This is a genomic window from Streptococcus timonensis (assembly GCF_047463455.1).
Lineage (GTDB): Bacteria > Bacillota > Bacilli > Lactobacillales > Streptococcaceae > Streptococcus > Streptococcus timonensis_B.
The window spans coordinates 1-57,671 of sequence record NZ_JASHDV010000003.1; the positions used below are offsets into that span (position 1 = coordinate 1).

General features: G+C 40.7%; 56 protein-coding genes and 1 riboswitch. Of the genes, 42 read left to right on the forward strand and 14 right to left on the reverse strand.

Translation table 11 applies throughout. The annotated features are described in order from the left end of the window. The 10 genes from QM847_RS05360 to QM847_RS05405 all read left to right on the forward strand — a co-directional run. Window positions 1–497, forward strand: a 497-nt coding sequence (locus QM847_RS05360; protein WP_414354365.1) for an LPXTG cell wall anchor domain-containing protein, incomplete at its 5' end; no start/stop codon positions are given. A 211-nt stretch (window positions 498–708) separates the two neighbouring features. Then, entirely contained in the window at window positions 709–3,642 is a 2,934-nt protein-coding gene (gene pgfM1 / locus QM847_RS05365) for a glycosyltransferase PgfM1 (RefSeq protein WP_414354367.1), read from the forward strand. Window positions 3,643–3,834: 192 nt separating this feature from the next. After that, window positions 3,835–4,038, forward strand: a complete 204-nt coding sequence (locus QM847_RS05370; RefSeq protein ID WP_000916944.1) for a helix-turn-helix transcriptional regulator — start codon at window positions 3,835–3,837, stop codon at window positions 4,036–4,038. Beyond that, complete coding sequence (locus QM847_RS05375; RefSeq protein WP_269797519.1) at window positions 4,038–4,241, forward strand: hypothetical protein; 204 nt, start codon at window positions 4,038–4,040, stop codon at window positions 4,239–4,241. Before QM847_RS05370 ends, QM847_RS05375 begins: the two co-directional genes overlap by 1 nt. Continuing rightward, the gene (locus tag QM847_RS05380; RefSeq protein ID WP_414354369.1) at window positions 4,238–4,588 is read left to right on the forward strand and encodes a PspC domain-containing protein; all 351 of its coding nucleotides are present in this window, start codon (window positions 4,238–4,240) and stop codon (window positions 4,586–4,588) included. Before QM847_RS05375 ends, QM847_RS05380 begins: the two co-directional genes overlap by 4 nt. Before the next feature lie 14 nt (window positions 4,589–4,602). Beyond that, complete coding sequence (locus tag QM847_RS05385) at window positions 4,603–5,304, forward strand: DUF3169 family protein (RefSeq protein WP_414354371.1); 702 nt, start codon at window positions 4,603–4,605, stop codon at window positions 5,302–5,304. A 9-nt stretch (window positions 5,305–5,313) separates the two neighbouring features. After that, window positions 5,314–5,955: a CPBP family intramembrane glutamic endopeptidase gene (locus QM847_RS05390; RefSeq protein WP_269797522.1), complete on the forward strand. Its 642-nt coding sequence runs from the start codon at window positions 5,314–5,316 to the stop codon at window positions 5,953–5,955. A gap of 18 nt (window positions 5,956–5,973) precedes the next feature. Beyond that, a complete protein-coding gene (locus QM847_RS05395; protein WP_414354373.1) occupies window positions 5,974–6,204 on the forward strand; it encodes a hypothetical protein in 231 nt (76 codons plus the stop codon). 132 nt (window positions 6,205–6,336) lie between these two features. Then, on the forward strand, window positions 6,337–8,100 hold the full coding sequence (aspS, locus tag QM847_RS05400) for an aspartate--tRNA ligase (RefSeq protein WP_414354374.1): 1,764 nt from the start codon (window positions 6,337–6,339) through the stop codon (window positions 8,098–8,100). Further along, entirely contained in the window at window positions 8,078–9,019 is a 942-nt protein-coding gene (locus QM847_RS05405; RefSeq protein WP_414354376.1) for a YitT family protein, read from the forward strand. Before aspS ends, QM847_RS05405 begins: the two co-directional genes overlap by 23 nt. Window positions 9,020–9,079: 60 nt before the next feature. Here the strand turns inward: QM847_RS05405 and QM847_RS05410 are convergent, their stop codons facing one another. The 5 genes from QM847_RS05410 to QM847_RS05430 form a co-directional block, all read right to left on the reverse strand. Beyond that, window positions 9,080–10,066 (reverse strand): LacI family DNA-binding transcriptional regulator, encoded by a 987-nt coding sequence (locus QM847_RS05410; RefSeq protein ID WP_414354378.1) that lies wholly within the window; start codon window positions 10,064–10,066, stop codon window positions 9,080–9,082. 9 nt (window positions 10,067–10,075) lie between these two features. Next, window positions 10,076–10,876, reverse strand: a complete 801-nt coding sequence (locus tag QM847_RS05415) for a DUF1189 domain-containing protein (RefSeq protein WP_414354379.1) — start codon at window positions 10,874–10,876, stop codon at window positions 10,076–10,078. 205 nt (window positions 10,877–11,081) lie between these two features. After that, a complete protein-coding gene (locus tag QM847_RS05420) occupies window positions 11,082–11,924 on the reverse strand; it encodes a sugar ABC transporter permease (RefSeq protein WP_142558958.1) in 843 nt (280 codons plus the stop codon). A 1-nt stretch (window position 11,925) separates the two neighbouring features. Further along, a complete protein-coding gene (locus QM847_RS05425; protein ID WP_414354380.1) occupies window positions 11,926–13,218 on the reverse strand; it encodes an ABC transporter permease subunit in 1,293 nt (430 codons plus the stop codon). A 111-nt stretch (window positions 13,219–13,329) separates the two neighbouring features. Then, on the reverse strand, window positions 13,330–14,601 hold the full coding sequence (locus QM847_RS05430; RefSeq protein WP_269797530.1) for an extracellular solute-binding protein: 1,272 nt from the start codon (window positions 14,599–14,601) through the stop codon (window positions 13,330–13,332). Window positions 14,602–14,982: 381 nt separating this feature from the next. On the opposite strand from QM847_RS05430, the gene malQ reads away from it, so the two are divergent. After that, on the forward strand, window positions 14,983–16,536 hold the full coding sequence (malQ, locus tag QM847_RS05435; RefSeq protein WP_414354381.1) for a 4-alpha-glucanotransferase: 1,554 nt from the start codon (window positions 14,983–14,985) through the stop codon (window positions 16,534–16,536). A gap of 23 nt (window positions 16,537–16,559) precedes the next feature. Continuing rightward, window positions 16,560–18,818, forward strand: coding sequence for a glycogen/starch/alpha-glucan family phosphorylase (glgP, locus tag QM847_RS05440; RefSeq protein ID WP_414354382.1), 2,259 nt, complete (start codon window positions 16,560–16,562; stop codon window positions 18,816–18,818). A gap of 54 nt (window positions 18,819–18,872) precedes the next feature. Here the strand turns inward: glgP and QM847_RS05445 are convergent, their stop codons facing one another. Then, window positions 18,873–19,721, reverse strand: a complete 849-nt coding sequence (locus tag QM847_RS05445) for a putative RNA methyltransferase (protein WP_414354384.1) — start codon at window positions 19,719–19,721, stop codon at window positions 18,873–18,875. Window positions 19,722–19,774: 53 nt separating this feature from the next. Beyond that, window positions 19,775–21,031, reverse strand: coding sequence for a tyrosine--tRNA ligase (gene tyrS / locus QM847_RS05450; RefSeq protein ID WP_414354386.1), 1,257 nt, complete (start codon window positions 21,029–21,031; stop codon window positions 19,775–19,777). Window positions 21,032–21,320: 289 nt separating this feature from the next. Between tyrS and mutL the strand changes: the two genes are divergently transcribed. The 4 genes from mutL to QM847_RS05470 all read left to right on the forward strand — a co-directional run bounded on the left by mutL (window position 21,321) and on the right by QM847_RS05470 (window position 25,229). Then, complete coding sequence (gene mutL, locus QM847_RS05455) at window positions 21,321–23,270, forward strand: DNA mismatch repair endonuclease MutL (RefSeq protein WP_414354387.1); 1,950 nt, start codon at window positions 21,321–21,323, stop codon at window positions 23,268–23,270. 121 nt (window positions 23,271–23,391) lie between these two features. Next, window positions 23,392–23,985, forward strand: a complete 594-nt coding sequence (gene ruvA / locus QM847_RS05460; protein WP_414354389.1) for a Holliday junction branch migration protein RuvA — start codon at window positions 23,392–23,394, stop codon at window positions 23,983–23,985. 9 nt (window positions 23,986–23,994) lie between these two features. Next, window positions 23,995–24,558, forward strand: a complete 564-nt coding sequence (locus QM847_RS05465) for a DNA-3-methyladenine glycosylase I (RefSeq protein WP_414354390.1) — start codon at window positions 23,995–23,997, stop codon at window positions 24,556–24,558. Further along, the gene (locus QM847_RS05470) at window positions 24,555–25,229 is read left to right on the forward strand and encodes a lysostaphin resistance A-like protein (RefSeq protein ID WP_414354391.1); all 675 of its coding nucleotides are present in this window, start codon (window positions 24,555–24,557) and stop codon (window positions 25,227–25,229) included. The genes QM847_RS05465 and QM847_RS05470 overlap by 4 nt, the downstream gene beginning before the upstream one ends. Window positions 25,230–25,273: 44 nt before the next feature. Here the strand turns inward: QM847_RS05470 and QM847_RS05475 are convergent, their stop codons facing one another. From QM847_RS05475 to QM847_RS05490, 4 genes are all read right to left on the reverse strand, one after another. Then, on the reverse strand, window positions 25,274–26,311 hold the full coding sequence (locus QM847_RS05475; RefSeq protein WP_414354393.1) for a S66 family peptidase: 1,038 nt from the start codon (window positions 26,309–26,311) through the stop codon (window positions 25,274–25,276). Window positions 26,312–26,459: 148 nt separating this feature from the next. Then, window positions 26,460–26,723, reverse strand: a complete 264-nt coding sequence (locus QM847_RS05480; RefSeq protein WP_004250486.1) for a SemiSWEET family transporter — start codon at window positions 26,721–26,723, stop codon at window positions 26,460–26,462. A gap of 200 nt (window positions 26,724–26,923) precedes the next feature. Next, on the reverse strand, window positions 26,924–27,598 hold the full coding sequence (locus tag QM847_RS05485; RefSeq protein ID WP_414354394.1) for a DUF1129 domain-containing protein: 675 nt from the start codon (window positions 27,596–27,598) through the stop codon (window positions 26,924–26,926). Window positions 27,599–27,609: 11 nt separating this feature from the next. After that, complete coding sequence (locus QM847_RS05490) at window positions 27,610–28,554, reverse strand: magnesium transporter CorA family protein (protein WP_414354396.1); 945 nt, start codon at window positions 28,552–28,554, stop codon at window positions 27,610–27,612. A gap of 142 nt (window positions 28,555–28,696) precedes the next feature. On the opposite strand from QM847_RS05490, the gene uvrA reads away from it, so the two are divergent. From uvrA to QM847_RS05540, 10 genes are all read left to right on the forward strand, one after another. Beyond that, window positions 28,697–31,528, forward strand: coding sequence for an excinuclease ABC subunit UvrA (uvrA, locus tag QM847_RS05495; RefSeq protein WP_414354398.1), 2,832 nt, complete (start codon window positions 28,697–28,699; stop codon window positions 31,526–31,528). Beyond that, complete coding sequence (locus QM847_RS05500; protein WP_414354400.1) at window positions 31,521–32,582, forward strand: M24 family metallopeptidase; 1,062 nt, start codon at window positions 31,521–31,523, stop codon at window positions 32,580–32,582. The genes uvrA and QM847_RS05500 overlap by 8 nt, the downstream gene beginning before the upstream one ends. A gap of 53 nt (window positions 32,583–32,635) precedes the next feature. Beyond that, window positions 32,636–32,789, forward strand: a riboswitch (M-box (ykoK) riboswitch). Window positions 32,790–32,981: 192 nt separating this feature from the next. Beyond that, window positions 32,982–35,642 (forward strand): magnesium-translocating P-type ATPase, encoded by a 2,661-nt coding sequence (gene mgtA / locus QM847_RS05505; protein ID WP_414354402.1) that lies wholly within the window; start codon window positions 32,982–32,984, stop codon window positions 35,640–35,642. Window positions 35,643–35,777: 135 nt separating this feature from the next. Beyond that, a complete protein-coding gene (gene spx / locus QM847_RS05510) occupies window positions 35,778–36,176 on the forward strand; it encodes a transcriptional regulator Spx (RefSeq protein ID WP_006149601.1) in 399 nt (132 codons plus the stop codon). A gap of 66 nt (window positions 36,177–36,242) precedes the next feature. Continuing rightward, window positions 36,243–36,815: an SP0191 family lipoprotein gene (locus QM847_RS05515; RefSeq protein ID WP_269797543.1), complete on the forward strand. Its 573-nt coding sequence runs from the start codon at window positions 36,243–36,245 to the stop codon at window positions 36,813–36,815. 97 nt (window positions 36,816–36,912) lie between these two features. After that, a complete protein-coding gene (locus QM847_RS05520; protein WP_025168751.1) occupies window positions 36,913–37,179 on the forward strand; it encodes an IreB family regulatory phosphoprotein in 267 nt (88 codons plus the stop codon). A gap of 3 nt (window positions 37,180–37,182) precedes the next feature. Next, complete coding sequence (gene ruvX, locus QM847_RS05525) at window positions 37,183–37,602, forward strand: Holliday junction resolvase RuvX (protein ID WP_269797544.1); 420 nt, start codon at window positions 37,183–37,185, stop codon at window positions 37,600–37,602. 15 nt (window positions 37,603–37,617) lie between these two features. After that, on the forward strand, window positions 37,618–37,923 hold the full coding sequence (locus QM847_RS05530; protein ID WP_000017622.1) for a DUF1292 domain-containing protein: 306 nt from the start codon (window positions 37,618–37,620) through the stop codon (window positions 37,921–37,923). A gap of 209 nt (window positions 37,924–38,132) precedes the next feature. Further along, entirely contained in the window at window positions 38,133–39,383 is a 1,251-nt protein-coding gene (locus tag QM847_RS05535; protein ID WP_414354404.1) for a bifunctional folylpolyglutamate synthase/dihydrofolate synthase, read from the forward strand. An 86-nt stretch (window positions 39,384–39,469) separates the two neighbouring features. Further along, complete coding sequence (locus QM847_RS05540) at window positions 39,470–39,895, forward strand: SP_0198 family lipoprotein (RefSeq protein WP_414354406.1); 426 nt, start codon at window positions 39,470–39,472, stop codon at window positions 39,893–39,895. Window positions 39,896–40,028: 133 nt separating this feature from the next. Here QM847_RS05540 and QM847_RS05545 read toward each other — a convergent pair whose 3' ends face one another. Then, window positions 40,029–40,841, reverse strand: coding sequence for a Cof-type HAD-IIB family hydrolase (locus QM847_RS05545; RefSeq protein WP_414354408.1), 813 nt, complete (start codon window positions 40,839–40,841; stop codon window positions 40,029–40,031). A 197-nt stretch (window positions 40,842–41,038) separates the two neighbouring features. On the opposite strand from QM847_RS05545, the gene QM847_RS05550 reads away from it, so the two are divergent. The 7 genes from QM847_RS05550 (at window position 41,039) to QM847_RS05580 (ending at window position 47,506) form a co-directional block, all read left to right on the forward strand. After that, window positions 41,039–42,460 carry an NCS2 family permease gene (locus tag QM847_RS05550; RefSeq protein ID WP_414354410.1) on the forward strand — a complete coding sequence of 474 codons (1,422 nt, stop codon included), beginning with the start codon at window positions 41,039–41,041 and terminating at the stop codon, window positions 42,458–42,460. Between the two features lie 90 nt (window positions 42,461–42,550). Further along, complete coding sequence (gene tsaE / locus QM847_RS05555; RefSeq protein ID WP_414354412.1) at window positions 42,551–42,994, forward strand: tRNA (adenosine(37)-N6)-threonylcarbamoyltransferase complex ATPase subunit type 1 TsaE; 444 nt, start codon at window positions 42,551–42,553, stop codon at window positions 42,992–42,994. Further along, the gene (locus tag QM847_RS05560; RefSeq protein WP_414354413.1) at window positions 42,984–43,505 is read left to right on the forward strand and encodes an N-acetyltransferase family protein; all 522 of its coding nucleotides are present in this window, start codon (window positions 42,984–42,986) and stop codon (window positions 43,503–43,505) included. Before tsaE ends, QM847_RS05560 begins: the two co-directional genes overlap by 11 nt. A 4-nt stretch (window positions 43,506–43,509) precedes the next feature. Further along, the gene (gene brpA, locus QM847_RS05565; protein ID WP_414354415.1) at window positions 43,510–44,550 is read left to right on the forward strand and encodes a biofilm formation/cell division transcriptional regulator BrpA; all 1,041 of its coding nucleotides are present in this window, start codon (window positions 43,510–43,512) and stop codon (window positions 44,548–44,550) included. 130 nt (window positions 44,551–44,680) lie between these two features. Continuing rightward, on the forward strand, window positions 44,681–45,937 hold the full coding sequence (locus QM847_RS05570) for a competence/damage-inducible protein A (protein WP_414354416.1): 1,257 nt from the start codon (window positions 44,681–44,683) through the stop codon (window positions 45,935–45,937). Window positions 45,938–45,990: 53 nt separating this feature from the next. Beyond that, window positions 45,991–47,142 carry a recombinase RecA gene (gene recA / locus QM847_RS05575; RefSeq protein ID WP_414354418.1) on the forward strand — a complete coding sequence of 384 codons (1,152 nt, stop codon included), beginning with the start codon at window positions 45,991–45,993 and terminating at the stop codon, window positions 47,140–47,142. A 169-nt stretch (window positions 47,143–47,311) separates the two neighbouring features. After that, window positions 47,312–47,506 (forward strand): PspC domain-containing protein, encoded by a 195-nt coding sequence (locus QM847_RS05580; RefSeq protein WP_414354420.1) that lies wholly within the window; start codon window positions 47,312–47,314, stop codon window positions 47,504–47,506. A gap of 132 nt (window positions 47,507–47,638) precedes the next feature. Here the strand turns inward: QM847_RS05580 and QM847_RS05585 are convergent, their stop codons facing one another. Next, entirely contained in the window at window positions 47,639–48,193 is a 555-nt protein-coding gene (locus QM847_RS05585; RefSeq protein ID WP_414354422.1) for a GNAT family N-acetyltransferase, read from the reverse strand. Window positions 48,194–48,301: 108 nt separating this feature from the next. Between QM847_RS05585 and QM847_RS05590 the strand changes: the two genes are divergently transcribed. After that, window positions 48,302–49,672, forward strand: a complete 1,371-nt coding sequence (locus tag QM847_RS05590; RefSeq protein ID WP_414354424.1) for an MATE family efflux transporter — start codon at window positions 48,302–48,304, stop codon at window positions 49,670–49,672. 97 nt (window positions 49,673–49,769) lie between these two features. Further along, a complete protein-coding gene (locus tag QM847_RS05595) occupies window positions 49,770–50,486 on the forward strand; it encodes a YebC/PmpR family DNA-binding transcriptional regulator (protein ID WP_414354425.1) in 717 nt (238 codons plus the stop codon). A 50-nt stretch (window positions 50,487–50,536) separates the two neighbouring features. Here the strand turns inward: QM847_RS05595 and QM847_RS05600 are convergent, their stop codons facing one another. Next, a complete protein-coding gene (locus QM847_RS05600) occupies window positions 50,537–51,241 on the reverse strand; it encodes a CD20-like domain-containing protein (protein WP_414354426.1) in 705 nt (234 codons plus the stop codon). A gap of 188 nt (window positions 51,242–51,429) precedes the next feature. Here QM847_RS05600 and QM847_RS05605 point away from each other — a divergent pair, with 188 nt between their 5' ends. The 7 genes from QM847_RS05605 to rpmB all read left to right on the forward strand — a co-directional run bounded on the left by QM847_RS05605 (window position 51,430) and on the right by rpmB (window position 57,535). Further along, window positions 51,430–51,891, forward strand: a complete 462-nt coding sequence (locus QM847_RS05605) for a MarR family winged helix-turn-helix transcriptional regulator (RefSeq protein WP_269797558.1) — start codon at window positions 51,430–51,432, stop codon at window positions 51,889–51,891. Then, the gene (locus QM847_RS05610) at window positions 51,875–53,644 is read left to right on the forward strand and encodes an ABC transporter ATP-binding protein (protein ID WP_414354429.1); all 1,770 of its coding nucleotides are present in this window, start codon (window positions 51,875–51,877) and stop codon (window positions 53,642–53,644) included. Before QM847_RS05605 ends, QM847_RS05610 begins: the two co-directional genes overlap by 17 nt. Beyond that, window positions 53,634–55,394, forward strand: a complete 1,761-nt coding sequence (locus tag QM847_RS05615) for an ABC transporter ATP-binding protein (RefSeq protein ID WP_414354431.1) — start codon at window positions 53,634–53,636, stop codon at window positions 55,392–55,394. The genes QM847_RS05610 and QM847_RS05615 overlap by 11 nt, the downstream gene beginning before the upstream one ends. 99 nt (window positions 55,395–55,493) lie before the next feature. Further along, window positions 55,494–55,997: a phosphatase PAP2 family protein gene (locus tag QM847_RS05620; protein WP_269797561.1), complete on the forward strand. Its 504-nt coding sequence runs from the start codon at window positions 55,494–55,496 to the stop codon at window positions 55,995–55,997. Window positions 55,998–56,115: 118 nt separating this feature from the next. Beyond that, window positions 56,116–56,562 carry a LytTR family DNA-binding domain-containing protein gene (locus QM847_RS05625; RefSeq protein ID WP_006151361.1) on the forward strand — a complete coding sequence of 149 codons (447 nt, stop codon included), beginning with the start codon at window positions 56,116–56,118 and terminating at the stop codon, window positions 56,560–56,562. 4 nt (window positions 56,563–56,566) lie between these two features. Further along, window positions 56,567–57,241 carry a LiaF transmembrane domain-containing protein gene (locus QM847_RS05630; RefSeq protein ID WP_414354433.1) on the forward strand — a complete coding sequence of 225 codons (675 nt, stop codon included), beginning with the start codon at window positions 56,567–56,569 and terminating at the stop codon, window positions 57,239–57,241. Window positions 57,242–57,346: 105 nt separating this feature from the next. Continuing rightward, complete coding sequence (gene rpmB / locus QM847_RS05635) at window positions 57,347–57,535, forward strand: 50S ribosomal protein L28 (RefSeq protein ID WP_001140948.1); 189 nt, start codon at window positions 57,347–57,349, stop codon at window positions 57,533–57,535. Window positions 57,536–57,671 lie beyond the last annotated feature (136 nt).

A 57,671-nucleotide genomic window follows, 5' to 3' on the forward strand; every position in this document is an offset into this window, starting at 1 on the left:
CAACTGAAGCTCCAACAACTGAAGCTCCAACAACTGAAGCTCCAACAACTGAAGCTCCAACAACTGAAGCTCCAACAACTGAAGCTCCAACAACTGAAGCTCCAACAACTGAAGCTCCAACAACTGAAGCTCCAACAACTGAGGCTCCAACAACTGAAGCTCCAACGACTGAAGCTCCAACAACGACAGAAACTACTACAACGACAGAATATCATAACCCACATGGTAGAGGTGACGGTAGCACTACAACAACAACTACAACAACAACGACTACTGAAGAACCAGGTCGTCCTACTACAACACCAGAACCAGGTCGTTCAACAACGACTCCAGAACCAAGTCGTTCAACAACGACTCCAGAACCAGGTCGTTCAACTACAACAGAAGAAGGACCAAGTCTTCCATTTACTGGTGAGGCTACAAGCCTAGTACTTGTATTGGCAGGTGTGGTAATCTTGTCAGGTACTGTAGTTATGAAACGTAAATTTACTAAATAATATTAGATAGGTTACATTAGAGAGGAGAGAGCATTGCTCTCTCCTTTTTTAAATGTTAAAATGATGGAGTAGATAGATACCGTTTCTGTCCCTTTCAAGGAAGAAGACCATCTATTACGAAGTTACAAAGCCAACTTTACAATACTATCTAACATGGCTGGTAGCCATTAGCAAACAGAAGTTGGCTAAAAACATAGAGGAGAAATCAATAATGGAAAATTGGTTGACACATTGGCAGAAATTAAAGGAAACATATCCTAAGGGTGTCCTTTATGTCAGAAGTGCTTTGCTCCCGATGACAATCATGCTGGTGGTATGGTTTTTCATGGGCAGTTATCCTTTTGGAAATAAAAGTTTAATGGCCGTTGACTTTGATCAGCAGTACATTAGTTTTTATGGGTTACTAAAGAATGCCATTCTATCTGGTGATTTAAGTAGTCTTTCATATTCTTTTACTAAATCTATCGGTGGGGATATGATTGGAGTATTGGGCTACTATTTGATGAGCCCTTTCAATCTTATTTACGTTCTTCTGCCTTTAAAATACATAGGATTGTCTGTTTTTCTAACAATCTGGCTCAGATATGGAGCCTTTGGACTTTCCTTTGCTCATCTCCTTATTAAACGTTATAAGGGTGCAGAGTCAAAACGATGGATGGTTCCCTTGTTTGCGACAGCTTATTCCCTGTCTGGCATGTTGGTATCCTACCAGATGAATGTCATCTTTTATGATGCTATGATTATGCTTCCCCTCGTCATCCTATATTTAGAGCAGTTATTAGATGGCAAAGCAGCCTATCCTTATGCCTTTGTACTCGGTCTGACGATCTTCCTTCAATTTTACATGGGCTATATGATTTCGATATTTGTGGTCTTGTATGCCTGCTACTATCTATCACCGCGTCTTTCTATCGAGGGGACTTGGAAAGTAAAACTCAAACATTATATCCAACCCTTATGGGACGTCTTTCTCTACTCAGTTTTAGGAGCTGCAGCAGCTTCTGTCTTATTTGTTCCAGTATTCTTCAATTTGCTTGAAAGTAAGGGACAAGTCGGAGGGGCCATGACATTTTCCATGGCCTTTCAGATTAATCCCTTAGATATTTTGTCAAAACTAACTATCGGGGGCTATGATGCGCAATCAGGTTGGTCATCCGGTCCAAACCTACCAAATATCTATATTGGAGCTCTCGGATTTATAGGCTTTATCTTGTATTTTACATCAAGAAAGATAGTCAAAGAAAGAAGATGGGCTGCTGGAGTGGTTACTCTCATCTTCTTTACTTCCTTTGTAAACGAATTTGTGAGTAAGATTTGGCATATGGGACAAAATCCTGCTGGATTCTTCTTCCGTTTCTCATGGCTATTTTCTTTCTTTATGCTGCTGCTAGCCTATCAAGCATTAAAAGAGAAATTTAAAATCTCGCGCCGGGGGAAATTGCTGTCAGTTGTAGCTCTAGTCTTGTCGGCAATCTACCTCTATACTAAAGACTTTACCTATCTGCCAAAGAAACAACCTGAGGCTCTAACCCTGTTTATCAATAGCCATTTTATTGCCATTGTGACACTGATCGTATCAGCTACAGCTACAGGATTTTATCTATACTGGGGACGCTCTTCCAAGTCCCAGAAAGAAAAGGAAAGAGTATTGGTGATTGCGGCTGGATCTGTGGTGGTATTGCTGTTATTGTTGCAAACAGGTTATCTCTTTACTCGTGTAGTCTTAACTCTACTCATTTACTTAGCTGTACTGGTCTTGCTACGTCCACGAATGATCCGCTTAGCTGTTATCTTGTTATCAACTCTGACAGTATTTGAGCTAGGATACAATGCCTATCTATCACAAGTGACCTTTAGTTATGCAAATGTTGATAAATTTGTTGACGGAACTATCTCAGTTAAACGAGTGACGGATAAAATCCAAGAAAATGCAGATGAACCTTTCTATAGAATTGCAACGACCTTTGCCTATTCTCGAACAACTCCATCTCTTATCGGCTATCCAGGCTTAAGTACTTTTAGTTCGAGTCTGGAGAGGTCCACTATGAATCACTTTGCTTATATGGGTGATCAAGGGGTCAATGCAGCAACTGAATACGAAAATGGAACTCCTCTGACGGATGCCTTATATGGAATTCGTTATTACATGGACATTAAGGATATCACTCAGGAGGAGAAAGAGAATCATCCTGAGAGAATGTACTTCTACCGTTTTGCCAGTCGTTTTGACATGAATCGTTACTTTACAGAGAAAGTCTATGAAGATGAACGATATCGTGTTTATAAAAATCCTAATTCATTCCCGATTGCTTTTGGAGTAAATGAATTGGTTACAAATTTACAGCTTGACTTCAATAATGCTGTTAAAAACCAAAATAACATTCTCAACTCTATGGAGGGCATCCAAAAAGAGCAGGAAAATTTTGTTGAATACTTTAAACCTATAGCCTTTAACGCAATTGATACTGAAAATCTGGTAGCAGAAGATGTGAATAAAGACAAGGGGATAGCAGTCTATAAACGTGAGGATTCGAGTATGGAAGCAATCGTTCGCTACCACATAACTCCTCAAACAGATTTGACCTATTACTTCTTTGCGCCTGATTCTCTCAACTCTGAGATTGATTATTCAATCTTGTTAAATGGGCAATGGTTTACCCATTCCAAGAAGAATATGCAACGTCAACTGTGGCAGATTGCTGATAATTCGGCAGGAGAAGAAACTGTCTTAGAGTTTCGTTTTAGGTCAGATAAGGTAGACCTTTCACATGTAGGACTTTATCGTTTAGATGTTGATCAAATCCAGAAAGTCCTAGAAAAGAGAAAAGCTCAAGGCCTACAAGTTGAGAAGTTTTCAAATACTCATATCGTTGGTTCAGTTGATATCACCGATGATAGTCAGTTTATGCTGACTTCGATTCCCTATAGTGCTGGTTGGAAAGTAAAAGTGGATGGAAAAGATGTTCCGACAGCAAAAACTTGGAATAGTCTCTTGTCCTTCCCAATTACTTCTGGGCAACATAAAGTTGAATTTGTATTCTCACAAAAAGGAACCTTGCTTGGACTCATGCTAAGCTTGATAAGTATCACAATCTTATACATAGATAGAAAATATTATCAAAAGAAAGCTAAGCTTACCTCTTGATATGAAGAAAATAAAACTCGGAAACGAGGTTCTTCAGCTTTAATCTAAGCTATAAACATGGTCAGGATTCATTCCTGACCGTTTTCTTTTGCAAAATGACAAAAATCTTAAACTTTTTGACAAATATGCTTGTCAAAAATAAAAAGATGTGTTACAATGAAATCAAGATAAAGAACAAAGGAGAAAAAAGACATGCTAAAAAATCGTCTAAAAGAGCTTCGGGCTCGCGATGGCCTGAATCAAACAGAGCTGGCCAAACTAGCTGGCGTGTCCAGGCAGACCATCAGCTTGCTTGAGCGAGATGAGTACACGCCATCCATCGTCATTGCCCTGAAGATTGCTCAGATATTCCATGAGCCAGTCGAGTCAGTCTTTCGCTTAGAGGAGGATGAGTGATGAACAAGTATAAAGTGATTTATTATCTATCTATAGTTGTGTTTATCGTAAATCTTTTGGCTATGATTGGAAGCCTATTTGGTTGGTTTACAATTGTTGAAAGTAAATATCTCTTCTGGATTAACATAGTTTTACTATTAGTCTTTAGATGGGTAGAGAAAAAAATAAAGTTTAAAGAGCTCGTAAAAGGAGAAAAGTTATGAAAGAATTTTTAGCAGGTTTTCAAGTCGATACTGAGAACAAAGCACTTGCAGGTGTTTGTGCAGGTTTAGGAAATTATTTTAACATTCAAGCCAATATCATTCGTTTGGTGACAGTCTTGTTGTTTCTCTCTTCTACAGAGGTTGGTATTTTAACAGTTACAGCCTATGCTTATCTAGCAGGTTGGCTTGGCAATGACCCCTTGGGGGATGGAGCAAAAAAAGCTAGAAACCAAGCTATTCTCTTACTTGCTGTTTGTTTGCTTTTGGTGTCACTTGGAACAGAAGGCTTGACCGCTATTTTTGAATCAGGAAAAGCTTTTGGTCAATGGTTGTCTGGCTTGTTTTAGAAAGAGGTTGAAATATGGAAAAGAAACAAATCATTTTTGCCCTGAAGATTATTATTGCAGGATTTTTATTAGGAATATTTGCTGGTTTCCTTGGTGTTAACCCTTTAGGTATCAGTCAAGAGCAAGTAATCATTGCCTCGTACTCAATTTTTCTTGGTCTAGGGCTGATTACGGTGATTCTAACCTTTTATTTCACTAGAAAAAGTCATCAGGCTTATCAGAATTATCAAAGAGAGGAAGAGGATGAAGGAAATGAGCAAGACTACCTTGCTACGTATCGCTTCTTAGATTATGCTACAGTAGCTTGGAATGTTTGCCAAATTAGTATGCTTTCCTGCCTACTGATAGATTTGGGAGCTTTAGGCCCATCAGCAGCATCCTTACTTTTGATAGTTTTAGGTATCTGGGTGGGTGCTTACTGTCTAAAAATCACCAGCAAGATTCGTAACTACAAACTTTCTGTTATGGCGACGCCTAAGGAAGTTTTGGACTACCTTGATACTTATGATGAGGGAGAAAAACAGGCTGAGATGGAAGAAGCTTACTTGATCTTATTCAAGGTCAATCAACTCCTCATTCCCGGTATCTATGTTGTCTTAGTAATCCTATCCGTAGTATTAGGACAAGTACAGTTGGTTGCTCTGCTTGTGGCAGTCGTCATCCATTTGTATACTAATGTCGCACAGTTGCGTAAAACAAAACGTTATTTTAAATAGGAGAATCTTATGAAAACACTTAAAAATATTGGCTGGTTTGCTCTTGCCTTCTTATCGTTCCTTATTGTCTATAGTTTTATTCAGGGTGTAGGTTTAGCTGCCTTGATAATGGGAGCACCTGACTACGTTGCTGTCCCTGTTTATGTCATATTAGCAGGAATCTTCACCTTCTTTACCTACAAGTGGTATAAGACAGGAACTGTTACGATTGAAAAAACAGCCCTCAACAAATACATCTGGTTGCCTGCCTTGGTATGGGTCCTTGTCATTATTGTAGAAAACTTTTTACCAAATGATCCGTCATTTAATCAACAGGCTGTAGATAAATTGGCTCAAGATCAACCTCTCTTCACATTCTTCATGGCTGTCGTCTTTGCACCCCTAACAGAAGAGTTAACTTTTAGAGGTATGCTAGCCCGCTATGTCTTCCCTCAGCAGGATAACATCAAGCAGACAGCTCTCTTTCTTCTTGTAAGCACTGTACTTTTTGCACTTGTTCATTTCCCTACTACTCCACAACAATTCCTAGTCTATAGTGCCCTTGGTTTAAGTATGGGCTTGGCTTATATCAGCAAGGGTGGTCTGGCTTATAGTATGGGATTACATGCCTTAAATAATTTAATTTCATTTGTCATGATAATGATGCTATAATAGACTCAGGAGGAAGTCATGAAACGAGTACTATTATCAGCAGTGATACAGGCTGTGGTCATCTTCTTTATCATCGGGGGACTTACCTATTTTTTAAAAGGAGATTTCTTTTATAAAAATATAGCAGTTGCTCTTGCACCTATCGCGGGATTTATGCGATTTGCGACAGCCTATGCAACAGAACTTTTCCTGTCAAAACAGGAAGCAGAGCTAGCTAAAAAAGGTAAAAAAGACAGAAAAACCAACTAAGAATGAATCCAGTAAAATGATTTACTGGATTTTTTCATTTATACGAGGATTCTCTCAACTTTTCTGATGATTTTCATGAAGAGCCTGCGCTTTTATGGTAAAATAGTAACAGAATACAAGAGGAGAGAAGAAATGAAACGTAGTATGTATGCTGGTCGTGTTCGTGAGGAACACATCGGACAAGAAATTACCTTGAAAGGTTGGGTTGCCCGTCGTCGTGACTTGGGTGGATTAATCTTTATCGACCTTCGTGACCGTGAAGGGATTATGCAGTTGGTTATTAATCCTGAGAAAGTTTCTACGGAAGTGATGGCAACAGCTGAAAGCCTTCGTAGTGAATTTGTCATCGAGGTGACTGGTCAGGTTGCAGCACGTGAACAGGCCAATGATAAATTGGCGACTGGAGCGGTTGAACTGAATGTAACGGCTCTTACTGTGCTTAATACAGCCAAAACAACACCATTTGAAATCAAGGATGGCATTGAGGCTAACGATGATACGCGTCTACGTTACCGTTACCTTGACCTTCGTCGTCCAGAAATGTTGGAAAATCTTAAACTTCGTGCTAAGGTGACACATTCGATCCGCAACTACTTGGATGAGTTAGAATTTATCGATGTGGAAACACCATTCCTTTCTAAGTCAACACCAGAAGGGGCGCGTGACTATTTGGTGCCATCACGTGTCAATAAAGGTCATTTCTATGCCCTTCCTCAGAGTCCACAAATTACAAAACAGTTGTTGATGAATGCTGGATTTGACCGTTACTACCAAATCGTCAAATGTTTCCGTGATGAAGACTTGCGTGGTGACCGTCAGCCTGAATTTACCCAGGTCGACTTGGAAACTTCATTCCTGACTGAGCAAGAAATCCAAGATATCACAGAAGGCTTGATTGCGCGCGTGATGAAGGAAACAAAAGGGATCGAAGTAACTCTTCCATTCCCTCGTATGAAGTACGATGATGCTATGGCCCTTTATGGCTCTGACAAACCTGATACTCGTTTTGAAATGTTGCTTCAGGACTTAACAGATCTTGTCAAGGGTGTTGATTTCAAAGTCTTCTCAGAAGCTCCTGCCGTTAAAGCCATTGTTGTTAAAGGTGCAGCAGACAACTACTCTCGTAAAGACATCGACAAGATGACAGAAGTAGCCAAACAGTATGGCGCTAAGGGTCTTGCTTGGGTCAAGGTTGTTGACGGTGAATTAAACGGTCCAGTTGCTAAGTTCTTGACAGCTATTCAGGCAGATTTGACAGCAACGCTTGGTCTTGAGGACAAAGACTTGGTTCTCTTTGTAGCAGACACACTCGAAGTAGCCAATGCAACACTTGGTGCCCTTCGTGGACGTATTGCCAAAGAACTTGGCTTGATTGATACAGATAAATTTAACTTCCTCTGGGTTGTTGACTGGCCGATGTTTGAATGGTCTGAAGAAGAAGGACGCTATATGAGTGCTCACCATCCATTTACTCTTCCTCAAGCAGATACTGCCCATGAGCTTGAAGGTGATTTGGCTAAGGTTCGTGCCATTGCCTACGACATCGTCTTGAACGGTTATGAACTAGGTGGTGGTAGCCTTCGTATCAACCAAAAAGAACTCCAAGAACGTATGTTCAAGGCCCTTGGATTCTCAGCTGAAGAAGCTAATGACCAGTTTGGATTCCTTTTGGAAGCTATGGACTATGGATTCCCACCACACGGTGGCTTGGCTATCGGACTTGACCGCTTTGTCATGCTCCTAGCAGGCGAAGATAACATCCGTGAAGTCATTGCCTTTCCTAAGAACAACAAGGCGACAGATCCTATGACTCAAGCGCCATCAACAGTGGATATCAAGCAACTAGAAGAACTCAATCTACAAGTAGAACAAAATGAAACAAACGAAGCCAACTAGGAGATGGCATTACTATCTGCGTCGCTTCGCATATCAGGTGAAAATTTTGCGTGTATTAAAAGGTATCTCTCGAGAAAAATACGATGAAAAAATCTCAGCTTCTCTGGTATATGGATTTTTATCATCAATAGCCGTTAATTTCTTTTTCCAACCAGGCCATGTCTACTCCAGTGGAGCTACTGGTCTTGCTCAAATCATCTCAACACTGAGCAAGTACTGGTTTAATTTTCATATACCAATCTCTGTAGCATTCTATTGTATCAATGTTCCCTTAATGATTTTGGCCTGGCGTCAAATTGGGCGGAAGTTTACCATCTTTACCTTTATTACGGTATCGATGAGTTCACTCTTTATCCAGTTTGTGCCAGTGGTAACTCTAACGGAGGATCCCATTATCAATGCTCTATTTGGGGGCGTAGTGATGGGACTTGGGATTGGTTTTGCTCTACGTCACAATATTTCCAGTGGTGGAACGGATATTGTCAGTCTCACTATTCGTAAGAAAACAGGAAAAAACGTTGGTAGCATTTCCTTCCTAGTAAATGGGACTATCATGTTGATTGCAGGTTTGACTTTTGGTTGGAAATACGCCCTCTACTCTATGATTACCATTTTCGTATCAAGTCGTGTCACAGATGCAGTTTTTACTAAGCAGAAAAAGATGCAGGCGATGATTGTAACCAGCAATCCAGATACAGTGATTGAAAAGATTCACAATAAATTACATCGTGGTGCGACGATTATTCATGATGCTGAAGGAACCTATAACCACGAGCGCAAAGCTGTCTTGATTACAGTTATCACTCGTGCTGAGTTTAATGACTTTAAACTTATCATGAAACAAGTAGATCCAACGGCCTTTGTGTCCGTATCAGAGAACGTTCATATCCTTGGACGATTTGTAGAAACCGAAAACTAAGATTTTCTATGGCAAATAAAAAGGAACCAACTCTTGAATTAAATTCAGAGTTGGTTCTTTTTATTTTTCAACGATTTTGTGGGCAATCAATTGGCGGTAACAGATTTGTTTGTTGTTTTTAGCATCATTGATGATCTGGAGAATAGTTTCAAAGGAAACACGACCAAGCTCCAAACTATTGATATCGACATAGGCCGCCAAGTTGAGCTTGGGATTGACTGAGTCGAAGCTGAGGACAGGGACATCCAGTTGGTGTTTTGCGATGTAATCACAGACCCCTGCAGCAAGGAGACTATCAATGGTAATAATAGCGTCAATATTTGGATTGTTTTTGAAGAGAAGTCTACTAAAGCGATAACCATTATCTTCAAGAAATTCAGTAGCAAAGTAAGTCAGATTAGTATCGAGAGGAAGTTGGTGTTGTTTTAGAGCTAGCTCGTAACCTGTCAAGCGGTCCTTGGTAACGAATAGTTTCTTGGTCCCTCCGATAAAGGCAATTCGCTTGCATCCTTTTTTGATGAAATACTCTGTCGCATCAAAACCAGCTTGAACATTGTCATTATCGACAAGTGGAATGAAGGGAGATAGAGATTTACCTAAGATAAGGAAAGGAAATTGTTCTTCAACAACTAGATTGACCAAAGGGTCATTTTCTTGTGCATAGAGAAAGATAAGTCCATCCACACGTTTTCCATAGACCATTTGGGAAATGGCATTTAAACGCTCCTTTTCGTCCTTTCCAGTTGCGATTTGAATGGCATAATGGTTTTCTGAAGCCACTTGTGCAATTCCTCTAAGGACTGAAGGAAAGAAAGGATTTTGATAAAAGGCGTCTGAATCGTCTGGAAGTACCAATCCTATAACTTGTGAATAGCTGCTAACGAGACTTCGAGCGTTAAGATTAGGATGGTAGTTAAGATCCTTCATAGCTTTTCGTACTCGTTTTTTGGTTTGATCGCTAATGGTTGATTTATTTTGAATGACACGGGTTACGGTTGAGGGCGAAACGCCTGCAGCCTTGGCCACGTCTTTAATCGTAACTGGCATAAGAATCTCCTACTTATGAAAGTCTGGGTCACGGAAATGTGTTTTGTAAAAGATAGTGACTAGATATAAAACAAAGAAAATATTTTGAACAGTAATCAAGGTCGTCATGTTTTGACCTAAGAGACCTAAAATCATCGCTATCAAGGTTGGTACTCCCAAACAGTTCAATATAAAATGATAGCATTCTTTGTAGGTTTTAAATGAAAAGAGACGAGATTTTTTCGTAAAGTAAAGTAAGAGGCTAGATCCTAAAGCAACAATGAAAAAATTGAGTCCAAATAGGAAACCAGCACCTATTACTAGAAAGAGGCTAATATAAACACGATTCTGTTGATACCAGTCTTTAGAAATAGCTTGCATTAAGCTTTCCTTGCTGTGGAAACTTTCAGTCGTAATGGTTTGATAGTGGATGTTTGTCAACTCTTTTCCTTGTTTACTGATAAGGAGGCTGTCCTCTCCAAAGTGAAAGAGCAACTCCTCGGGGAAATTTGAGCTAATGTCACCACCGATTTGGACGGAAGCATGGCTAGGGTTAGTGCCAGAATAGTTTAGTTTGCCATCTACAATCTGTGCATTGGTAGCTAGATCCTGAACGACTTCGTCAGTCAAAGGAGTATAGACATCATCGATGAAAGTTTCTAAAGGATAGGTTTCCTGAGAGCTATTCTGAATGGCGATGGGCACCATGGATAAGCTAATCAAGAAGATACTAGTAAAAATCAGTTGAAACCAGTTAAGGCCGAACCGTTGAGACAAGGGCTTACGAAATCCCCAGATACTGTTAAAATAAGAAAATGGATAGGGTAACATAGATTTCTTTCTAAAGCATTTTTCTATGGATTATTATATAAAGAAATGCATTTCATTTCAAGTAGAGTTGTCAGAATACTTGTTAGAGGTGAATTTTTCATATAATTCATCTACTAAAAGCAAACATAGTCCCCCTACATTCTCTCCTCACAAAACTATCTAGTTAAGCAGTAGTCCCAAAACGAAAAAGAGTGGCGGGGGTATATTACCCCTTCTCGCCACCACTTGTAAGTCCTGAAACAAAGTTCTTTTGTAGGAAGAAGAAGAGAATACAAATTGGAAGGGCGATGAGGATAGCGCCTGCTGAGAAGTAGGCAATCTTCATGTTTTTCGCGTTGTTAACGAAGGTTTGTAGACCAACGGCAACAGTGAAGTATTCTTTTTCACGAAGCAAGAAACTAGAGAGGATATAGTCCCCGAAAGGTCCCATGAAGGCCCAGAGAGCTTGTACGGCGATCATTGGGCGAACAAGAGGAAGAACAATTTGCCAGAAACGGCGGAAATGTCCTGCGCCATCTAGTTTTGCAGATTCGTCTAGGGACATTGGTACTGTATCAAAGTAACCTTTCATGAGCCAAGCGTTCATCGGGATACCTCCACCAACGTAGAGGAAGATGAGGAACCAACTTTGGTTAAGGGCGTTCAACATAAGCGCCATAACGAAGAAGGCTGTCAAAGCGGCCATAGTAGGTACCATTTGAATAATCAAGAAGAATACCAAACTTTGTTTACGTGCCAAGAAATTGTAGCGGCTATAGGCATAACCTGCTAGAACGATGATACTTGTTTGAACAGCCATTGTAATCAAGGCGATAATCAAAGTATTTAGATACCAAGTACCATATAAAGTTTCAGAGAAGAGTCCCTGGAAGTTAGCAAAACTAAAGTCAACGTTACTATCTAGTTTAAAGGCTACTACGTTACCAGTCTTGAAGGCCGACATAATCGTAATCAAAAGAGGATAGATAATGACGATTGAAAGGCCAACCAAGTAGAGGTAAGTCAAAGTTTGAGTCAGTCTACGTTTGAGTTTAATTGAATTATTCATCTTAGACGTCCTCCATATCAAATGCGTGTAGTTTCTTGAATGCAACCATAGAGATAGAGATGACAATGATAGAGATAATCAAGGTAACAGCTGCCGCCATTGAGTATTGTGGAGAAGTACCTGTTGTCAAACGGTAAATCCATGAGATCAAGATATCTGTAGAACCAGCTCCACCTCCGACACTACCAGGTCCTCCAGCGTTGAAGAGGTACATGATAGAGAAGTTGTTAAAGTTGAAGGTGTATTGACTGATCAATGTAGGCGCCGCAACAGCCAAAATCATTGGGAAAGTGATGTTACGGAATTTTTGCCAAGCATTAGCACCATCAATATAAGCTGCTTCATACAAGTCGTTAGGAATAGACTGTAAGATACCCAAGGTCAAAACGTAGATGTATGGGAATCCAAGCCAACCTTGCATCATAATTAAAGCAATCTTAGTCCAAGTTGGGTCTGTTTTCCAAGGGATAAGTGCTCCATCGAGGAATGGAAGGAACTTAGCCAAAATCGGTAATACTTGAGTGTTAATAGCTCCGACACTATCGTTAAACATATTTGAGAAAGTTAAGATAGTGATGAAGGCTGGGACAGCCCAAGGAAGAAGGAAAATAACACCGAAAATACGTTTTCCTTTGATAAACGGTTGGTTAGCAATAATAGCTGTAAAGATACCAATAACAATCTGCAAAGTAGATGCAGATAGAGCCCAGATGATAGTCCAAGAAAGGACTGCACCAAAGGCTGAACGGAAGGTACTTAAGCTCCAGATATTGCTAAAGTTTGTCAATCCAACCCAATCCAAGAGTTTATTTGGTGGCAAGTGTTGGAAGTCGTAGTTTGTAAAGGCAATCATCAATGTTACGATAACAGGGAAGATGATGGCAAATGTCATAGCTACGTAAGATGGAATGATTAAAAGATAAGGGAATCCATTCTCATAGATACCTTTAATCATTTCGTTTAATGTCCGTGGGACTGGAATACCATTGTTAATTTGTTTTGCAATAGTGTGAGCGTCTTTAATATTGAGAATATAAAAGGCTAGATAAACAATTACAAAAATAGAGTGGAATGCACCACGAATCAACATGAAGAGAGAGTTGTCACGACCAGGTTTGTCACCAAGCGTGATCAAGTTGCTCAATTCAGGCGCTGCAAGCGATAGGAAATAAAGGACAAATACGATAGTTACACCAAGGAAAATGAATCCTTTGACTTTTTGTTTATTGTAGATTTGTCCTAACCCAGGAATGATAGACAGCAAGGCTGCTTTACTAGGTTGTTGTTTTTCCATAATTACTCCTTTCATATGATACTGGTTTCCTTATGGAAAGATAAATTATATAGGTTAAAATTGATAAAATCAAAGGGGGATTTTGACTACCCCCCCTTTGAACAAATTTAATTATTCACCAAATTTTTGTTTGATAGTTTCTTTGATCAATGTTACAGCATCATCTGCAGCTGTTTTAGCATCTTTCTTGCCACTTACAGCGTCAAAGAGCATGTTTGCAGCTGGTTCCCAAACTGCTGACATTTGTGAGATGTTTGGCATTGGTTGAGCGTTCTTGAACTGTTTGATAACAGCTGTTGTCAACTCATCGTTTTTGCCTTCAGCGTATGCACGTGCTTCAGTGTTAGCTGGGATTTCGTTAGTTGCTTCGTAGAATGCTTTTTGTTGTTCAGTTGATACAAGGTAGTCTACAAATTTTTGTGCGCCTTCAAGGTTCTTAGTGCTTGATGGGATGATCCAAGCTTTACCACCACCGAATGCTGAGTATTCTTTTCCGTTTGGAAGAGTTGGGATAGTAGCAACACCGTAGTTTACTTTAGCATCTTTGAATGCTTGAGCTTTCCAAGGACCATCGATGATAGCAGCTGTTTTACCTTCTTGGAATGAAGTTTGGATTAAGTTTCCAGCAGCTGTTCCATCTTGCATACCTTTAGGCCATTTTTCGTACCAAGATTTAGCGTAGTTGATACCTGCGATTGCACCTTCGTTAGCAAGACCGATATCTTTAGGATTTTTACCGTTGTCACCAAATACGTAAGCTCCATTACCAGAAAGAAGTCCGTATGCGTAGTAGAAGTTAGTCCAGTCAGCTAGGAAAGCAGAAGTTTTTCCTTCTTCTCCAGCGAAAGCGTATTTGCTATCTTTAGCAAGTTCTTCTAATTCAGCGAAAGTTTTTGGAGCTTCTTTGAGCAAGTCTTTGTTGTAGTACATAACAAGTGACTCGATAACGGCTGGAGCACCGTAAACTTTACCGTCAGATGCTGTTACAAGAGATTTAGTAGTATCGTCTGTTTTAGCACCGTCGCTTAGTTTAACTTCTGAAAGTTGTCCGTCAGTACCAAGGCTACCTACACGGTCGTATGGAGCCATCATAACGTCAGCAGCTTGACCTGATTGGTTGTCAAGTGAAAGTTTGTCAAGTCCGCCAAGTTGGTCACCAGATTTGATGTTAACTTTTGTTCCTGATTCTTTTTCATAAGCAGCAGCAACTTTCTCAGCGTAAGCTTTATATTGGTCTTCAACGTAGAAAGTGATTTCTTTTGCTTCAGATGAGCTAGTATCAGCAGCTTTATCAGCAGTTTTGCTTCCACAAGCTACCAAAAGTAAGCTAGCAAGAGTAGCAGTTCCAAGCACAGCAGCGCTCTTCATGAATTTAGATGACATAGTGTATTCCTCCTAAAGAATAACAAATTTTATAGTCTAGGAAACGCAAACGTTTTCCCTTATGACCTTAGTATAGCACAAACGGAAAACGGTTGCAAGCGTTTTTTTAAAAAAAGTAAAAAAAGTTACAATCTCAACATCTTTGATTGGAATTATATAATAAGAAGAAAGTTCACGATTTATAAACTTTATTCTAAAAAACAAAGAATAGGGAAACGATTGCATCAAAATAAGCCGAAGGAAAATCATTTTAAAAATTAAAATATAGGGAATTTCAAAATTTAACCAGAAAAAAGTTGGAAAAAGTTTTTTTACAAACGCTTGCATTTATTTTAAAAATGGGTTATACTTGAGTTAGCGCAAACGTTTGCGCATATAAATATGAAACTCTTAACTACAAACACGCGAGGTGCTATTATGAAAAAACGTCAAAGTGGTGTGTTGATGCACATCTCATCTCTTCCTGGAGCTTACGGGATTGGATCGTTTGGTAAAAGTGCGTACGACTTTGTTGATTTCTTAGTTCGTACAAAACAACGTTACTGGCAAATCCTTCCATTAGGAACAACTAGTTACGGTGATTCTCCTTACCAATCATTCTCAGCTTTTGCAGGGAATACTCACTTTATCGATCTTGATATCTTGGTTGAGCAAGGTTTACTAGATGCTAGTGATCTTGAAGGGATTGACTTTGGTAGCAACCCAGAAGAAGTAGACTACGCGAAGATTTATTATGCGCGTCGTCCTCTTCTTGAAAAAGCAGTTAAACGTTTCTTTGAAATCGGAGATGTTCATTCATTTGAAGAATTTGCTCAAGAAAATCAAGCTTGGCTTGAACTCTTTGCTGAGTATATGGCTATCAAGGAACACTTCGATAACCTAGCTTGGACAGAATGGCCTGATGCGGCAGTCCGTACTCGCCAAGCTGAAGCTCTTGCGCATTATCGCAATGAGTTGGCAGACAAGTTGGTTTACCACCGCGTAACCCAATACCTTTTCTTCCAACAATGGTTGAAATTGAAAGCATATGCTAATGAGAATCACATTGAAATCGTTGGTGATATGCCTATCTATGTAGCGGAAGATTCAAGCGACATGTGGGCGAATCCTCATCTTTTCAAGACAGATGAAAATGGCAAAGCGACTTGTATCGCAGGTTGTCCACCAGATGAGTTTTCTGAGACTGGTCAGCTTTGGGGGAACCCAATCTATGACTGGGAAGCTATGGACCGTGATGGATATAAATGGTGGATTGAACGCTTGCGCGAAAGCTTTAAAATTTATGACATCGTTCGTATTGACCACTTCCGTGGATTTGAATCATACTGGGAAATCCCAGCTGGTTCAGAAACTGCAGCGCCTGGCAAATGGGTAAAAGGTCCAGACTACAAACTCTTTGCAGCTGTTAAGGAAGAACTCGGTGACTTGAATATCATCGCAGAAGACCTTGGTTTCATGACTGACGAAGTTATTGAACTACGTGAGCGCACTGGATTCCCAGGAATGAAGGTTCTTCAATTTGCCTTCAACCCAGAGCACGAAAGTATCGACAGCCCACACTTGGCACCAGCTAACTCTGTTATGTACACAGGAACACACGATAACAACACAGTTCTTGGTTGGTACCGTAATGAGATTGACGATCCAACTCGTGAGTACATGGCACGTTATACAAACCGCAAGGAATATGAAACAGTAGTACATGCTATGCTTCGTACAGCCTTCTCATCAGTAAGCTTTATGACTATCGCTACTATGCAAGATTTGCTAGAGTTGGATGGTTCAGCTCGTATGAACTTCCCATCTACTCTTGGTGGAAACTGGTCATGGCGTATGACAGAGGATCAATTGACTCCTGCTGTCGAAGAAACTTTGCTTGACTTGACTACAATTTATCGCCGAATCAATGAAAATTTGGTAGAATTAAAGAAATAAGACATTATCAGGAGACACAAAAAATGTTACCATTAAAAGAATTTGTACAAAATCGTTACAATAAATCTATCGCAGAATGTAGCAATGAGGAGCTTTACCTTGCTCTTCTTAACTACAGCAAACTTGCAAGCAGCCAAAAACCAGTCAACACTGGTAAGAAAAAAGTTTACTATATCTCAGCTGAGTTCTTGATTGGTAAACTCTTGTCAAACAACTTGATTAACCTTGGTCTTTATGACGAAGTTAAAAAAGAACTTGCTGACGCAGGTAAAGAGTTGATCGAAATCGAAGAAGTAGAATTGGAACCATCACTTGGTAATGGTGGTTTGGGACGTTTAGCAGCCTGCTTTATCGACTCAATCGCTACACTTGGTTTGAACGGTGACGGTGTTGGTTTGAACTACCACTTTGGTCTTTTCCAACAAGTGCTTAAAAACAACCAACAAGAAACAATCCCTAACGCTTGGTTGACTGACCAAAACTGGTTGGTTCGTTCAAGTCGTAGCTACCAAGTACCATTTGCACACTTCACATTGACATCTACTCTTTACGATATCGATGTACCTGGTTACAAAACAGCTACTAAAAACCGCTTGCGTTTGTTTGACTTGGATTCAGTTGATTCATCTATCATTGAAGATGGTATCAACTTTGACAAGACAGACATCGCTCGCAACTTGACTCTTTTCCTTTACCCAGACGATAGCGACAAACAAGGTGAATTGCTCCGTATCTTCCAACAATACTTCATGGTTTCAAACGGTGCTCAATTGATCATCGATGAAGCAATCGAAAAAGGAAGCAACTTGCATGACCTTGCTGACTACGCAGTTGTACAAATCAACGATACTCACCCATCAATGGTGATTCCTGAATTGATCCGTCTTTTGACTGAACGTGGTATCGAACTTGATGAAGCAATTTCTATCGTTCGTAGCATGACTGCCTACACAAACCACACAATCCTTGCTGAAGCCCTTGAAAAATGGCCTCTTGAATTCTTGGAAGAAGTGGTTCCTCACTTGGTACCAATCATCAAAGAATTGGACCGTCGTGTTAAAGCAGAATATAAAGACCCATCTGTTCAAATCATCGATGAGAGCGGACGTGTTCACATGGCTCACATGGATATCCACTACGGATACAGTGTTAACGGGGTTGCGGCTCTTCACACTGAAATCTTGAAGAACTCAGAGTTGAAAGCTTTCTACGACATTTACCCAGAAAAATTCAACAACAAAACAAACGGTATTACTTTCCGTCGTTGGCTAATGCATGCTAACCCACGCTTGTCTCACTACTTGGATGAAATTATTGGACGTGGTTGGCACCATGAAGCGGATGAACTTGAAAAACTCTTGTCTTACGAAGATAAAGCGGCTCTTAAAGCAAAACTTGAAGAAATCAAGGCTCACAACAAACGTAAGTTGGCTCGTCACTTGAAAGAACACCAAGGTGTGGAAATCAATACTAACTCTATCTTTGATATCCAAATCAAACGTCTTCACGAGTACAAACGTCAACAAATGAACGCTTTGTATGTGATTCACAAATACTTGGACATCAAGGCTGGTAATATCCCTGCTCGTCCAATCACAGTATTCTTTGGTGGTAAAGCAGCTCCTGCCTACACAATCGCTCAAGATATCATCCACTTGATCCTTTGCTTATCAGAAGTGATTGCCAATGATCCAGCAGTAGCGCCACACTTACAAGTGGTGATGGTTGAAAACTACAACGTTACTGCAGCAAGCTTCTTGATTCCAGCATGTGATATCTCAGAACAAATCTCACTTGCTTCTAAAGAAGCTTCAGGTACTGGTAACATGAAATTCATGTTGAATGGAGCTTTGACTCTCGGTACTATGGACGGAGCTAACGTGGAAATTGCTGAATTGGTTGGCGACGAAAACATCTACATTTTCGGTGAAGATTCAGAAACTGTTATCGACCTTTACGCGAAATCAGCTTATAAATCAAGCGAATTCTACGCACGTGAAGCAATCAAACCATTGGTTGACTTCATCGTAAGCGACGCTGTTCTTGCAGTTGGTAACCAAGAACGCTTGTCACGCCTTCACAATGAATTGATCAACAAAGACTGGTTCATGACTCTTCTTGACTTGGAAGACTACATCAAAGTGAAAGAGCAAATGCTTGCTGACTACGAAAACCGTGACGCATGGTTGGATAAAGTCATCGTCAACATTGCTAAAGCAGGATTCTTCTCATCTGACCGTACAATCGCTCAGTACAACGAAGATATCTGGCACTTGAACTAAGATTAAACAAAAAACGCATCTTATATAGATGCGTTTTTTCGTATTTGGACTAGTTCACAGTACTTTCCCAACCAGAATCTCTGCTTCGATAGTAATCTCTGCCAGTTGATTCCAGTCAATCTTGCTTTGGTCAACGTGGAAGAGCAGGGGAGTCATGCTGAGTAAGGCTTGGCGTTGTTCTGCTGTAATGTGCTTGGTCAGGGAAGCGATTTGACTAGATTGGATGCTGAAATGTTCTTGGAAATGTTCCTTGATATCCTGATTAGAATAATCTTTCTTTGTCAGTTGGCCCTGTACCATTTGACGGATTTCTTTGAGGTGATTTTCGGTAGGGATGACCTTGATCAAGATGCCGTCTTTGGATAAGACACGGCGAAATTCTCCATAGTTGGCGGGCGAGAAGATATCAAGCAAGATATCCATACTAGCGTCTTTTATGGGAAGGCGAGCCAGGTCGCCAACAAACCAGTTGACTGCCCAGTTGGGTTCGCTTTTGGCAGCAATTTGGACTGAGTCTTTTGAAATGTCAAAGGCATAGAAGGTCTTGTCAGGATGGACTTCTTGGAGTTTGCGAGAGTAGAAGCCTTCGCCACAGCCAATGTCCAAGATGGTTTTTGCGGATGGTTTGGTTGCTAGTAAGTCCGAGATACCTTCTAAAATAGCCTGATAAAATCCAGCTTCTAGGATTTGTTGGCGATTTTGAAAGTTTTCCTTGTCGTAGTTGGCGGATTGCTTGATTTGGGGAGCCAGATTGACATAGCCGAATTTTGCCAGGTCAAAAGAATGGCGATGATCACACTTGAGACTGGTTTCTACTAAGGTTAGGTTTTCTTGGCAGATAGGGCAGGCAAAAGCACTAGCAGAAGCAAAACGCTGGAGTTTAGGTTTGAGGTTTGTATTCATAGTTTTAGTCTAGCAAAAAAAGAACTGGATGGCAAATGCATCCAGTTTGTTTTTTAGTATGTTAGAACGAAGTATTTTTTCTTACCACGGCGGATAACAGTGAGTTCATTCTCTAATTTATCTGCGTCACTCAAGACATAGTCAAGGTCTTGGATGCGATCACCATTGACGTAGATAGCTCCGTTTTGAACATCTTCACGGGCTTGGCGTTTTGAGTTAACCACACCAGATGACACAAGGAGTTCTACGATATTGTGGTTTTTGTCTGCTTGTACTTGGTAGTTTGGCACACCACGAAGTCCTTGTTTGAGTTCTTTGACAGAAAGGTTTTTGATATTTCCGGCAAAGAGTTGCTCAGTGATGTTAAGGGCTTCTTTGTAGGCTTCTTCACCGTGGACAAGTGTTACGACTTCACGAGCCAAGACTTTTTGAGCCAAGCGTTCGTGTGGCGCAGCCTCAAACTGTTTGCGGATGTCTTCAATCTCATCAAGTGACAAGAAAGTAAAGATTTTCAAGAAGCGAACAGCGTCAGCATCCATGACGTTCATCCAGAATTGGTACATTTCGTATGGAGAAGTCTTTTCAGGGTTGAGCCAAACAGCGTTTCCTTCAGATTTACCAAATTTCTTGCCAGTTGCGTCTGTGATGAGTGGAACAGTGATAACGTGACCAGTCTTATCAGCCTTACGACGAAGCAACTCTGTACCAGCAGTCATATTTCCCCATTGATCAGAACCACCAATTTGAAGAGTGACATTGTGCTCTTGGTTAAGGACAAAGAAGTCATACCCTTGCATGATTTGGTAGGCAAACTCAGTGTAAGAAATCCCTGTTTCAATACGTTTCTTCACAGACTCCTTGCTCATCATGTAGTTGACAGTGAAGTATTTTCCGATATCACGGAGGAAATCAATGAAGCTGATGCTGCCAAACCAGTCGTAGTTATTGACCATGACAGCTTTATTTTCACCATTTTCAAAGTCAAGAAAGCGAGAAAGTTGTCCTTGGATAGACTTGACCCAGCCATCTACTGTGTCTTTTGTTTGGAGACTACGCTCAGCATCTTTGAAGGACGGATCTCCGATGAGACCTGTAGCACCGCCAACGAGCGCATAAGGTTTGTGACCTGCTAACTGCAAACGACGACTTGTCAAGATTGCGACAAGGTGACCTAGGTGAAGGCTGTCAGCAGTTGGATCGTAGCCAGTATAATAAGAAACTTGACCTTCTTCTAGGGCTTTACGCAAAGCTTCTTCATCAGTCGTTTGAAAAATCAAACCACGCTCTTTTAGCTCATCAAAAATGTGCATGTGTCTTTTCTCCTTTTTAAAATATTGTTTCTACCTATTGTACCACAAACTTAGTAAATAACCTAGTAAAATCGGGAAGAAAGTTGCTACTCGGACTTTTTTGGAAACGAGTGAAATATGGTATAATAGCACTAGCTTATACTCAATGAAAATCAAAGAGCAATCGAGGAAGCTAGCCGAAGGCTGTACTCGAGTACGGCAAGGCGAGACTGACGTGGTTTGAATTTGATTTTTGAAGAGTATTGTTTTCAGAGAAATAGATAAAAATAGTTAAGAAAGGGGCTGAAAGATGTCTCATATTATTGAATTGCCAGAAGTCTTGGCCAACCAGATTGCGGCAGGAGAAGTGATCGAACGTCCTGCCAGCGTAGTTAAAGAGTTGGTCGAAAATGCTATCGATGCTGGCTCTAGCCAGATTATCGTTGAGATTGAAGAAGCTGGTCTTAAGAAAATCCAAATCACAGATAATGGTCACGGGATTGCCCACGATGAAGTCGAGTTAGCCCTCCGCCGTCATGCGACCAGTAAGATTAAGAATCAAGCGGATCTCTTTCGGATTCGGACTCTTGGTTTTCGTGGTGAAGCTCTGCCCTCTATCGCATCTGTCAGTGTTTTGACTTTGTTGACAGCGGTGGACGGTGCCAGTCACGGGACCAAGCTAGTGGCTCGAGGAGGAGAAGTAGAAGAAATTGTGCCTGCGACTAGTCCTGTGGGGACCAAGGTTTGTGTGGAAGACCTCTTTTTCAATACGCCAGCTCGTCTCAAGTATATGAAGAGTCAGCAGGCGGAGTTATCTCACATCATTGATATTGTCAACCGTCTAGGTTTAGCCCATCCTGAGATTTCCTTTAGTTTGATTAGTGATGGCAAGGAGATGACACGCACAGCTGGAACTGGTCAACTACGCCAAGCCATTGCGGGCATTTATGGTTTGGCTAGTGCCAAAAAGATGGTTGAGATTGAGAATTCGGACCTAGACTTTGAGATTTCAGGTTTTGTCTCATTGCCTGAATTGACGCGGGCTAATCGCAACTACATCAGTCTTTTTATCAATGGCCGTTATATCAAAAACTTCCTGCTTAATCGTGCTATTTTAGATGGCTACGGTAGTAAACTCATGGTGGGGCGTTTCCCGCTGGCTGTTATTCACATCCATATCGATCCTTATCTAGCAGATGTCAATGTGCATCCAACCAAGCAAGAGGTACGAATTTCCAAAGAAAGAGAACTGATGGCGTTGGTTTCAGAAGCTATCGCAAAGAGTCTCAAGGAACAGACCTTGATTCCAGATGCCTTGGAAAATCTTGCCAAATCTACCGTTCGTAATCGTGAAAAAGTAGAGCAAACAACTTTGTCACTGAGAGAAAATACGCTCTACTATGAAAAAAATGAACCAACAAGACCGACACAAGCTGAGGTGGCAGACCATCAGGTAAACCTGACTGAAGAGAAACAGGATTTGAACCTCTTTGCCAAGGAAACCTTGGACCAGATGACCAAGCCAGCAAAACTGCATTTTGCAGAGAGAAAAACTGTCAGCTATGATCAACTGGACCATCCAGAGTTAGATCTAGCTAGTTTGGATAAGGCTTATGATAAGCTGGAGCGAGAAGAGTCTTCGAGCTTCCCAGAGTTGGAATTTTTCGGGCAAATGCATGGAACCTATCTCTTTGCCCAAGGTCGAGATGGTCTTTACATCATAGACCAACACGCGGCTCAGGAACGGGTTAAATACGAGGAATATCGTGAGAGTATCGGCAATGTTGACCAGAGTCAGCAGCAACTCCTAGTACCTTACATCTTTGAATTCCCTGCAGATGATGCACTTCGTCTCAAGGAAAGAATGTCTCTCTTGGAGGAAGTTGGCGTCTTTCTAGCAGAGTACGGGGAAAATCAATTTATCCTAAGGGAACATCCAATTTGGATGGTAGAGGAGGAAATCGAGTCTGGAATCTATGAGATGTGCGATATGCTCCTCTTGACCAAGGAAGTTTCTATCAAGAAATACCGAGCAGAGCTGGCGATTATGATGTCCTGCAAGCGATCTATCAAGGCTAACCATCGTATCGATGACCACTCGGCCAGACAGCTCCTCTATCAGCTCTCTCAATGTGACAACCCATACAACTGTCCACACGGACGTCCTGTTTTGGTACACTTTACCAAGTCAGACATGGAAAAGATGTTCCGTCGCATTCAGGAAAATCACACCAGTCTACGAGAACTAGGGAAATACTAATACTCTTCGAAAATCAAATCTAAACTGCGTCAGCCTTACCTTGCCTAACTCAAGTTATGCCTACGGTTAGCTTCCTAGTTTACTCTTTGATTTTCATTGAGTATAAATTGAAGGGAAAATTATGTACGAATATCTAAAGGGTATTATTACCAAAATTACTGCTAAATATATCGTCCTAGAAGCTAACGGGATCGGCTACATCTTACACGTAGCCAATCCTTATGCCTACTCAGGGCGAGTCAACCAAGAAGCGCAGATCTATGTGCATCAAGTCGTTCGTGAAGATGCTCATCTACTTTACGGCTTTCGCTCGGAAGACGAGAAAAAACTCTTTCTCAGTTTGATTTCTGTATCAGGCATTGGTCCTGTATCAGCTCTTGCTATTATCGCAGCGGATGACAATGCAGGTCTCGTTCAAGCCATCGAGACTAAGAATATCACCTACTTGACTAAATTTCCTAAAATCGGGAAGAAAACAGCCCAACAGATGGTATTGGATTTAGAAGGTAAGGTGGTTGTTGCAGGAGATGATCTCTCTGCTAAGACTACAGTTCCATCTAGCATTGACAACCAAGAATTGGAAGAAGCTATGGAAGCTATGTTGGCCTTGGGCTACAAGGCGGCTGAGCTTAAGAAAATCAAGAAATTCTTTGAAGGAACTTCGGATACTGCTGAGAACTATATCAAGTCTGCCCTTAAGATGTTGGTGAAATAGGAGGTTCCTATGTCAAAACGCTGTGGCTGGGTTAAAATGAACAACCCTCTCTATGTAGCCTATCACGATGAGGAATGGGGACGTCCCCTGCATGACGATCAGGCCCTTTTTGAGTTGCTCTGTATGGAGACTTATCAGGCTGGTCTTTCTTGGGAAACGGTGCTCAATAAACGCCAAGCCTTTCGAGAAGCTTTTCATGGTTATCAAGTTCAGCGTGTTGCAGAGATGGCTGACTCTGAATTGGAGTCTTTAATGGATAATCCAGCCATCATACGCAACCGTGCCAAGATATTTGAGACACGGAGCAATGCTCAAGCATTTTTACAAGTTCAGAATGAGTATGGTTCTTTTGATGCCTATCTTTGGTCTTTTGTGGATGGACAAACCATGGTCAATGATGTCCCTGACTATGCTCAAGCCCCAGCCAAGACGACCTTATCTGAGACATTATCCAAGGATCTCAAAAAGCGTGGTTTTAAGTTTACGGGTCCTGTTGCAGTTTTGTCATTTTTACAAGCTGCAGGTTTGGTTGATGACCATGAGAATGATTGTGAATGGAAGGGATTTAAATGATGTCTAACAGATATAAGGGAATTCTGATTTTTGGGATTCTCTATATAGTCCTTTTTGTGTTTGATGGTATACGAGTATTTGATGCTCCATTGCCTTCTTCTGCAGGGACCTATTTAGTCTATACCATCATGTTTGTGTATGGTTGCTTCTTATTTAAGTCCCTATTGCTCCAAAAGTGGGAAGAGGTTAGAAGTTCTAAAAGGAAATTTATCTTTGGGGTTTTAAAAGGCTGGCTTCTTCTCTTTATAATGACCATCCTTTTTGCTCTCCTTTCGGAAATATTGAAACAAGTTTTGGGCTTGAGTGGTCAAGGGCAAAATGAGGCTAGTATACAAAGTGCTTTTAAAGAACAACCACTACTGATAGCAGTTTTTGCTTGTGTCATAGGTCCTGTGGTAGAAGAAGTCTTCTTCCGACAGATTTTATTGAAGTATCTGAGAAAGTGTCTATCAAGCTGGTTGAGTATCTTTATAGTCGGACTTGCATTTGCCCTAACCCATATGCACAGTTTGGATTTATCCGAGTGGATCAATGCAATTTATTACTTGGGTGGAGGCTTAGCCTTTTCTATCATCTATGTGAAAGAAAAAGAAAATATCTACTATCCCTTACTGGTTCATATGTTAAGCAATAGTCTCTCCTTCATCATTTTAGCTATCGGTAGTATATGATGAAAATGCTAGTAACGATACTGAAAAAAGCTGAGAAATTCATCTCAGCTTTCTTTGTTATAGTCAAAGCGAATGACTTGCTCCGTTGCATCTACATGGGCGTGGACTCCAAAGGGGACAATAGCTCTTGGAGTTGCGTGTCCGACGTTCAGATTATAGACAATTGGGATATTGCTATCAATGATATCCAATAGTGCCTCTTTATAGTCGTCATAGAAAGTTTCATCCATAGGTTTCCCGACCAAGAGTCCACTGATAACCTCGAATATAGCAGTGTCCTTTAAAGTCCGCAACATCTTTTTGAAGTCGTCAGGTTCAGGCTTTTCTTCACTTGTTTCTAGCAAGAGGATTTTTCCTTCCCAGTCGGATAAGTCAGGGAAAAGTTTGTATTTTTGGCAGAGGTCTGTGCTATCTGCGTGTAGAGAGTTATCAAAAATATCATAGAGAGACTCAAGACAACCACCGAGGATTTCTCCCTCAAACTGAGCATTGCCTTGTAACAAGTCAAAACCTGTATTTGCATGGCTGACACGAGGTATTCCCAAGGCTTTGGGACTAAAATCAGTCCGTTCCTCATACCAAACGTTACTAGGGCGAATTTCTGAGATTTTTCCAGTCTCAATCAATTCTTTAAAGTAGTGGCAGCTATATGGCAACATTTCTTTGTCTAACTCACAAATGTCTGCTAGAAATGATTGGCCGTAAAAAGTCTTGATTCCTAGTTTATGCAACATGAGATGGTTCATGGTCGTATCCGAGAAGCCAAGAAAAATTTTTTGTTTGATTACTTTTTCTAGTTGGTCATTTTCAAAAAGATAGGGTAATAAACGATAGGTATCGTCTCCACCGATGGCGCATAGAATCATGTCGATGCTATCATCAGAAAAGGCTTGAATCAAATCCTCCGCACGAGCTTCAGGATGGTCCTTGATAAAGTCTAAGCCTTTTAGCGAATGAGGTAAAAAGATAGGATTGAGTCCGAGGCCCTTGAGACGTTGAATACCCAAGTCCACTTCGTGTTTTACAAAGTCCTCTCCGATAATGCCACTAGACAAGCTCACAATACCAATAGTAGAAACCATATCTTATCCTCCGAGAAATAGATTGAGCTTATTTTATCACAAAAGATGAGGGGAAACAACAAGAATTAGAGCCAGAAGAAGGCTTTTGGATCAATAAAGTAGTAAAAAAGCAACCAATCATGTGGTTGCTTTTATAGTAGTTAATTTCTTATAGAGCAGTAAGGAAGGTCAGTCCGCCAAGGATAACCCCAGCCGAGTTTGGAATGATTAGAATCCAGTCTTTCTTAGGCTCTTTTGTCCATCCATAAATGACCCAGATTAAGCAAGAGACTGCTGCTGATAAAGGTTGAAATGGTTGAGCTTTATTTCCTTGTAAATTGGCAAAAATTTGGGGGATGTAGGCTATAAATACAATAATCCCGATAAAGGCACCAATTGAACCAACAATTTGATTAATTCTCTGTTTAGTCATATATATTTCTCCTTATTACTTTATTAGCATAACAGAAAAACAACTTGGATTCAAGGATAAAACCTTGGGATTCTAAGGGAAGCCTTTACATTAGAACGTTTTTAGAAAATGTAGCTACTCTTCTTTGGAGGATCGAAAAATGGTTTGGAGCCAGAATAAAAGTAGTCTGTCTACAAAACACACTACTTTTATTGTTTATCTTAATATCTAGCTGGTCCTGCACTTGCACTCTTGATGTTGAAACGTTTTTTGAGGTAGAAACGTAGAGCAAGAAGTGCTCCTCCAATCACCAACAAAACAAGTGGTGGGAGACTAATGTTGATGGCTTGTGGCAGGAAGTTACTAAAGAAGAGAATGATGACCCAAGCAAACATGGTTGCTAGCATGACTAAAAGTGATTTCCAGAATGGAGGGCGTTGGCTACGGTCAGTATCTGGTCCGTAGTAACGGTAGATAAAGTGGTAGAGAAGGTAAAAGGCAACTCCACCAAAGGCCCCTACACAGAGGAGTGTTACCAAGCCATAGGCTACTGGTTGATTTGAAAAGAGACTCATCAAGGCACTGACTACTGCAAATAAGCCTGTGATGAAAAGGGCTGAGTCCATGATCATGAGTTTTGGATCTTCATTTTCTTTTGGATGCTCTTTTTCGTATTGTTCCTTTTCAGTGTAGCTGTGAGCCCAGTGAGTTGGCGCTCCGTAGATAGAGCGGGCAGTCACTCCCTTTGGTTGTTCTTCAAGGATATGAGGAATGACTTCTTCAAGGATAGCCTTGATTTCAGCATCTGTTTTTCCGTCCTTGAGAAATTGCTGGGTTGCAATATGGATAAATTCCTGATTTTTCTTTGTTAATTCTTGTAGATTAATCTGTGACATAGTAACTCCTGTTAGAACCATTTTTTATGGATGAGATAGAGAGTGAGGGATACACTCAGAGCAAAGGCAATAAAGACAATTAGCCAGAAAGCATTTGGCTCTCCGTTTAGAGGGATTTCATTGTCTTTGAAGTTCATTCCGTAGGCCGAGAAGATCATGGTTGGGATAGACATAACGATGGTCACAAGTGCCAAGGTTTTCATGATGTTATTCTGGTTGTTAGAAATGATAGAGGCAAAGGTATCTGTCATTGAGTGCAAGATATTTCCATAGATATCTGCCATCTCAATGGCCTGTTGCGTTTCAATCAAGGTATCTTCCAGCAGGTCTTCATCCTCAAGGTATTTTTTAATATTACTAGTTGCACTCGTCAGCTTCTTAATCACGCGCTCATTAGTCTTTAGAGAGGCTTTAAAGTAGACGATGGTCTTTTCCAATTCCATAAGCTCAATCAATTCTTCGTTTCGAGTAGATTGATGAAGTTGGCTTTCAATCTGGTCGCTCTTACGGTCAATTGAGCGAAGGGCTGTCAGGTAAATTTCAGCGTTTCGGTAGAGGATTTGAAAGATAAAGCGAGAACGCATAAAGGTGTAGAAATTCCGAAGTCTCCGGTTGATGAAGATATCTAGAAGCGGTAGAGGTTCCAAACAAGTGGTAATAATGGCCTCTTCGGTAATGATAATCCCTAAGGGGATAGTTACATAGTAGGTGCGATTATTTCTTTCTTCAGTAATAGGAACGTCCACGATGATCAGAGTGTATTCATCTTCAATCGTAATACGAGACATTTCTTCCGCATCGAGTGGTGCACGAAGGTCGGCGATATCAATATCGAAAGCAGAGGCGATCTCAATAGATTCACTTTGAGTAGGATTGACGAGATTGATCCAAGTGCCCGGCTGGAGCGTATCGATCTCTTTAAATTCAGTTGTTGTTGAGAGAAATACTTGTTTCATATCTCCTATCCTTTCTTCATCTATTCAGCTTTTATGTGATTTTTAGCACCGTACTATTATACTATAAATTCGGCGTTTTTGGTAATAGAATTTCACTTTTTTTGGTATAATGGAAAGCAACAATGGACTAGAAAGAAGTAACATGCAAGATAAGATTGTCATCCATGGGGCACGCGCCCATAATTTAAAAAATATTGATGTGGAAATTCCACGTGACAAGCTAGTTGTGGTGACGGGGCTGTCAGGTTCGGGCAAGTCCAGTCTTGCTTTTGATACCCTTTATGCCGAAGGGCAACGCCGCTATGTAGAGAGTTTGTCAGCCTACGCTCGTCAGTTTTTGGGAAATATGGAAAAGCCAGATGTGGACTCTATCGATGGCCTCAGTCCTGCTATTTCCATTGACCAGAAAACGACCAGTAAAAATCCTCGTTCGACGGTTGGGACAACGACGGAAATCAATGACTACCTACGTCTCCTCTATGCACGTGTAGGGACACCCTACTGTATCAATGGGCATGGAGCTATCAAGGCTTCGTCTGTAGAGCAGATTGTGGATAAGGTTTTGGAATTGCCAGAACGCCAACGCTTGCAGATTCTAGCTCCCGTGATTCGTAAGAAAAAAGGGCAACATAAGACGCTGATTGAAAAGATTCAAAAGGACGGTTACGTCCGTGTCCGTGTCGATGGGATTGTCTATGATGTGACCGAAGTTCCTGAACTTGAAAAGAATAAACAACACAACATCGATGTGGTGGTAGACCGTATTATCATCAAAGAAGGTATCCGTAGTCGTCTCTTTGATTCGATTGAAGCAGCCCTTCGCATCGCAGAAGGCTATGTAGTCATCGATACCATGGATGATTCTGAGTTGCTCTTTTCAGAACACTATGCCTGCCCAGTATGTGGCTTTACAGTTCCGGAACTAGAACCACGTCTCTTCTCCTTTAATGCACCTTTCGGGTCATGTAGTGAGTGTGATGGTTTAGGGATCAAGCTAGAGGTTGATACGGACTTGGTGGTACCAGATGCTAGCAAAACTCTTCGCGAGGGAGCCTTGGCGCCTTGGAACCCTATCTCTTCAAACTATTATCCAAATATGCTGAAACAAGCCATGACAGCCTTTGGAGTGGATATGGATACTCCTTTTGAGGCCTTGTCCGAGGAGGATAAGAATCTCATTTTCTATGGTTCAGATGGGAAAGAGTTCCATTTCCACTATGAGAATGAATTCGGTGGAGTCCGTGATATCGACATTCCTTTTGAAGGTGTTATTGGCAATATCAAGCGTCGCTATCATGAAACCAATAGCGACTACACCCGCACACAGATGCGCCTTTATATGAATGAGCTAACCTGTGGTACTTGTCATGGTTATCGTCTCAATGATCAGGCCTTATCTGTTCGTGTAGGAGGAGAGAAAGGTCCTCATATCGGAGAAATTTCAGACCTCTCCATCGCAGACCATTTGGAAGTTATTGATCAGCTAACCCTATCTGAAAATGAGGCTATTATCGCTCGTCCGATTCTTAAGGAAATAAAGGATCGCTTGACCTTCCTCAATAATGTGGGGCTTAACTATCTGACGTTATCCCGTTCTGCAGGAACATTATCAGGAGGGGAGAGTCAGCGTATTCGCTTGGCGACTCAGATTGGTTCCAATCTCTCAGGAGTGCTTTATATCCTAGACGAGCCGTCGATTGGTCTTCATCAGAGGGACAATGATCGCCTGATTGCTAGCCTGAAAAAGATGCGTGATTTGGGAAACACCTTAATCGTAGTAGAACACGATGAAGATACCATGCGAGAAGCCGATTATCTGATTGACGTCGGCCCTGGCGCGGGTGTCTTTGGTGGAGAGATTGTAGCAGCAGGAACGCCTAAGCAGGTAGCTCGCAACAGCAAGTCCATTACAGGACAGTATCTGTCAGGTAAACGCGTGATTCCAGTGCCGTCAGAACGTCGTGTAGGAAATGGACGCTTTATCGAAGTGACAGGTGCGCATGAGAACAACTTGCAAAATATCACTGCTCGCTTCCCGCTTGGAAAATTTATCGCTGTAACTGGGGTGTCTGGTTCAGGCAAGTCTACCCTCATTAACAGTATTCTCAAAAAAGCCATTGCTCAAAAACTCAATCGCAATTCAGATAAACCTGGTAAGTTTAAGACGATTACAGGAATTGAGCATATCGACCGTCTGATAGATATTGACCAGAGTCCAATCGGGCGAACTCCAAGATCTAATCCTGCGACCTATACAGGTGTATTTGATGACATTCGAGACCTCTTCGCTCAGACAAATGAAGCCAAGATTCGAGGCTACAAAAAGGGTCGCTTCAGTTTCAATGTCAAGGGTGGTCGCTGTGAGGCCTGTTCGGGTGATGGGATTATCAAGATTGAAATGCACTTCTTGCCAGATGTATACGTGGCTTGTGAAGTCTGCCATGGAACCCGCTACAACAGTGAAACGCTAGAAGTTCATTACAAGGAAAAGAATATCTCGCAAGTCTTGGATATGACAGTCAACGATGCGGTAGAATTTTTCAAACACATTCCGAAAATTCAACGCAAACTCCAGACGATCAAGGATGTAGGTCTAGGCTATGTGACCTTGGGACAACCTGCCACAACTCTTTCTGGTGGAGAAGCGCAACGTATGAAGTTAGCTAGTGAACTCCACAAACGCTCGACCGGTAAATCCTTCTACATTCTAGATGAACCAACAACAGGTCTCCATACCGAGGATATCGCTCGTCTACTTACTGTTTTGTCTCGCTTTGTCGATGATGGCAATACAGTTCTCGTGATTGAGCACAATCTAGATGTTATCAAAACAGCAGACCATATTATCGATCTAGGGCCAGAAGGTGGTGTTGGTGGTGGTACCATCATTGCAACAGGAACCCCAGAAGAAGTAGCTACTAATCAAGCAAGCTATACAGGACAGTATTTGAAAGGAAAGTTACATCATGAATAAACGTGTGCAAGCATTTCTCGATAAAATGCAAGAAAAAGAACTAGATGGAATCATTATCAATAACCTTAAAAACGTCTACTATTTGACAGGATTTTGGGGTTCAAATGGAACGGTCTTCATCAGCCGTGACCGTCAAATCTTGGTGACAGATGCTCGCTATATTATCGCTGCCAAGCAAGAAGTTACTGGTTTTGAGATATTTGCAGACCGCGATGAGTTGGCTGTTATTGCAAAGATTGCAAAAGACATGGGTCTTTCTCGTATCGGTTTTGAAGATGAAATTTCAGTTTCTTATTACCACCGTATGCAGGGAGCCTTTGAAGGTTTGGAACTAGTTCCACAGACTCAGTTTGTTGAAGCTCTTCGTATGATTAAGGACGAGATAGAGATTGCGACTATTCGTAAGGCTTGTTCAATTTCAGACCAAGCTTTCCACGATGCGCTTGAATTTATCAAGCCAGGGAAGACAGAAATTGAAATCGCCAACTTCCTTGATTTTCGTATGCGTGAATTAGGAGCTGCTGGTTTGTCTTTTGATACCATTCTAGCGAGTGGGATTAACTCTTCTAAACCCCATGCTCACCCAATGCACAAGCCAGTAGAACTAGGTGAAGCAATCACCATGGACTTCGGTTGTCTTTATGACCACTATGTCAGTGATATGACACGTACCATCTACCTAGGCCATGTCAGCGACGAACAAGCAGAAATTTACAACACTGTCTTGAAGGCTAACCAAGCATTGATTGACCAAGCTAAGGCTGGCTTAGGTTTCCGTGACTTTGATAAGATTCCTCGTGACATCATCGTGGAAGCAGGCTATGGACAATACTTTACTCACGGTATCGGACACGGTATCGGACTTGATATTCATGAAGAGCCTTACTTTAACCAAACTTCTACAGATGTTATTAAAACTGGAATGACTTTGACGGATGAACCGGGCATTTATATTGAAGGTAAATACGGGGTTCGTATAGAAGACGACATCTTGATCACAGAAACAGGTTGCGAATTATTAACCCTAGCTCCAAAAGAATTAATCGTAATCTAAGAAAAATGAGATAAATCGTTGACTTTTACTAGTTAAAGGTTTATACTGAAAGGCGAAAACGGTAGGTGAGGCTACCATAGGGATACGGATGACTACCGCAAAGCAGTGGAGACACTACTCGTTGGTCAACAGTCCTGGTCGCGAAGGTCAAGACTAAGCTCATTACATCGCCCTATGGAGTTAAAGCTTGAACGAAAACAGATAATAAGTTTTTTAGTCCTGCCATTTTATGGCAGGATTTTCTGCTGTTTTAGAACACAGAAAGGAGACAAACGATGCAAATTGACGATCATCCAGAACCGCACATACACAGCCAATCGCTGATTTGTGTCGTTCTGTCCTTATAAAGTGATTGGTCCCTGTGTACGAAATTACCATTCATACAGATAGGAGAAACCAATGAAAACTACAAAAGAAAGATTAGCAGCAGCTATTCAAACTCCATTTAAAGAGAGTCTAGCTTTTTACCATACAAGTCTAAAAGGCTTAGATTCAGAACAAGTCGAGGAAAACCGTGACCTATATGGTGAAAACACCATTACAAAAGGTCAAGAGGATTCCATCTTTAAAAAGATTTATGAGTCTATTATCAATCCTTTCACAATCATTTTACTTGTGATCGCCTTTATTTCTCTCGTTACAAACGTCTGGCTTGCCAAACCTGGTCAAGAGGATCCAACGACTTCTATCATTATCGTTGTCTTGGTTTTGATTTCAGGAGGCATCCGTTTTGTCCAAGAATTGCGGAGCGACAAGGCAACAACCAACCTTTCAAAAATGATTGTCAACACTGCAACTGTTATTCGTGATGGTCTTGAACAAGAGTTACCCATTGATGACTTGGTTGTGGGAGACCTCGTGAAATTGAGCGCTGGAGATATGATTCCAGCAGATGTCATCTTATTTGAATCACGAGACTTTTTTGTTCAACAGTCAGGTTTGACTGGAGAAAGTGATGCAGTCGAAAAACTTGCTTTAAATAAAGCTACTAATCAAAATGTAGAGAGTCTTTTAGAAGCAGAATCTTTGGCATTCATGGGGACAAACGTTATCTCAGGAAGTGCAACAGCTATGATTTTAGCTGTTGGGGATGACACCATGATGGGAGCCATCGAGCAGACTCTCAACACCTATGATGAATCAACTTCTTTCGAGCGTGAAATGAACAGCATTTCTTGGCTCTTGATCCGCTTGATGCTTGTCATGGTTCCAATCGTATTTTTCGCAAATGGATTGACCGATGGAGACTGGCTAGAAGCCGGAGTATTTGCCTTGAGTGTTGGTGTCGGACTGACACCAGAAATGCTTCCAATGATTATCACAGCCAGCTTGGCCAAAGGTTCTATTATCATGGCCAAGGAAAAGGTGGTCATCAAAAAACTCAATGCCATACAAGACTTAGGGGCAATCGATATCCTTTGTACGGACAAAACTGGAACTCTAACGCAAGATGAGATTGTTTTAGAATATCCTTTGGATATCCATGGTGATTTGGATATGGCGGTTTTAAGAAGGGCTTATCTAAATTCACATTTTCAAACAGGTTTGAAAAACTTGATGGACCGTGCCATCATCAGTAGAACTGAAAAAGAAGCTAAAGAACACGTTATTCTACAAAATTTGGATACCAGCTTCCAAAAAATCGACGAACTGCCATTTGACTTTGAACGTAGACGCATGAGTGTCATCGTCAAAGACGATAGCAATGTCGTTAGTATGGTTACCAAAGGTGCTTTGGAAGAAATGTTGAACATTTCAACATATGTGGAATATCGAGGAGAAATGATTCCTCTTACTGAAGACATTCGTCAAGAAGTACTTGCAGAAGTTGGTCAATTAAACCGTCAAGGTTTGCGTGTCTTAGGTGTTGCTTACAAGTCAGGTTTACGTGAAGATTATGCCTATGCTGTGACTGATGAAAGTGAGATGATCCTTACGGGTTACCTTGCCTTCTTGGATCCACCAAAACCATCTGCAGCACCAGCTATTCAAGCTCTGCTTGAGCATGGTGTCATAACAAAAATTTTAACTGGAGATAATGAAAAAGTAACCCAAGCCATCTGTGAAAAGGTTGGTTTGGACGTTGAACACATCCTTTTGGGAGCTGATATCGATCAAATGACTGACCAAGAATTGGCAGAAGCGGTTGAAAGAGTAACAGTCTTTGCTAAATTGTCACCTGACCAAAAAGCGCGTATCATTCTACAGTTAAAGAGAAATGGTCATGGAGTTGGTTATATGGGTGACGGTATTAATGATGCCCCATCTATGAAGGTGGCAGACGTTGGAATTTCCGTTGATACAGCAGTAGATATCGCAAAGGAAACTGCAGATGTTATTTTGCTAGACAAGGATCTCATGGTCCTTGAAACTGGTATCGTTGAGGGCCGCAAGGTCTACGCCAACATGACCAAGTACATCAAGATGACCGTTAGTTCAAACTTTGGGAATATCTTCTCACTATTGGTTGCAAGTATCTTCTTGCCATTTTTACCAATGGCCCCTGTTCATCTCATTGTCCTAAATCTTGTCTATGATTTATCTTGTGTGGCATTGCCATTTGATAATGTGGATCAAGACTTCCTCAAACAACCCCATACATGGGAAGCAAAATCCATTACACGATTTATGGTTTGGATGGGACCAATCTCATCTGTCTTTGATATTTTGACCTTTATATTCCTCTACTTTATCATTGTTCCTTTGGTGACAGGTCATCACTATGTTCATGGATCAGAATCTGCCCTTCAGTTTATTATCTTGTTCCAAACAGGCTGGTTCATCGAATCCATGTGGTCTCAAACCATGGTTATCCATATGCTTCGTACCGCAAAAGTTCCTTTTGTACAGAGTCGTCCAGCTTGGGTTGTGGTATTTATGACTTTACTTGCTGCAATTTTTGTTACTAGTCTGCCTTATGGAGCATTAGCTGGCGTCCTTCGCTTAGCACCATTGGGAATTCCTTACTTCTTATTCCTAGCCCTCATTATTTTCTTGTATATGATAAGTGTCACAACAATCAAGAATTTTTATATAAAAAAATATAAAGAATGGTTATAGTTCGTAGTTTGTCAAGAAAAAAGTTCGAAAATCTCAAAAAAAGTTAATTTTTTTCAAAAATAGGTCGCAAGTCCGATGTTTTTTATGGTATAATAGACTAAACTGATAGTAACATGTAGCGAAAGGGGTAGGTACATGATCAAAATTTATACAGTCTCAAGTTGTACTAGCTGTAAAAAAGCTAAAACCTGGCTCAATGCCCACCAATTAAGTTATAAAGAACAAAACCTTGGAAAAGAAGGAATTTCGCGAGAAGAACTACTTGATATTTTAACCAAAACTGATAATGGAATTGCTAGCATCGTATCATCGAAAAATCGCTATGCTAAAGCCCTAGGTGTTGATATTGAAGATTTGAGTGTCAATGAGGTGCTCACCTTAATCATGGAGACACCACGTATCCTAAAAAGTCCAATTCTTGTTGACGAGAAACGTTTGCAAGTTGGCTATAAAGAAGATGACATTCGTGCTTTTTTGCCACGCTCTGTCCGTAATGTAGAAAACGCTGAAGCACGTTTACGTGCTGCACTATAAAACATGGAGGCTGGGATAATTCCTAGCCTTCTCTGGTATTTAAACAAGGATAAAATGTGAGGAATCATGAATAAAATTCTTATCGGGACATTAGCTCTCTTATTCTTATTGGTTGGATGTGGCCAGAAAAAAGATTCTGGAGCATCTACTACTGAAAATAGTCAAGAGGCTCTCCAGTCTACCTTGCCAGTTCTAGAAAATGCGACTAAAAACACAGTGGTTACCAAGACATTGGTATTGCCAGTTGATGAAAATGGAGTTCAACAGACTCAGACAATTACCTATAAAGGAAAACAATTTTTGTCGATGACCATTCAGCTAAAACGTCCAGTTTCACAAGAGTTGAAAGATTACATTGCTGAACATGGATTGGAAGAGGCGAAAAGAGCACTGAAAGAAGCTGAAGATAAGGACGAGTCGGTTCAAGAGACTCGAAAATTCACTGGATTTAGTCTTGAGTCCACTCTCTTAAGTGAAACGGAGATGGAAACAAAGACAAGTTATGACTTCCAAGTTATGGATATTAAAAAAGCTAGTGAAGACGAATATTTTAAAAATATTGGCCTTGAAAACCTGCTAAAATACGAACCAGAGGAATATATTGAAAATCGGGTTGCAAGTGGCGCAACTGTCCAGTAAGAAAAAGGCAGAAAATCAAGCAAATCAGGTTGTGTCATTTGTAGAAAGACTGGGAATATGCTATAATAGTAGTATTCTAAGGAAAGAGGGTGTTAGAATGGGATTTACTGAAGAAACCGTACGTTTTAGATTGGACGATTCCAATAAAAAAGAGATCAGTGAAACATTGACAGATGTCTATGCTTCATTGAATGAAAAAGGGTATAACCCTATTAATCAAATTGTGGGCTATGTTCTAAGTGGAGACCCAGCTTACGTTCCTCGTTATAACAATGCACGAAATCAAATTCGTAAGTATGAACGCGATGAAATTGTTGAAGAGTTGGTTCGCTACTACCTTAAGGGACAAGGAGTCGATCTATAATCTATGAGAATTATGGGATTGGACGTTGGTTCAAAAACGGTAGGTGTAGCAATTAGCGATCCGCTAGGTTTTACAGCACAAGGGCTTGAAATCATCCAAATCAATGAAGAACAAGGGCAATTTGGCTTTGATAGAATTAAGGAGTTGGTTGATACATACAAGGTTGAGCGTTTTGTTGTTGGTTTGCCTAAAAATATGAACAATACCAGTGGACCTCGAGTGGAAGCCAGTCAAGCCTATGGAGCAAAGCTAGAAGAACTCTTTGGTTTGCCAGTAGAGTATCAAGATGAACGCTTGACTACGGTTGCTGCAGAGCGTATGTTGATTGAGCAAGCAGACATTAGTCGCAATAAGCGTAAAAAAGTTATTGATAAATTAGCTGCTCAGTTGATTTTACAAAATTATTTAGATAGAAAATTTTAAGACAGAGGAGAAACTATGTCACACGATCACAACCACGATCACGAAGAACGTGAACTTATTACACTTGTTGATGAGCAAGGAAACGAAACTTTATTTGAAATCCTTTTGACTATTGACGGAAAAGAAGAATTTGGTAAAAACTATGTTCTTCTTGTACCGGTTAATGCAGAGGAAGACGAAGATGGACAAGTGGAAATCCAAGCTTACTCATTCACTGAAAATGAAGATGGGACAGAAGGCGAATTACAACCAATCCCTGAAGATTCAGAAGATGAATGGAACATGATTGAAGAAGTCTTCAACAGCTTTATGGAGGAGTAAAAATGTTCAGTGAACATTTTTACCCTTACGCTAAAAATAAAGACCGTAAGTAAGTTCGGGGAACGTTTTTAGCCTGACGCTAAAAATAAAAACCGTCAGTAAGTTCGGTGGACGTTTTTAGCCCCCCACTAAAAATAAAATTTAGCTAGTATCTAGCAAAATGAGTAAAAAGCGAAGAGAATCTTCGCTTTTTTGTTAAGGAGATAAGTATGATTGAAGTAGAAAAATGGCTTCATAGTCGGATTGGCTTGAATTTTAGATCAGGATTGGGACGGATGCAAAGAGCAGTAGATTTGCTGGGGAATCCTGAGGAAACTTATCCAATTATCCATGTGACAGGGACAAATGGAAAGGGTTCTACTATTGCCTTTATGAGGGAGCTTTTTGTTGCCCATGGGAAAACGGTTGGCACCTTTACTTCACCCCACATTATCAGTATCCATGACCGCATCTGTATTAATGGTGAACCCATATCGGACGAAGATTTTATTCGTTTAGCAGATCAAGTCAAAGCAATGGAGAAAAGACTTCTAGAAACTCACGATCAGCTCTCTTTTTTTGAGTTGTTAACCCTGATTGCTTTGCTTTATTTTAAAGAGCAAAAAGTAGATTTGGTCCTACTGGAAGTTGGGATAGGTGGACTTCTTGATACTACCAATGTCGTGACAGGAGAAATTGCAATCATCACATCAATCGGCCTCGATCACCAGGAGACATTGGGCGATAGTCTGGTAGCAATTGCAGAGCAGAAAGCAGGAATTTTTAAGCCTGGGAACTCAGCTGTGATTGCAAATCTAGCACCGGAAGCCCAACTCGTTTGTCAGAGGACTGCGAATGATTTGGGTGTGACTCTCTACCAAGCTAATCAAGATTTTTCTTTCAAAAATGGACATTTTTCTTCCTCTCTAGCTGACTTGAATCAACTAGTTTTGGGATTAGAGGGAGCCTATCAGGAGGAAAATGCAGCGCTCGCCTTGCAGGCTTTTCTACTATTTATGGCACAAAGAAACGAGAAAGTAGATCAAGAAGCAGTACGTGCTGCCTTGCAAGCTACTAAATGGGCTGGAAGGCTAGAAGCTGTCACTGAGCACATCTATTTGGATGGGGCTCACAATTTACCAGCTCTAGAGCGTTTGGTTGAGTTTATCCAAGAAAAAATCCAGCAAGGGTATCAGCCTCAAATTCTATTTGGTGCGCTAAAGCGGAAAGATTATAGTGGGATGCTTACTTATTTAACAGAGCATTTACCTGACGCAGATCTCTATGTTACGAGTTTTGACTATCAGGGTTCCTTGGAAGAGCAAGACTTTGGAGATTATACAAGCATTGCTTCTTATCGAGATTTTATAGATAACTTTGAAGCTTCTGCAGGAGAGAAAGACCTGCTATTTGTGACAGGATCTCTCTACTTTATATCTGAGGTTCGCGCTTGTCTTATGAAACAAAAGTCATTTGATTGACCCTCCTATCTTTATTTGTTATAGTAAAGGTGTGGTGGCTCAGCAGGGTTATTCTGATTTTAAGCCACTAAAAGAAAGGAGACATTGTGTCACTAAAAAAATTCACACTTTCTCTTGCTTCTTTGGCAAGTCTTAGTCTCTTAGTTGCATGTTCGCCAAAAGAGCAGGCAGCTCCTTCAACTCAAGCAAGCACCAGTACGGAAGTAACGACTGCTCAGTCAGCAGAAACGACTGTTTCTAGTTCGACTGCTAGTTCAGTAACCAACATTGATGGGACCTATAAAGGACAAGATGAGGGAGATAGCATTACTCTCGTTGTTACTGGAAATACTGGAACATGGACGGAAGTAGAGCCTGATGGTGATCAGGAAATTAAGAAGGTCACTTTTGAACCAGAAAGTCAGAGAGTCTTTATTGGAGATGATATCAAGGTTTATGTAGCTGATGGCAATCAAATTATCATTGATGATATGGATCGTGAAATTTCTGATCGTATCGTTCTAAAGAAGTAGATCATTAAGTAAACTATTTTTTAAAGATCTTGAATCTGTATTCGCAGGTTCAAGATTTCTCTTTATAGCAAAAAAATTCCATACTTTTAAGGTAGTTAAATTCTAGCCTAAAAGTATGGAAGGTATCTAATAGTTAAAGAAACAGTTTTCTTAAGAAGTGAGCAACTCCGTCTTCCTCGTTGGTCAATGCTAGCTGTTCATCAGCGAAAGGAAGTAGAGCTGGATTGGCGTTTTTCATGGCATATCCTGTGCCTGCATAGGCTAGCATCTCTGTGTCATTATGCTCGTCACCAAAAGCAATCAAATTCTTTCTATCCACATTCATGGCATTCAGAAGGTAGTCAAGGGCAAAGGCTTTATGAACTCCTTTCGGTGTACACTCGAGGATATTCAAGGGACCACCCCAAGTATTGATATTAAGTTGTTGCTTGTAAAAACTGCTCATTTCTTCTGCCAGAGCATACTTGTCGCTTACTCGAGTCTGCAATAAAATACAGTTGGGATCCTTGGTAACCAGGTCAGAATTAAATTGGTTTTCAGGCTGGAAGTTCTTAACACCAAATAGTCTAGGGTCTGCAATTTCTTGATCAGGTGCTGTAATATAGAATTTTTTACGGTACTCTCCAGCTATAAAGTCTGCTTCAATTTCTTCTTTACGTTCAACCATATCTAGGAGATACTTTTTATCAACAGTCAGACATTTTTCGTATTCCCAGATCTTACCAGGTAGATGAGTCAGAGACCCATTGAAGTTAATCATAGGTGTTTCTAGCTCTAATTCACGATAAAACTCCTTAGCCATACGGTAAGGGCGTCCAGTTGCAATGATGACCTGATGTCCTTTTTTTGAAATTTCTTTAATAGTTTTTTTAGTGAAATCAGATAGTTTACTTTCCCCATTAAGTAGGGTTCCGTCTAAGTCAACGGCAATTATTTTTTTAGTCATAAGATCCTCCCGAATCTAGTTTCAGATAAGATGTTTTCTATTATATCAAAAATAAACAAGAAAATCAGACTATAACTGGGAATAGAAAGAACTGATTCTAGTAATAATCTTCAAATTATTTTAAAAATAGCTTGAAAAACTGAATGATAAATGATATAATTTTCTTATTGTTCGTAAAAAACAAAAGGAGATTAAACATGGACAAACTATTTAAACTAAAAGAGCACGGGACAGACGTCCGTACAGAAGTGCTTGCTGGTTTAACAACATTCTTTGCAATGAGTTACATTCTCTTTGTAAACCCTCAAATGCTTTCACAAACTGGAATGCCAGTTCAGGGTGTATTCCTTGCTACAATTATTGGTTCTGTTGTCGGAACTTTAATGATGGCTTTCTATGCAAACTTGCCATATGCACAGGCTCCAGGTATGGGACTTAATGCCTTCTTTACCTTTACGGTTGTATTTGGTATGGGCTATAAATGGCAGGAAGCTTTAGGTATGGTCTTCATTTGTGGTATCATTTCTTTGATTATTACATTAACCAATGTTCGTAAAATGATTATTGAGTCTATTCCTACGACACTTCGTTCAGCAATTTCTGCTGGTATTGGTGTATTCCTTGCTTACGTTGGTATTAAAAATGCAGGTCTCTTGAAATTCTCTATCGATCCAGGTAGTTATACAGTAGCAGGGGAAGGTGCAGATAAGGCTCAAGCAGCAATCACTGCTAATTCAGGAGCTGTTCCTGGATTGGTTGATTTTAACAGTCCGGCTGTTCTAGTAGCTCTTGCAGGTCTTGCCATTACGATTTTCTTTGTTGTTAAAGGGATCAAAGGTGGAATCATCCTTTCAATCTTAACAACTACTGTTCTTGCCATTGCGGTTGGTGTTGTTGATTTGTCTAGAATTGACTTTGCAAGCAACAACCTTTCAGCAGCAGTTAACGATTTGGGAACCTTGTTTGGTGCAGGTCTTGGATCAGAAGGTTTAGGGTCTTTGATTTCAAATACTTCTCGTTTGCCTGAAACTTTGATGGCTATTCTTGCCTTCTCGTTGACAGACATTTTTGACACAATCGGTACTCTTATTGGTACAGGTGAAAAAGTTGGTATCGTTGCAACAAGTGGCGAAAACCATGAGTCAGACAAATTGGATAAAGCACTTTACTCTGACTTAGTAGCGACTTCAGTTGGTGCCATTGCAGGTACTTCAAACGTTACGACTTATATTGAGTCAGCAGCAGGTATTGGTGCTGGTGGACGTACAGGTTTGACAGCTCTAGTAGTTGCTATCTGTTTCGCCCTATCTAGCTTCTTTAGCCCACTTCTTGCTATTGTTCCTTCAGCAGCAACAGCACCAATTTTGATTATCGTCGGAATTATGATGCTGTCTAATCTTAAAAATATTCCTTGGGATGATATGTCAGAAGCAGTTCCTGCCTTCTTTACTTCTATCTTTATGGGATTCAGCTACTCCATTACACAAGGGATTGCCGTTGGTTTCCTCACTTATACTTTAACGAAAATTGTTAAAGGTCAAATTAAAGATGTCCATGCAATGATTTGGATTTTAGATGCTTTATTTATCTTGAACTACATCAGTATGGCTCTAAATTAATGAGAAATTTTTTCAAAAAAGAAGGAGGGTTTCCCTCCTTTTTTGTTGTTAGAAATGTCACAATCGAAAAAAATTTGGTATAATGGATGCATGCGCACAAAAAATGAAGATGAGCTTATGGCTTTTGGAAAAAAGTTGGGCAATCTACTAGAAAAAAATGATGTTTTAATTTTAACTGGTGAATTAGGTGCTGGGAAAACCACACTTACAAAGGGTCTAGCCAAGGGTCTAGGAATTAATCAGATGATTAAAAGTCCCACTTATACCATCGTTCGAGAATATGAAGGGCGTTTACCGTTGTATCATTTAGATGTCTATCGCATCGGAGGAGATGCCGATTCTATTGATTTAGATGAGTTTCTGTTCGGAGATGGTGTTACTGTCATTGAGTGGGGGCATTTACTGGGTGAAGATCTTCCTTCAGACTATCTAGAATTAGAAATTCTCAAAAAAGATGAGGGACGAGAAATTAGATGTTATGCCCATGGTCAAAGAGCAAGTCACCTACTAGAGAGGTTGACGAATGGAGTATGAACTTTTAATCCGCGAGGCAGAAGTTGAGGATGCTCAAGTTCTGCTTGCTCTTTTAAATCAGATAGGACAAGAGTCTACGTTTACGAGTTTAGATGAAAATAGCATTTCAATCAGTCAGTCTGAAATGGAAATGTTTATCGACAAGCAGGCTCAGTCTGATAACCAGATTACTTTGCTCGCTTTTTTGAATGATGAGTTAGCAGGAGTTATCAATATTACAGCTGATCATCGACCAAGAATCAGACATATCGGAGACATTTTTTTGGGTATAAAAAAATCCTTTTGGGGATTTGGTTTAGGCAGTGTTTTAATGGAAGAGAGCATAGAATGGGCTAAATCTAGTGGAGTCATTCGACGCTTGCAATTGACCGTACAAAAACGAAATACTGCTGCTATCTATTTATATAAAAAAATGGGTTTTATCACAGAAGGGCTACAGGAACGTGGTGCTTGTACAGAAAGAGGAGAGTTTCTTGACGTTTACCTAATGGGATTACTGATAGACGAATGAGTGTATGATAAAAAAAATATTAAAAATGTTTTTAGGCTTCCTTCTTGTATCTATTTTAGGTGTGGGAACATATGCCTATACGATTTATAATCAAGGAACAAGTTCCTTGGCAAAAACTTATAAAAAAATAGGGGAAGAAACAAAGGTTATTGAAGCAACACAACCATTGACAATCTTGCTTATGGGAGTGGATACGGGGAATATCGAACGTACAGATCCTTGGGAAGGAAACAGTGACTCAATGATATTGTTGACAGTCAATCCCAAGACTAAGAAAACAACAATGATTAGTTTGGAACGGGACATTTTGACAAAAATTCAACACAAAGATGGTACTGTTACTGAGGAAAAACTGAATGCCGCCTATGCGGGTGGCGGAGCCGAACTAGCTATCTCGACGATTCAGGATATGATGAATATCCACATTGACCGCTATGTTATGGTAAATATGCATGGTCTTCAAAGAATGGTTGATGCTGTAGGTGGTATTACGGTCAACAATACTTTAGGTTTTCCAATCTCCATTCAAGACCAGGAACCTTTTAACAAGATTTCCGTCGGAGTCGGACAGCAACACCTAAATGGTGAAGAAGCTCTAGTTTATTCACGCATGCGTTATCAGGATCCAGAAGGAGATTATGGTCGTCAGAAACGACAACGTGAAGTTATCCAAAGAGTGATTGAAAAGATTTTAAGCTTAAATAGTGTAACCCACTACCAAGATATCTTGAAAGCTCTTAGCGATAATATGCAGACAAATATTGAGATTACGACTTCTACTATTCCACAATTGCTAGGCTATCAAGAATCCTTTAAAAATATTGAAACTCATCAGTTACGAGGTGAAGATGCCACGATTGAGGGAGGCTCCTACCAAATTGTTACTTCAGAACATATGTTAGAGATTCAGAATTTATTACGTACTTCATTGGGCCAACCTAAAGTAACTGAGTTAAAAACAAATGTGGTCTTGTACGAAGAAATCAATAATCAAAATCCAGGAGTCCTCTCAGAAGCAACAATTATTGAAGAAGAACAAGAATAAGTGATGTTGACTCAATAGTGTTTAGTTACGAAAGAAGCCAAATCGTCTGGCTTGCCATAGATTTATCGAATCGTAGGATTTTTCCTGCGATTTTTTCAAAGAAATTCGAATAGATAAGTAGGAGGGAGAAATGAAAGCGGAAATTATTGCTGTAGGTACTGAGATTTTGACAGGACAAATCCTCAATACGAATGCTCAGTTTTTATCTGAAAAACTGGCTGAAATAGGTGTGGATGTCTATATTCAAACTGCTGTTGGAGACAATGAGGCTCGTCTTTTATCCTTGCTAGAGATAGCTCGAGAACGGAGTGAGTTAGTGATACTAACAGGAGGATTGGGACCTACAGAAGACGACTTGACCAAACAAACAGTGGCCAAGTTCTTAGGAAAAAATTTAGTTTTTGATGCACAAGCACAGACGAAATTAGATGACTTTTTTGCCCAGAGACCTGATTATGCCCGGACTCCAAATAATGAGCGTCAAGCTCAAATCGTTGAGGGTTCAATCCCACTACCTAATGAAACAGGACTAGCAGTCGGAGGCATGATTGAGGTGGAAGGGGTAACTTATGTTGTTTTACCTGGACCACCTAGTGAATTGAAACCGATGGTTCTAAATGAGTTGTTGCCAAGATTGATGACAGGCGCTAAATTATACTCAAGGGTACTTAGATTTTTTGGGATAGGAGAGAGTCAGTTAGTCACTATCTTAGCAGATTTAATCGAGCAACAAACGGATCCGACCATAGCCCCCTATGCAAAAATTGGAGAAGTTACCTTGCGTTTATCGACCAAGGCTAACAGCCAACAGGAGGCAGATTTGGCCTTGAATTCTTTAGAAGAGCAGATATTAAGTCGAAATTCTTTCGAAGGTACTTCACTTCGAGATATTTGTTATGGCTATGGTGAAAGTACGAGTCTAGCTAGTCTGGTAGTGGAAGAGTTGAAAAAGAGACAAAAAACCATTACTGCTGCAGAAAGTTTGACAGCTGGTCTATTTCAAGCAAGCTTAGCAGATTTTTCAGGTGTATCTGCTATTTTTAAAGGTGGTTTTGTGACTTATAGTCTAGAAGAAAAGGCTAGAATGCTAGATATTTCACAAGCAGAATTAGAAACCCATGGTGTTGTTTCAGCCTATACAGCAGAGAAAATGGCTGAGCAAGCACGAGCAAAAACGGAGTCAGACTTTGGGATCAGTTTGACTGGAGTAGCTGGACCAGATAGTTTAGAAGGTCATCCGGCAGGAACAGTTTTTATAGGACTATCTCGAGCATCGGGCACAGAAGTCATACGTGTCAATATAGGAGGACGCAGTCGAGCAGATGTTCGTAAAATTGCTGTTATGCATGCCTTCAACTTAGTTCGCAAAGCTTTATTAAGTGAGTGACTTTTGATATAATAGAAGAAGGTCTAAAGACCATTAAAATACAGGAGAATAAAATGGCAAAAAAACCAACAAAAAAATTAGATGAAATTGGTAAAAAATTTGGTGCTGATCGTGAAAAAGCCTTAAATGATGCTCTTAAATTGATTGAAAAAGATTTTGGTAAGGGATCAATCATGCGTTTGGGTGAGCGTGCTGAACAAAAAGTTCAAGTCATGAGTTCAGGTTCATTAGCTCTTGATATTGCCCTTGGTTCAGGTGGTTATCCAAAGGGACGTATCATCGAAATCTACGGACCAGAATCATCAGGTAAGACAACAGTAGCCCTTCACGCTGTAGCACAAGCACAGAAAGAAGGCGGAATTGCTGCCTTTATCGATGCGGAACACGCTCTAGACCCAGCTTATGCAGCAGCTCTTGGTGTTAATATCGATGAATTGCTCTTGTCACAACCAGACTCAGGTGAGCAAGGTCTTGAAATTGCAGGGAAATTGATCGACTCAGGTGCGGTTGACCTTGTGGTTATTGACTCAGTTGCAGCCCTTGTTCCTCGTGCGGAAATCGATGGAGATATTGGAGATAGCCACGTTGGTCTCCAAGCTCGTATGATGAGTCAGGCTATGCGTAAACTCGGTGCTTCTATCAACAAGACAAAGACTATCGCTATCTTTATCAACCAATTGCGTGAAAAAGTTGGTGTTATGTTTGGAAATCCAGAAACAACTCCTGGTGGACGTGCCCTTAAATTCTATGCTTCTGTCCGTTTGGATGTTCGCGGAAGCACACAAATCAAGGGGACTGGTGATCAAAAAGATACCAATGTAGGTAAGGAAACCAAGATTAAGGTTGTGAAAAACAAGGTGGCTCCACCATTCAAAGAAGCTCTTGTCGAAATCATGTATGGAGAAGGAATTTCTAGAACTGGTGAACTCTTGAAGATTGCAAGTGATCTTGATATTATTAAGAAAGCTGGAGCTTGGTACTCATACAATGATGAAAAGATTGGTCAAGGTTCTGAAAATGCTAAGAAATACTTGGCAGATCATCCAGAGGTCTTTGACGAGATTGATCATCAAGTGCGTGTTCACTTTGGCTTGATTGAAGAAGAAGCAGGATCTAAAAAAGCAGCATCAACTGAGAAAGAAGCTGCTAATCAAGAAGTGACACTTGATCTGGGTGACGATCTTGAAATCGAAATTGAAGAATAAACAGTAAAAGTGGAGTTTTTCCACTTTTTTAATTTTTAATCATTTGAAGTTTAATCTTTCTGAAAAAAGCGAATAAAAGGCTCAATTGCATAGAAAAACTAGAAAACTATTGCTTTTTCATTAATTTGATGTTAAGATAAACGGGAATAACAAAAAGGAGATTACTATAATGGAAAAACGTTTAGTTCGTAACGTTCAAGATAAAAAAATCGGTGGTGTTTGTGCAGGTCTTGCTGACTACTTTAACATGGACCCAATGTTAGTTCGTGTTCTTTGGATTCTTTTCACTTTAGCTGGTGGTTCAGGTATACTTGCTTACGCTATTCTTTACTTCATCCTTCCAGAAGGTGGAGCAGAAGCTTAAGCTACATTGTAAATAAGAATAAATAATGCATGTAATTTTATAAATTGCATGCATTTTTTATTTTGAAAATAGATTGAAATTCAAAACATATCAGATTAAAGATAATGTATTTTATACGTGGAATTGTCTTGCTTAGTAATCACTAAAGCGACGGTATTCGATGCGGAAGTCAAAATAGTTCTCGTCTTGCAATTTTTGAAAGATATTCCGATATGCTTCTTCATCAAAATGGTCACCACGATAGAGAATTTCAAAGCTCATACCCTCGTATTCTAAAAGAGCGTTGGCTGTTTTGAAACCATTTTGTTTATAGAATTCCATTCGGGCTTTTCTCTGTTCTAGGTTATCACAGTCTTCGTCCAGTCTTTCCACTTCAAGAATCATGGTACGTTGGTAAAAGTCAATCAACTTTTCAATAATTTCTTTTCCATAACCATGGCTACGCAAGTGAGGCATAATGGCGAAAAAACTGATGTAGAAAGCTTTTTGATTGGAGATGGCAAAGGCAAAGCCGACAAACTCCTCCTCGTTATAAAAGGCGAAAAAGTGGGCATCATCTCTATCCTGGTAACTTAAAAATTCTTCCAAAGAGACGCGTTCTTCTTCAGGGAAGGCTTCCTTGTTTAATTGTTCAACTTTTTCAAGGTCTGGGAATACATCTGTAATTAACTGGCTTGTTAAGCTCATACGTATCCTCCTTTTCTGTCACGATTATACCAGATTGTTTGTATCTAGGCAACGCTTTCTTAACGAAACTCCCTTGTTCCTCTACTAGAAAGCTGATATAATAGCCATATGAATAAAAAATCAACGGTGGACCTAATTCATGGTCCTATCCTTCCTTCACTGATTAGTTTTGCTTTACCGATTCTATTGTCCAACATCTTTCAGCAACTCTACAATACAGCTGATATTTTGATTGTTGGGCGTTTTTTAGGACAAAATTCCTTGGCGGCAGTCGGAGCTACGACAGCCATTTTTGATTTGATTATTGGATTTGCCCTCGGAGTCGGAAATGGGATGGGAGTCGTTATTGCCCGTCTTTACGGTGCTCGTAATTTTGCTAAAATTAAAGAAGCTGTAGCTGCGACTTGGATTTTGGGTGCCATCCTGAGTGGTCTTGTCATGCTGATGGGTTTCTTCGGTCTTTACCCACTCTTACAGTACCTAGAAACGCCTGCAGAAATTCTCCCCCAATCTTATGAATATATTTCCATGATTGTTAGCTGTGTGGGAGTTAGTTTTGCTTACAATCTCTTTGCAGGATTACTGCGCTCAATTGGTGATAGCCTTGCTGCGCTTGCCTTTCTTATCTTTTCAGCCATTGTTAATGTCATTCTAGATTTATATTTTATTACACAACTGCAGTTGGGTGTTCAGTCTGCGGGTCTTGCAACCATTATCTCGCAAGGCTTGTCAGCAATCCTCTGCTATTTCTATATTCGAAAGAGTGTTCCGGACCTTCTTCCAGGTCTCAAACATTTCAAATGGAATAAGGATCTTTATGTGGATCTTTTGGAACAAGGTCTAGCCATGGGCTTGATGGGGTCAATTGTCTCTATCGGAAGCGTCATCTTGCAATCCTCTGTTAATGGCTTTGGAGCAGTGATTATCAGCGCCCAAACGGCAGCACGTAGAATCATGGCCTTTGCCCTATTGCCAATGACGGCTATTTCGGCTTCGATGACGACTTTTATCTCTCAAAACTTTGGAGCGAAAAGTCCCGAACGTATCGTTCAAGGTCTTCGTATAGGGAGTTATTTGAGTATGTCTTGGGCGACCTTTGCTTGTGTGTTCCTATTTTTTGCAAGTCCTAGCCTAGTTTCTTTCCTGGCAAGTTCGACAGACGCTTACTTGATTGAAAATGGGGCTTTGTATCTACGCATCAGTTCGGTATTCTATCCGTTTTTGAGTCTATTATTGATTTATAGAAATAGCTTGCAGGGTCTCGGTCAAAAACTCTTACCCCTCATATCTAGTTTTATCGAGTTTATCGGGAAAATTGTTTTCGTGGCTTGGATTATCCCTTGGGCAGGTTATACAGGTGTGATTCTATGCGAACCGCTACTTTGGCTTGTTATGACTGCCCAGCTTTATATCTCACTCTCTCAGCACCCTTGGATAAAAGAAGGCAAGAAAATCTTGGCTGTCGGCGGACAATCCTAGCTTCATTTATACAAGAAAAATCCATTTCCTCTAGTGAAAATCGACTAGACTTGTGTTATAATAAGAAAGATTAAAATGTGAAAAAAGGAGATTCCTAATGGGACGTAAATGGGCCAATATCGTAGCCAAGAAAACGGCTAAAGATGGAGCTAACTCTAAAGTATATGCGAAATTTGGTGTAGAAATCTATGTAGCAGCCAAAAAAGGTGATCCAGATCCAGAATCAAACTCAGCTTTGAAATTCGTTATCGACCGTGCTAAACAAGCGCAAGTGCCAAAACACGTTATTGATAAGGCTTTGGATAAGGCTAAAGGAAATACAGACGAAACCTTTACAGAAGGACGTTACGAAGGGTTCGGGCCAAGTGGCTCAATGCTCATCGTGGATACCTTGACTTCAAACGTTAACCGTACAGCTGCCAATGTCCGTGCTGCCTTTGGTAAAAACGGCGGAAACATGGGAGCTTCAGGTTCAGTATCTTACCTCTTTGACAACAAGGGTGTCATCGTATTTGCTGGTGACGACGCTGATGCTATCTTTGAACTCTTGCTTGAAGCAGATGTCGATGTAGATGATGTAGAAGCAGAAGAAGGAACAATCACTGTTTACACAGCTCCAACTGACCTTCACAAAGCTATCGTTGCCTTGCGTGAGTCAGGAATCGAGGAATTCCAAGTGACAGAACTTGAGATGATTCCTCAATCAGAAGTTGAGTTGTCAGGCGAAGATTTGGAAACATTTGAAAAACTATACAGCGTACTTGAAGACGACGAAGATGTACAAAAAATTTATACCAATGTAGAGGGATTCTAATAGAAAAGCGAACAGCTGTCAAGCCTGTTCGCTTTTTTTGATATTTGAACTTAGATTCTAGTTCCAGGATCGTTTTGCTGCTTGCTTTTTTCTAGACCTAGACCGACTGCATGTTTTTGGACGAGCAAGAGCTGTCCATTGTCTTGTTTTGCAAAAGTTAAGGTAACAGTCTTGATCTTGTCTCCAATGGAGATATAGGTGATTTTTCTCGTATCGTACCCTCCGATAGTGGAGTCAAACTCGGAGTCTGGTAGTCCGTGTTTTTTGATAATATCCTTGTAGTTGGTACCACCTTTTCCTTTGTTGTCAAGGTCACCTTCGATTAAGACATCGAACTGTTCTTGGGTCCAGGTGAAGGTATCGTCTTCTTCCTCCTCTGGGATGGAATAGGCGCTATCATCTGTCAAGTCGCTTTCTTCTTCGCGTTCCATTGAGGAACTTGCCTCTCTATAGGAACGGTTAAACTCCCTGGCAAAATCTTTGTAGACATTAGCGTACAGTACCTGAGTCGTAAAGAAAAGTACAACAGAAGCAACTGCAAGAGATGTTCCGATAATGGCCATTGTTTTTCGTTTTTTGAGGTTGACGATAAGGCCGATAATCCCCAAGATAAATGCGACGATGGCGATGAAAAATGATAGATAGTTAATAAATGGAATCCAGGACCCTAAAAGTGCGATGGCTCCAAAAATGGTTGCTAAGATTCCTAAAACTCTTTGTTCTTCTGGTTTCATTTGAAAGTTTTCTCCCTTCATCGAGTGAATGGATTTCTGTCCACAGTAGTTAGTGCTTATTATAGAAAAAATATTGCCTAATGTCAATTTAGACTAAAATAGTTCTCATAGAAACTTTTTTCTTGACATCTTATTTGAAAATGATAAAATAGTTCTCATGAAAACCAATTGGTTCTCGTGGGAACTATTTTGTTTAGAAGGGGGAAATCATGGATAAACCGATGTTGGTCTTTAAACGTTTTGGTCATCAGATTCACCTCATGGTGAAACAGGAAGCCAAACGTTGTGGTATTGAAGTAATGGGTGGGCCACAAGGTCAGGTTCTTCGTTTTTTAGATCGTCGTGAGCAGGATCAAGAATTGACACTCATTAAGGATATTGAACAAGAACTCAATGTCACCAAGTCAGTTGCTAGTAATTTAGTGAAGCGTATGGTGCAAAATGGTTTGGTAGAGTTGGAGGCAAGTCCAAGTGATAAACGAGCAAAATTTGTTCATTTGACTGAAAAATCTCGCTCTCAAATGAAGCAGGTCAAGTCTTTCTTTGATCGAATTGACCGCAGTTTACTCGATGGAGTATCTGAAGAAAAACTAGCTATTTTTGAGGAAGTCATGGCTCAACTACAAGCCAATGTAGAAAAAATAGGAGGGGAAGATGAAGAAACTCGCTAAGCGTATCACAGGAAAAGAGTGGGGAATGATTCTCTTGACTGTACTCTTTACATGTTTCTCGGTCTATCTAGAGTTAGAAGTACCGACTTACATTTCAGAAATTACAGCATTACTTGGGACACCAGGGACTCAGTTGGATGCACTTTGGTCACCAGCCATTAAGATGATGGGCTTGTCACTCTTAGCCTTTCTATCATCTGTCACAGTTGGATTTTTTGCCGCTCGTGTTGCAGCGTCTTACACAACTCATTTACGAAGCGATATTTTTCATCGTGTTCTAGATTTCTCGCAGACAGAGATTAAACGTTTTTCAATCCCAAGTCTGTTGACTCGGACGACCAATGATATTACGCAGATTCAAATGCTCTTTACGATGGGGCTCCAAGTGGTCACTCGTGGTCCTATTATGGCTATCTGGGCCATTGGAAAAATCCTTGGCAAATCTGAGTACTGGCTCTGGGCAGTAGTGGTTGCTGTTATCGTCAATGTTCTGATGACAACAGTTCTCATGACTCTGGCCTTTCCAAAACAATCTGTCATCCAGAAATTGACAGATAAACTCAATAGTATCACTCGTGAAAGCTTGACAGGGATTCGAGTGGTTCGTGCTTACAATGCTGAGGATTATCAGGACGAGAAATTTGAAGAAGCCAATGAGGAAGTCACTCGTCTCAATCTCTTTGTCAATCGATTGATGGCTATTATGAATCCTATTATGATGGCGATTTCGAGTGGCTTGAGTCTAGCTATTTACTGGATTGGTGCCTATATCATCAATGATGCTAGCCTGACAGACCGTCTACCACTCTTTAGTGATATGGTGGTCTTCATGTCTTATGCCATGCAGGTCGTGATGGGCTTCTTACTCATGGGTGCACTCTTTATCGTCCTTCCTCGTACCTTGGTTTCTGCAGGACGTATCAATCAAGTGCTAGACTTGCATTCTTCTATTGAAAATCCTAGTCAACCACAGACGGCAGATTCCTCTATTCAAGGTCAAGTAGAATTCCGTGATGTAACCTTCCGATATTCTAAAAATTCAGAAGCAGTTGTGGAACATGTTAGCTTCAAGGCAGAAGCTGGTCAAACGGTCGCCTTTATCGGTTCAACTGGTTCTGGTAAATCTACGCTTGTGAACCTCTTGCCTCGTTTTTATGATGTATCTGATGGGGAAATCCTAGTAGACGGTGTCAATGTGCAGGATTATGATTTGGAAGATTTGCGGAATAAAGTCGGCTGTATCCCACAAAAAGCAGTCCTTTTCTCTGGAGATGTCAAGGGCAATCTCGACTTTGGTAAGAGTCCAGAAACTCCGCTAAGCGAGACTGCTATGTGGCAAGCTCTGGAGTTGGCCCAGTCTAAAAGCTTCATCGAGGATAAGGAAGCAGGTCTAAATTCAGAAGTGGCTCAAGGTGGGACTAACTTCTCAGGAGGTCAAAGACAACGTTTGGCCATTGCGCGTGCCTTGGCTCGTAAGCCAGAAATTCTCATTTTTGACGATTCATTCTCGGCCTTGGACTACAAGACAGATCGTATCTTGCGCCAAGAATTAGCTGAAAAAACGCAATCTATGACTAAGTTAATCGTTGCCCAACGTATTTCAACAATTATGGATGCTGACTTGATCTTAGTATTGGATCAAGGTAAAGTCGTGGGACAAGGCACCCACAAGGAACTTCTTGCGACCAACGAAGTTTACCAAGAAATTGCCTATTCACAACTATCGAAGGAGGAATTGGAACATGGAAAATAAGAAGATGTCCTTTTGGAAACAATATAAACCTTTTCTAGCAGGTCTCCAACTTCCTCTACTAGTTGCGGTTGTGGCGGCTGTATGTTCAAGCATCATCACGGTTTATGGACCAACTAAGATTAAGGAAATCACCAACTTGATTTCAGATGGCTTGGCTACAGAAATCGATTTGGTAGCTGTGTCAAGTATCGCCAGCTTTTTAGCTATTTTGTATGTGCTTGGTGCCATTCTCAACTATACACAAGCCTATATTTTTTCAACGAGTATCCAACATTTTTCAAAACGCTTGCGGACGGCTATCGCTGAAAAGATTAATCGTCTGCCACTTGCTTATTTTGACCGTCATTCTCAAGGAGATACTCTCTCTCGTGTAACCAATGACGTTGATACAGCAGCACAGTCCCTCAACCAAAGTCTAGGGACCGTTATCTCAGCTAGCTTCTTGCTAATCGCTGTTTTGATTACCATGTTTGGCATGAACTGGATTTTGGCATTGGTAACAGTTGTTTCAACCCTTGTAGGTTTTGCTGCGGTTTCAGTGATTATGGCTAAGTCACAGGGTTACTTTAAAGCCCAACAAAATAATTTAGCAGCCGTAAACGGTTATGTAGAAGAAATGTACTCTGGCCACAATGTTGTGACCAGCTATAATGCTGTGGAACCAACTAAAGAAACATTCGCAGGATTGAATCAAAATCTACATGATAGTATCTGGAAATCTCAGTTTATTTCTGGCATCATGATGCCTGCTATGTTCTTTGTCGGAAACTTTAGTTATGTATTGGTTGTTATCGTCGGTGCTGCCTTGGCTCTTGAAGGCCATATCAGTATTGGGATTATCGTAGCCTTTATGGTTTATGTTCGTACCTTCTCTCAACCCTTATCACAGATTGCCCAAGGGATTACCAGCTTACAACAAGCCAGTGCAGCTATGACCCGTGTCTTTGAATTTCTAAGTGAAGCTGAGATGGAAGACGAATCTCATAAGGAAAAACAATTGTCTGGTATGAAGGGTGAAGTAGTCTTTGACAGAGTTGCCTTTGGCTACACACCTGAGCGAACCATCATTCATGACTTTTCTGCGACAGCTCATGCAGGGCAAAAGATTGCCATTGTTGGGCCGACTGGAGCTGGTAAGACTACTATTGTCAACCTCTTGATGAAGTTCTATGAGATTGATAAGGGAAGTATTCGCATCGATGGTGTGGATACAAAGAAGATGAAACGCTCGGAAGTGCATGATGCCTTTTCAATGGTCTTGCAGGATACTTGGCTCTTTGAAGGAACCATTCGTGACAATCTTATCTACAATCAAACTGGTATTAGTGATGAGCGCGTGATTGAAGCTGCCAAAGCAGTCGGAATCCACCACTTTATCACAACTTTACCAGATGGATACGATACCGTCTTGGATGATACAGTGACCCTGTCAGTCGGGCAGAAACAGCTCTTGACCATCGCTCGTGCCCTTCTCAAGGATGCACCTCTCTTGATTCTGGACGAAGCAACATCCTCAGTCGATACTCGTACGGAGGAGTTGATTCAAAAGGCTATGGACCGTTTGATGGAGGGACGCACATCCTTTGTCATCGCCCACCGCTTGTCAACCATCCGCAATGCTGACTTGATTCTGGTCATGAAAGATGGAAATATCATTGAGCAAGGCAATCATGATGAACTGATGGCTCAAGGTGGTTTCTATGCTGGCCTCTACAACAGTCAATTTACAGAAGATGAAGTAGAAGAATAAAACCAAAGAAGGCTTGACGGCCTTCTTTTTCTACACTATACTAGAGTAGGAGATGCTAGTAGGCTTCTTGTGTAAAATCTAAAAATAACGAGAAAATATATGAAAAACTATCAAGAGTGGTACGACAAGAGGAAATCAAGTCTTCTTCGACATCCACAACTATTGCAATTGATGCGAGTTTTTAATCGCATGATGACAGTTCTGATGCCCTTGGCATACTTGACCTTGTTGGGGACAAGCTTTATGAGCAAGGGATTGGGGAAAGAATTTGCCACCTATATCTTAGTGCCAGCTTCTGGCTTTGTCCTATTGACGCTTATTCGCAAGTGGATCAATCAACCACGTCCTTACGAGTCTTGGGAAATTATCCCGCTACTGGACAAGGACAGTTCTGGCAATTCAATGCCCAGTCGCCATGTTTTTTCAGCAACCATCATTTCCATGGCTTGCTTACATGCAAATCTGCCTGTGGGCTTGATTTTATTGGCATTATCAGCTCTTCTCGGTCTGGTGAGGGTCTTAGGAGGCGTTCATTATCCCAAGGATGTTCTAGCAGGCTATGCCTGTGGACTCCTCTGGGGAATTCTCTTCTTTATTTTGTGAAAAGCAAAGCAAGTGAGCTTGGCCTCGTAACCACTTACGGGTCAAAAGTGACCACTTGCTTTTTTGCCCTTGTAAAGTCTTCTGGGCTTTGGTATAGTAGATGCAGAAAGGAGATAGGATGAAGTTACGAATCGAGATTGATAGTGAATTAACTGAGACAGAGATTGTCATCAAGGCTGCAGCCCTGACAGATGAAATAGCTGATTTGCAACGACTCTTGCAAGAAACCAAGGCTCCTAGGTTGATTTTTTATAAGGGGACGGGGGAGTATTACTTAGACTTGTCAGAAATTCTCTTTTTTGAGACGGAAGGCAACAAGATCTACGCCCATACCCAGAAAGAAGCCTACGAGGTTCGACTCAAACTTTATGAGTTAGAGGCTATCCTGCCTCGCTATTTCAGTCGGGTATCCAAGTCGACCATTGCCAATCTTCGGCAGGTCTACTCGGTGGACAAGTCCTTCTCAGGGACAGGCACTATTTCCTTTTATCAGACCCACAAGGAGGTTCACGTGTCACGGCACTATCAATCCCTCCTAAAAGAAAATCTAAGAAACATGAGGTAAGAAGATGAAAAAGAAAGCATTTGGTATTGTGTTGCTAGTATTGGCAGCTTTAGTATTGTTACAGGGGAATTTTGGAATCCCTTCATTTGGAGGGCAGATTTGGCCCTTGGTTGGTATTGGATTTTTTGCCTATCAGTCAGTTGAGGCAATCCTTCGCCGTCATTTCACTTCAGCCTCCTTTACAGCCCTAGTAGCCCTAATGATTGCAAATCATTTTTATGACATTTTACCGATTCCCAATCAGTCTTTGTTCTGGGCAAGTATTTTAATCGTAATGGGTGTCAGCGCACTCACTCATTCTAACAGAACTTGGAATGGGAAAAAATGGTGGTATGATGGTGAAAAGACCATTCTGACAGACAAGGAAGTAGCCTTTGGTAGTGGGACTTTCTACAAACAAGATCAAGAATTAGTAGAAGATGAGTTTGAAGTCGGTTTCGGGAATGCCAAGATTTATTACGATAATGCCGAGATTTTAGGTGATAGCGCAACCTTAAAGATAGAAGTAGGTTTTGGGAATGCAGTTATTTATGTGCCCCAACACTGGAGAGTAGATCTGAAGGTAGAAACTTTTTGTGGTGCAGCCAAGGCAGATGCTTCAGTAGCTCCTACAAGTAAGACCCTGATTGTCCGTGGAGAGGTGGCTTTTGGAAAACTAGAAGTTGTCTATGCTAAATAAAAAAATCTTCCAATTCCCTTGCCAAAATGGAGAAAGTGTGATAACATAGTACGGTATGTGGTGCTAGCACATCCGCTATATTAGATCTAATAGGAGGAAAACACAATGGCTAAAGTATGTTACTTTACAGGTCGTAAGACTGTATCAGGAAACAACCGTTCACACGCGATGAACCAAACTAAACGTGCCGTAAAACCAAACCTTCAAAAAGTTACTGTTCTTATCGATGGTAAACCTAAAAAAGTTTGGGCTTCAGCTCGTGCTTTGAAATCAGGAAAAGTAGAACGCGTTTAATAAAGAAACAAAGACCTTTGAGGTCTTTTTCTTTTGCTCTAAGCCTAAAACCATTTGAAAAATCAAGCAAATATCCGATGATACATCATTCTGCTTTTACAGTTGGGCTGAAATATGATAAAATAGAGTATCAACT

What these genes read in the sequence shown, in the direction of transcription:
- pgfM1 (WP_414354367.1), top strand. Translation starts at nt 709, where the DNA reads ATGGAAAATTGGTTGACACATTGGCAGAAATTAAAGGAAACATATCCT.
- QM847_RS05370 (WP_000916944.1), top strand. Translation starts at nt 3,835, where the DNA reads ATGCTAAAAAATCGTCTAAAAGAGCTTCGGGCTCGCGATGGCCTGAAT.
- QM847_RS05375 (WP_269797519.1), top strand. Translation starts at nt 4,038, where the DNA reads ATGAACAAGTATAAAGTGATTTATTATCTATCTATAGTTGTGTTTATC.
- QM847_RS05380 (WP_414354369.1), top strand. Translation starts at nt 4,238, where the DNA reads ATGAAAGAATTTTTAGCAGGTTTTCAAGTCGATACTGAGAACAAAGCA.
- QM847_RS05385 (WP_414354371.1), top strand. Translation starts at nt 4,603, where the DNA reads ATGGAAAAGAAACAAATCATTTTTGCCCTGAAGATTATTATTGCAGGA.
- QM847_RS05390 (WP_269797522.1), top strand. Translation starts at nt 5,314, where the DNA reads ATGAAAACACTTAAAAATATTGGCTGGTTTGCTCTTGCCTTCTTATCG.
- QM847_RS05395 (WP_414354373.1), top strand. Translation starts at nt 5,974, where the DNA reads ATGAAACGAGTACTATTATCAGCAGTGATACAGGCTGTGGTCATCTTC.
- aspS (WP_414354374.1), top strand. Translation starts at nt 6,337, where the DNA reads ATGAAACGTAGTATGTATGCTGGTCGTGTTCGTGAGGAACACATCGGA.
- QM847_RS05405 (WP_414354376.1), top strand. Translation starts at nt 8,078, where the DNA reads ATGAAACAAACGAAGCCAACTAGGAGATGGCATTACTATCTGCGTCGC.
- QM847_RS05410 (WP_414354378.1), bottom strand. Translation starts at nt 10,066, where the DNA reads ATGCCAGTTACGATTAAAGACGTGGCCAAGGCTGCAGGCGTTTCGCCC.
- QM847_RS05415 (WP_414354379.1), bottom strand. Translation starts at nt 10,876, where the DNA reads ATGTTACCCTATCCATTTTCTTATTTTAACAGTATCTGGGGATTTCGT.
- QM847_RS05420 (WP_142558958.1), bottom strand. Translation starts at nt 11,924, where the DNA reads ATGAATAATTCAATTAAACTCAAACGTAGACTGACTCAAACTTTGACT.
- QM847_RS05425 (WP_414354380.1), bottom strand. Translation starts at nt 13,218, where the DNA reads ATGGAAAAACAACAACCTAGTAAAGCAGCCTTGCTGTCTATCATTCCT.
- QM847_RS05430 (WP_269797530.1), bottom strand. Translation starts at nt 14,601, where the DNA reads ATGTCATCTAAATTCATGAAGAGCGCTGCTGTGCTTGGAACTGCTACT.
- malQ (WP_414354381.1), top strand. Translation starts at nt 14,983, where the DNA reads ATGAAACTCTTAACTACAAACACGCGAGGTGCTATTATGAAAAAACGT.
- glgP (WP_414354382.1), top strand. Translation starts at nt 16,560, where the DNA reads ATGTTACCATTAAAAGAATTTGTACAAAATCGTTACAATAAATCTATC.
- QM847_RS05445 (WP_414354384.1), bottom strand. Translation starts at nt 19,721, where the DNA reads ATGAATACAAACCTCAAACCTAAACTCCAGCGTTTTGCTTCTGCTAGT.
- tyrS (WP_414354386.1), bottom strand. Translation starts at nt 21,031, where the DNA reads ATGCACATTTTTGATGAGCTAAAAGAGCGTGGTTTGATTTTTCAAACG.
- mutL (WP_414354387.1), top strand. Translation starts at nt 21,321, where the DNA reads ATGTCTCATATTATTGAATTGCCAGAAGTCTTGGCCAACCAGATTGCG.
- ruvA (WP_414354389.1), top strand. Translation starts at nt 23,392, where the DNA reads ATGTACGAATATCTAAAGGGTATTATTACCAAAATTACTGCTAAATAT.
- QM847_RS05465 (WP_414354390.1), top strand. Translation starts at nt 23,995, where the DNA reads ATGTCAAAACGCTGTGGCTGGGTTAAAATGAACAACCCTCTCTATGTA.
- QM847_RS05470 (WP_414354391.1), top strand. Translation starts at nt 24,555, where the DNA reads ATGATGTCTAACAGATATAAGGGAATTCTGATTTTTGGGATTCTCTAT.
- QM847_RS05475 (WP_414354393.1), bottom strand. Translation starts at nt 26,311, where the DNA reads ATGGTTTCTACTATTGGTATTGTGAGCTTGTCTAGTGGCATTATCGGA.
- QM847_RS05480 (WP_004250486.1), bottom strand. Translation starts at nt 26,723, where the DNA reads ATGACTAAACAGAGAATTAATCAAATTGTTGGTTCAATTGGTGCCTTT.
- QM847_RS05485 (WP_414354394.1), bottom strand. Translation starts at nt 27,598, where the DNA reads ATGTCACAGATTAATCTACAAGAATTAACAAAGAAAAATCAGGAATTT.
- QM847_RS05490 (WP_414354396.1), bottom strand. Translation starts at nt 28,554, where the DNA reads ATGAAACAAGTATTTCTCTCAACAACAACTGAATTTAAAGAGATCGAT.
- uvrA (WP_414354398.1), top strand. Translation starts at nt 28,697, where the DNA reads ATGCAAGATAAGATTGTCATCCATGGGGCACGCGCCCATAATTTAAAA.
- QM847_RS05500 (WP_414354400.1), top strand. Translation starts at nt 31,521, where the DNA reads ATGAATAAACGTGTGCAAGCATTTCTCGATAAAATGCAAGAAAAAGAA.
- mgtA (WP_414354402.1), top strand. Translation starts at nt 32,982, where the DNA reads ATGAAAACTACAAAAGAAAGATTAGCAGCAGCTATTCAAACTCCATTT.
- spx (WP_006149601.1), top strand. Translation starts at nt 35,778, where the DNA reads ATGATCAAAATTTATACAGTCTCAAGTTGTACTAGCTGTAAAAAAGCT.
- QM847_RS05515 (WP_269797543.1), top strand. Translation starts at nt 36,243, where the DNA reads ATGAATAAAATTCTTATCGGGACATTAGCTCTCTTATTCTTATTGGTT.
- QM847_RS05520 (WP_025168751.1), top strand. Translation starts at nt 36,913, where the DNA reads ATGGGATTTACTGAAGAAACCGTACGTTTTAGATTGGACGATTCCAAT.
- ruvX (WP_269797544.1), top strand. Translation starts at nt 37,183, where the DNA reads ATGAGAATTATGGGATTGGACGTTGGTTCAAAAACGGTAGGTGTAGCA.
- QM847_RS05530 (WP_000017622.1), top strand. Translation starts at nt 37,618, where the DNA reads ATGTCACACGATCACAACCACGATCACGAAGAACGTGAACTTATTACA.
- QM847_RS05535 (WP_414354404.1), top strand. Translation starts at nt 38,133, where the DNA reads ATGATTGAAGTAGAAAAATGGCTTCATAGTCGGATTGGCTTGAATTTT.
- QM847_RS05545 (WP_414354408.1), bottom strand. Translation starts at nt 40,841, where the DNA reads ATGACTAAAAAAATAATTGCCGTTGACTTAGACGGAACCCTACTTAAT.
- QM847_RS05550 (WP_414354410.1), top strand. Translation starts at nt 41,039, where the DNA reads ATGGACAAACTATTTAAACTAAAAGAGCACGGGACAGACGTCCGTACA.
- tsaE (WP_414354412.1), top strand. Translation starts at nt 42,551, where the DNA reads ATGCGCACAAAAAATGAAGATGAGCTTATGGCTTTTGGAAAAAAGTTG.
- QM847_RS05560 (WP_414354413.1), top strand. Translation starts at nt 42,984, where the DNA reads ATGGAGTATGAACTTTTAATCCGCGAGGCAGAAGTTGAGGATGCTCAA.
- brpA (WP_414354415.1), top strand. Translation starts at nt 43,510, where the DNA reads ATGATAAAAAAAATATTAAAAATGTTTTTAGGCTTCCTTCTTGTATCT.
- QM847_RS05570 (WP_414354416.1), top strand. Translation starts at nt 44,681, where the DNA reads ATGAAAGCGGAAATTATTGCTGTAGGTACTGAGATTTTGACAGGACAA.
- recA (WP_414354418.1), top strand. Translation starts at nt 45,991, where the DNA reads ATGGCAAAAAAACCAACAAAAAAATTAGATGAAATTGGTAAAAAATTT.
- QM847_RS05580 (WP_414354420.1), top strand. Translation starts at nt 47,312, where the DNA reads ATGGAAAAACGTTTAGTTCGTAACGTTCAAGATAAAAAAATCGGTGGT.
- QM847_RS05585 (WP_414354422.1), bottom strand. Translation starts at nt 48,193, where the DNA reads ATGAGCTTAACAAGCCAGTTAATTACAGATGTATTCCCAGACCTTGAA.
- QM847_RS05590 (WP_414354424.1), top strand. Translation starts at nt 48,302, where the DNA reads ATGAATAAAAAATCAACGGTGGACCTAATTCATGGTCCTATCCTTCCT.
- QM847_RS05595 (WP_414354425.1), top strand. Translation starts at nt 49,770, where the DNA reads ATGGGACGTAAATGGGCCAATATCGTAGCCAAGAAAACGGCTAAAGAT.
- QM847_RS05600 (WP_414354426.1), bottom strand. Translation starts at nt 51,241, where the DNA reads ATGAAGGGAGAAAACTTTCAAATGAAACCAGAAGAACAAAGAGTTTTA.
- QM847_RS05605 (WP_269797558.1), top strand. Translation starts at nt 51,430, where the DNA reads ATGGATAAACCGATGTTGGTCTTTAAACGTTTTGGTCATCAGATTCAC.
- QM847_RS05610 (WP_414354429.1), top strand. Translation starts at nt 51,875, where the DNA reads ATGAAGAAACTCGCTAAGCGTATCACAGGAAAAGAGTGGGGAATGATT.
- QM847_RS05615 (WP_414354431.1), top strand. Translation starts at nt 53,634, where the DNA reads ATGGAAAATAAGAAGATGTCCTTTTGGAAACAATATAAACCTTTTCTA.
- QM847_RS05620 (WP_269797561.1), top strand. Translation starts at nt 55,494, where the DNA reads ATGAAAAACTATCAAGAGTGGTACGACAAGAGGAAATCAAGTCTTCTT.
- QM847_RS05625 (WP_006151361.1), top strand. Translation starts at nt 56,116, where the DNA reads ATGAAGTTACGAATCGAGATTGATAGTGAATTAACTGAGACAGAGATT.
- QM847_RS05630 (WP_414354433.1), top strand. Translation starts at nt 56,567, where the DNA reads ATGAAAAAGAAAGCATTTGGTATTGTGTTGCTAGTATTGGCAGCTTTA.
- rpmB (WP_001140948.1), top strand. Translation starts at nt 57,347, where the DNA reads ATGGCTAAAGTATGTTACTTTACAGGTCGTAAGACTGTATCAGGAAAC.